The sequence below is a fragment of the Bifidobacterium xylocopae genome (assembly GCF_003315615.1).
GTDB lineage: Bacteria > Actinomycetota > Actinomycetes > Actinomycetales > Bifidobacteriaceae > Bombiscardovia > Bombiscardovia xylocopae.
In genome coordinates, this window is the sequence record NZ_PDCH01000005.1 from 57,672 (window position 1) to 107,064 (window position 49,393).

Sequence of the window (49,393 nt, forward strand, 5' to 3'; positions counted from 1 at the left end):
GCCGATAAGCGACCCATGTCGATGGTTTTCCAATCCTATGCGCTCTTCCCGCATCTCAGCGTACGCGGCAATGTAGAGTTCGGTCTGAAAATAAAGAAGATGAATAAGGAGGAGCGCGCCAAGAAAGTGGATCAGGCGTTGTCGATGATGGGCATCGAACAGTACGCGGACCGCTATCCACACCAGCTCTCGGGTGGACAACAGCAGCGGGTCGCCCTGGCTCGTGCCCTGGTCATGGAGCCTAAAATCATCCTATTCGACGAACCGTTGTCCAACCTCGATGCCCGTCTTAGGGTCAAGATGCGCGGTGAAATTCGTGAGCTCCAACGCAATTTGGGCCTTACGGCTATCTTCGTTACTCACGACCAATCCGAAGCGCTGACCATGTCGGATGTGGTTGTAGTCATGTCTGCAGGGAAGGTTGAGCAGGTTGGAAGCCCGTGGGGCATCTATCATCGTCCAATCAACCGTTTTGTGGCTTCTTTCCTGGGGACGGGCGGCTTCATTGCCGGCAGGGTCGGTAAGGTGCTGGAGGAGGTTTCGGCCGACCCCGATCATATTGAGGATGGTTTGCCGCCTGCATGTCTCTACCGTGTGGAAACTCCCTTGGGAGAGCTTGATGTCCATGGTGTGCCAGGCATTGCTGTTGGCGGCGATGCGGATGTGGTCATTCGGGCGGAGAACCTGATGGTCGGTAATCCGGTACCTGGACATAGCGTGGAAGGCAAGGTCGTTTCCTCGGCTTTCGATGGCGAGGTTGTTCATTATCAGGTAGAGACAGCGGCGGGTATCCTTACCGGTTCGGGGCCGGGGTCCCGGGTCCCCGTTCGGTCTGGGACGACTGTTGCGTGTGCCTTGGAGACACCTGCTCTCTGGGCTGTGCCCGGTAAGAGAAACGGGGTTGCCAGATGAGGCGTTTCTTCGACCGCCCTGACACCCGCTGGCCCCGACGGGAAGGAGCCTTGCATCTATATGCCTTACCCGATTCTGGCGAATCTGTCATCGAAGCGACAGAAAGGGAGGGCAGCGCTTTCGGAAATTGGGAAGGAATCGCCTTGCAGCCACCCCAATATCTGCACGTGACCCTCCAACGCCTGAATCTATACCGGGATCAGTTGAGCGAAGATCAGTGGCTTTCCTTTCTGGGAGCATTGGATGCCGCAGCCCAGTCGGTTTCTGAGTTTAAGCTGGGGTTCTCTCTCCCTCGGGTTCATGGTGAAGCCGTCGAAGCTTTCGGCACCCCAAGAAGGGGATGGGACAATTTGGTTGATGCGATCCGGACGGCTTTAGGACGGGCTGGTTTCCAGACGGCTCTGACTGACCCGCCTTTCGGCCCTCATTATACCTTTGCCTACTGTACGGCGGACACTGGGCAAGAGAATGATACACATATTCAGAAAGTGCTTGACCAGGTGTGCCAACCGCAGTCCATGGTAGTGGATTCCATGCATTTGGTAGCAGTCAACCAGTATCCTGATGAGGGAGTCTTTCGCTTTGACCGCTTGCACAGCTGGCCTCTGAAGCCCAAAGTCTCCTGAGCGTGTGGCGAAGGGGGGCGGGTATTGAGCGAATGCCCCCCCCCCCCTGGAGAGCGATAGGAAAGCGACGTGGAACGCAGGCATCGGGTAAGCATGACCGACATAGCCCGAGAGGCGAAGGTCTCTCCGGCCACCGTTTCGCGTGCCTTGAACGGCCATCCAACTGTGAGCGACAAGGTTCGCCGATCCGTACTGGATGCCGCTGAGCGCTTGGGCTACGTCCGTAACTTGGGTGCGGTTTCCCTGGCCTCGTCCCAGTCGAATACTGTAGGTCTGCTGATTCGAGATGCAGGCAATCAATTCTATGGTGGGTTGGCTTCGCGTATCCAGGCCGAAACCGATCGCTATGGTTTTGATTTGTTGATCACGGCTGGTGGGGACACTCTGGAAAGCCAAGAGCGTGCCGTACGTAATCTTTTGGGGCACGGTGTGGGAGGCATTGTCATCGCCTCGGGCAGGGTGGCTGCCGAAGCCGCCGAATACTCGGCTCGATTTGTGCCCAGCCTGGTCTTGGGTACTGGTTTGGAACTGCCTTCTTTGAGTTCCGTCAGGATTGATCCACACATGGAGGCTGGGCTGGCCCGCCGGGTCGTTGACCATGGGCACAGGAGTATAGCGGTAACCGCTTCGGAAGACCCGCTGGCGTCCACGCTCCACGCCAGGACGGCGAATTTCCTCACTGAATTGGTTGTGGCCAAAACCGATACCTACATCGTATCGTTCTCTGAGCAGGGCGGTGTTGATGAGCTGGGTCGGCAGGTTGATCGAGCGCTTGCTGACGGTGTCACTGCCATCATGGCGGGGAGCGATGAAATGGCTTTGCAGATATTGGAATATCTCAACATTTCCGGCCTGCGCTGTCCACAAGATGTATCGGTTACAGGTTTTGACGGTATAGGAGCCTATCGTTCGTCCCTTCTGGGGTTAACCACCATTGAACAGCCGGTCGATGAGCTAGCCCATGCTGCTATTAAACTAATGAGCCGACATATGAATGAAGAGCATGCACAAACCGCACAAATATTGGTTCCGGGACGGTTCGTCAAAGGCCGGACCTTGGGGATGGCGCAGACCAGCGATTGAAGCACCATCGGATGCACATCTGACGATGTTTTGAATGCAGCTTGGGGGTGCATGGTACTGAAATGCATAATTCTCGCTCAGCTGTGGGGGTCAATCAGCGAAGGGTGGCGTGTGTGAATCAGCCAGTGGGGCAGAACCATGTAATCGGACGCATCGCGCCATCGCCAACGGGGCGGATGCATATCGGCAACGCGTACGCGGCCCTGGCCGCTTGGCTGGGAGCGCGCGCCGCCGGCGGGCTGGTGCGCCTGCGGATCGAGGATATCGATGGGCCACGTGTGGTCCCCGATGCCGACCGGTGGATTCAGGACGATCTGGCTTGGTTGGGGTTGGACTGGGACGGGCCGGTTGTCTACCAATCGCAGAGGGTTGATCTTTACCGGGAGGCGCTTCGACGGCTGGAAGCACAGAGCCTCCGTTTGGAAGAGGCCAGGCCGGTCGTGGGGGTGGATACTGCCCTACGGACCCTGATTTATCCATGCTTCTGCTCTCGGGCCGATATTCGCGCGGCTTCAGCGCCCAACGAGGGTGATGGGTTCATTGTGTATCCCGGAACCTGCCGGAGGCTGCCGCCGTCCGTTGCCCGGGAGCGGGTGGAGGCCGGGCGGCGGCATGCCTTTCGGATCGCGGTGCCGGACGAGGGCCGGTTCGGCTCGATCTGCGAATTCCGGGACAAAGTCTATGGTTTGCAATCCTATGATTTGCCCCGGCAGGTGGGTGACGTGGTGCTCCTGCGCTCGGACGGGCTGGTCTCCTACCAGCTGGCGGTAAGCGTGGATGACCTGGAAATGGGTATAAGTCAGGTGGTGCGTGGGCGGGATCTGTTGCGTTCCACAGCTATACAGCTCTGGGTTCGGCGGCGGCTCCTGTTTCGGCAGAGGGAAGGCGGCCCTGCGAATTCCATGCGAACTGTAAGTATTGAGGACACGAAAGTGCCCCAGGTGGAATGGGCGCACCTGCCGCTGGTGGACGGGGCCGACGGGCGGCGGATGTCCAAGCGTTTTGGCTCCCTCGACCTGGGCTCCCTGCGCGAGGCCGGGGTGGCACCCGAGCAGGTGGTGGGCCTGTGCGCCTGGCTGCTGGGGCTGACCGAACGGCCTGAGCCGGCCAGTCCGAGCTCCCTGCTGCCGCGCTTCTCCTGGGAGCAGGTGCGGGCAAACCTGGAGGACCGCCTGCTGACGCACGAGGCTTTGGCGGCCGCCGGGATTAGAGTGCAATAAGCGATAGGGCGGAAGCGAGGGCGGCGAGTATGGCAGCGTATATGGACCACAAAGACCTGGGCAACCAGGAGATTCCTGGCGAGCGGGCGCGCGAGATCGGCGACGCGGTGCGGCGGGTGCGCGAGCAGGTCGCCCAGGCCGAGGCCACAGCCGGGCGCGAACCGGGCTCCGTGCAGCTGCTGGCCGCCACCAAGACCCGCGATGTGGGTGAAATCATGGCTGCGATTGACGCCGGTGTTCGTCTGATTGGTGAGAATCGGCCCCAGGAGGTCGTGGCCAAGGCCGATGGGTTGGCCCAGCGCTGCGCCCAGGCGGGTCTGGCACTCGGGACTGCTGCCGCAGCTGAGGGCGGCGAGGCCGGCGGGGGCGCGGCGGCTGGTGCTCGTGTGGGCTTTCATCTGATTGGGCAGCTGCAATCCAACAAAATCAACAAGGTCATGCCGGCTGTGGATACCGTGGAATCGGTGGATACGCTGGCCTTGGCCGAGAAGCTTTCGCGTAAGGCCGAGACGCTGGGCCGCACTATGGGCATCCTGCTGGAGGTCAACGAGTCGGGCGAGGAAGCCAAGTCGGGTTGCGCCCCGGAGGAGGCGGCAGATATGGCCTACGCCATCGCCGCCATGCCTGGAGTAAAGCTGACCGGACTCATGACCATCGGCGCCCACGTGGACGACGAGTCCACCATCCGCGCCGGCTTCGCCCACCTGCGCGGTCTGCGCGATCAGATTCGCAACTCCGGCGAGCCCGGCACCGCCTCCTGCACCGACCTCTCCATGGGCATGACGCACGACCTCTCCTACGCCATAGCCGAGGGGTCCACCATCGTGCGGGTGGGGACGGCCATCTTCGGCGAGCGGGCCTTCATTTGACCTCTGTTCGGCCTGCGTCGGCACCGTGGTACCCGTTTGCCGTGCGTTTCGGGGGTCGGAACGGGGCGTGACCCAATTGTCCGGGGGGTTTCCTGGGCCGCGCCGGCCCTGCTTGCCGCTAGACTGGGCCTATGAGAATCGCACGTTTTTCAATCAATGACACACCGCACTATGCCTTCGTTCAGCGCGATGCGAACGATGGCAAGGATTACCTGGTGGAGCTGAGGGGGTATCCGCTGGCGGGGCAGGTGGAACCCACCGGGCAACGCTACCCGCTCGATGCGGATGGTGTGCGTCTGCTGGCGCCGGTCATTCCGTCGAAGATATACGGGCTGGCCTTCAACTACCGGGCCCATGCGGAGGCGATCGCAGCAGGCAATCCGGACATCAAACCGCAGCCGGCCGAGCAGATGACCGTGTTCATGAAGCCGTCCACCTCGGTGATCGGCCCCGACGATCCCATCGTGCTGCCCTCTTACAGTCAGGACATGAACTTCGAGCCCGAGCTGGCCGTGGTGATAGGGCGCATGGCGCGCCGGGTGGCCAAGAACGATGCCATGGATTACGTACTCGGCTATACCTGTGTGAACGACCTGACCCTGCGCGACCTCCAGGGCTCCGATCCCATGTGGACCAGGGCCAAGGGCTTCGACAGCTCCTGCCCGCTCGGCCCCTGGATCGAGACCGAGCTTGACTGGGCGAACGCCGGCATCTCCTTCCAGCGCAATGGCGAGGACGTGCCCGAGGCCACCGGCTCCACGGCAAACCTGATCCACTCCGTCCCCGAGCAGATCGCTTTCATCTCCTCCTTCGCCACCCTCCTGCCCGGCGATGTGATCATGACCGGCACCCCCTCCGCCTCCGGCCAGCTGCACTCGCGCGACGAGGCCACGGTGACGATCGAAGGCATAGGCTCCCTGCGCAATGTGGTCATCGGCGAGCGGGAATAGGGCGGCGACAGGGCCACAGTAGGACTGAAGTAGGGCCGTAGAGCGTTGGAATACCGACGTTCTACGGCCTTTTTAAAAACCTGAGCCAGAATGGCTCAAGTTTGGGAATATGGGTATTCCTCCCGCTGTTGGATATAGCAGATAAGGACAGCGAGCGGCGGCGTGTGTGCGCGGCGCCGCCGGAGTGAGCGGAGGAAACATGGAAGAGAACTTCACAACACTGGCCCAGCAGGCCATTGGCGATGCGATTCAGTCGGCCTCGGCGGCAGGCAACCCGCAGGTGGATACCCTCCACCTGCTGGATTCGCTCCTGCGGCAGCAGTCGGGCGTGGTCCCCGCCCTGGTGCAAGCGGCAGGCGGCGACAGTCAGCGGATCGGTGCAGCGGTACGCAACGCCCTGGTGGCGCTGCCTTCGGCCACAGGGTCCACGTCCGCCCAGCCGCAGGCCAGCCGGCAGCTGACCATGGCCCTGGCCCAGGCATCAAAGGAGATGGGGGCGATGGGGGACGAGTACGTCTCCACCGAGCATCTGCTGATCGCGATTGCGGTGGTCCCCTCCCAGGCCGCCGACATCCTCGGGCAGGCCGGTGTGACCCCCGAGGCCCTGCGCCAGGCCACGCCGAAGGTGCGCGGCGGGGCCAAGGTCACCAGTCCGGACGCGGAAGGCACCTACAAGGCTCTGGAGAAGTACTCGACAGACCTGACCGCCCAGGCCAGGGAAGGCAAACTCGATCCGGTGATAGGGCGTGATCAGGAGATCAGGCGCGTCATCCAGATCCTTTCCCGGCGAACCAAGAACAATCCGGTGCTGATCGGCGAGCCCGGAGTGGGCAAGACCGCCGTGGTCGAGGGGCTGGCCCAGCGGATCGTGGCCGGTGATGTGCCGACCGGATTGGAAGGCAAGAAGCTCATCTCGCTGGACCTCTCCTCCATGGTGGCTGGTTCCAAGTATCGGGGTGAGTTCGAGGAGCGGCTGAAGGCTGTCCTGAATGAGATCAAGTCCGCCAACGGGCAGATAATCACCTTCATCGACGAGATACATACGATCGTGGGCGCTGGGGCCTCCGAGGGCTCCATGGATGCGGGCAACATGCTCAAGCCCATGCTGGCCCGCGGCGAACTCCGCCTGATCGGTGCGACCACCCTGGACGAGTACCGGGAGAACATCGAGAAGGACCCCGCCTTGGAGCGCCGCTTCCAGCAGGTGTTCGTAGGTGAACCTTCGGTGGAGGACACGGTGGCCATCCTGCGCGGGCTCAAGCAGCGTTATGAGGCCCACCACAAGGTGACCATCGGTGATGACGCGCTTGTGGCCGCCGCCACGCTCTCCAACCGATACATCTCCGGCCGTCAGCTCCCGGACAAGGCCATCGACCTGGTCGACGAGGCCGCCGCCCACCTGCGTATGGAACTGGACTCGCAGCCCGAGGAGATCGACGAGCTCCAACGTAAGGTGACCCGTTTGGAAATGGAGGAGATGCAGCTTAAAAAGGCCGACGACCCGGCCTCGAAGGATCGCCTGGCCAAGCTCCAGGCGGAATTGGCCGATACGCGGGAGAGGCTTTCCGGCCTCAAGGCCCGCTGGGAGCAGGAGAAGGCCGGGCACAACAAGGTCGGCGACCTGCGCGCCCAGTTGGATGCCAAGAGGGTCGAAGCCGACAAGGCCACCCGCGAAGGCGACCTGGAAAAGGCTTCACGCATCCTGTACGGCGAGATGCCGACCATCCGCAAGCAGTTGGCGGAAGCCGAGAACGCGGCGGACAAGGCCAAGGAGACGGCGAACGCCGGCGGTGCTGCCGCTGCGGATGCAGCCGATCCGGTTGGTGGGCCCGCGCGGGAGCCCATGGTCCCCGACCATGTGGACGCCGACTCGGTGGCGGAGATTGTGGCCGACTGGACCGGCATACCTGTGGGGCGACTGATGCAGGGCGAGAATGAGAAGCTCCTGCATATGGAGGACCAGCTGGGCAAGCGGGTGATTGGGCAGAAGGAGGCCATCCACGCGGTCTCCGACGCCGTACGGCGCTCGCGGGCCGGCATCTCCGATCCCGATCGGCCGACCGGGTCCTTCATGTTCCTGGGGCCCACCGGCGTTGGCAAGACCGAGCTGGCCAAGGCTTTGGCCGACTTTCTCTTCGACGACGAGAAGGCCATGGTCCGCATCGACATGTCCGAATATATGGAGAAGGCTTCGGTCTCCCGGCTGATTGGCGCGGCCCCTGGATATGTGGGCTACGAGGAAGGCGGGCAGCTTACGGAGGCGGTGCGTCGCCGGCCATACTCCGTGGTGCTCTTCGACGAGGTGGAGAAGGCCAATCCGGAGGTCTTCGACATCCTCCTGCAGGTGCTCGACGATGGGAGGCTGACTGACGGGCAGGGTAGGACCGTGGACTTCAAGAACACGATCCTGATCATGACCTCCAACCTGGGTTCGCAGTTCCTGGTGAATGACGACCTGGATGCGGATGCCAAGCGCAAGGCCGTGATGGACGCGGTGCACGCGGCCTTCAAGCCCGAGTTCATCAACCGTCTGGACGACCTGGTGATCTTCCGGCCGCTCACGCGAGACGAGCTCGGCGGCATCGTCGACATCCAGGTCAAGCAGGTGGCCGCCCGGCTGACCGACCGGCGGATCACGCTTGACGTGACAGACTCGGCCAGGGAGTGGCTCGCCAACATGGGGTATGACCCGGCCTATGGCGCCCGGCCCCTGCGCCGCCTGGTGCAGACCGAGGTGGGTGACCAGCTGGCGCGTATGCTCCTGGCCGGCAAGGTCCACGACGGGGACACGGTGCTGGTTGACCAGACCGGTGGCGAGCATCTTGAACTCACGGCCTGGCCCACCGACACGTTGGTGGATGGTGACGTGAGTGTGGACGATATCGCTACTGACGGGTCCGGTCCGGCTGGTCAGGGTGCGCCAGGTCCGATGAACCCTGCGGACGGTCCGGACTCTCGCTCCTGATCGGGGATTGACGGCCCCCGTCCGCGATCACCTGCGGGCGGTGGGCCGCCAGCGTCGGAAGCTGCTCGGGCTTGGCTTCGGCCAGGGCCTTCCACCGCCTGCCCAGCCTGCTGAGTCGCCCCAGCCGGTGGATGTTCATGATCGGAAGCAGGGCGGCGATCACGGTGGCGATGGGTGCGACCATCGGGTTGAGCATCCAGCCGAAGAGCGGGTATGTCAGGCCGGTGGCCAGTAGGACAGCGACGGTGTTGTATGCGTAGCCCCAGCCCAGATTGCCGTTGATGGTCCGGCGGGTGGCCCGCGCCAGGTCGATGGATCGGGCGATGCCGCCAAGGTCCCCGCTCTCCAATAGCAGGTCGGGGGTTGCCTCTTCCGGCCGATTCGCCGAGTTGACCGCGGTGTTTTCCGGCTCAGGCGGGTTGGGTTCCGAGCCCATGCGGACATGGACCTGAGCGGCGCACTGGGCTTGCGGTTCGGCTTCGCCGGCTGCCGCGAACGCCAGCCGCCCTGGTCTCTTCTGGCCTTTCTTTCGCCGGACATCCTGTGCGGACTGCCGGTTCAGGTCCTGGACGAGCAGGCCGACCCAGCGGGCCTTGCGTCTTGCGTCCACGCCGGTGAACAAGGTGTCCACGCCGGCTTGGCGGGCGGCCCGTTCCACGGGGTCCTGGTTCGGGTCGGAACCGCTGCGGTGGTCCATGACCACACTGCTGACCCCCAGGCTGCGCAGATGGGTGGCGGTCCGGGCCAGCAGGGTAGATGCGGTTCCCCCGGCCGAAAGGTTCTCGCCCGTAGGCAGGGCGGATTCGTCCATGACGACGACCCTGGTGGCGGCCAGCCGTCCCATCGCACCGGGGGAGGTGACCAGTATCCCATGTTCCAGGCCTGCGCCCAAAGCGGCACGGAAGGACAGTGGGATCGCGATCGCCAGGGCGGTGGGGCTGGCGATGACCAGCACGCCGACGGCGTTGGCCACCGCATGTGCCAGGTGTGGCTGAGGGCCTGCCAGGAGCCAGAGCATGAAGGTCCATACGGCCACGATCATGATCATGGGTTCGGCCCGGGCAATGAGCAGGTCGACCTGCTCCTGGGCGGAGGAGCTCGCGTTGATTGCAGCCGAGACCAAGCGGTTGAAGGCGGGCTGTCCGTCCGATTGCCTGTTCCCGTCCAGCCGGCCGCTCATGGCGACCAGCCGCACGCTCAGCTCGGATGCCCTGCCGAACAGGGCCAAGGTCACGACGACACCGACCACATCGAAATAGGGCTGCCGGGAGCCTTCGGGCAGCAGGGCGGGCAATGCGCAGGCGGCCAGGCTGTATGCATAGGCCAGGGTGGTGGCGATGGTCAGCAGGGAGTTGACGTCGGTTCGGCGGTCCTTCATCCGCCCCCAGCCTTCCTGGTAGATGGGTTTGCCGCAGTAAAAGATGACTGGCGTGATCAGGATGGCCTGAATCCAGGGGCTGGTCAGCCAGTCGGGCAGCAAGCCGGGTGCCAGCCTGTCGGCCAGGTCGATGGCCAGGACCGGTGCGGTCAGAACCGCGGCGATCACCGTCAATCGGACCATATGCCGGCGCAAGGTTCCAAGGGAAGCCAGTCGTGCCTCCAGGTCCGCTTTGCCGGCGGTCCCCGAGGAGGATGGGGCTTCGGCGGGGCTCTGCAGGGGTACGGTATGGACGTCGCCGTGGCTGAGCGGGCCCAGGAAATACCAGACTATGAGCCAGGTGAGCGCCGCGGCGACCAGTATGTCGCCCATCGCCAGAAAAATGTCGATTCCCACGGAGCCTCCTCACGGCAGGGAGCGGGCGTTGCTGATCCTGCCAAGCCGGTGCAAAGCGTACTGTCATCTTCGCTGCTCCCATTCTCCCCCAGAACCGGGCCCAAGTGGGCATCCTACGCGGATTCCTTGCGGAACGTACGAATTGTGGAGGCCCGGGTCGGCGGTCCAGCGCTGATGGTTGGCTAGAACATATGTTCGATGCTCTTTCAATGATTGTGCTGATTCTTGCCGTGGCCTGCGCCCTGGCGGTCGGCGGCTACGTGGGTTACGTCGTGGGCAAGTCCCGGGGCCGCGGCGACTGGCGGGTGGCACAGGGCCAGTTAGGGGACCGGTCCGAGGCCGAGCTGGCCGAACTGCGTGGCCAACTGGCTCAGTCCCAGGAGCTGGTGGCCCAGTACCGGGCCCAATACGAAGGGGTCAACGAGCAATTGGCTTTCGCCAAATCACAGCTGGCCCAGGCACAACAGGCCGAGCAGATCCGCCTGGAACATGAGCGTGAGCAGGCTCGGGCGCGTGAGGAGCAAAAGCGGCAGGAGCAGGCCAAGACCCTGCAGGAGCAGAGCAAGGTTCTCTCCGCGCTTGCGCCTGTGCAGAAGAACCTGGACGCCCTGCAGCGCAAGGTGACCCAGATCGAGGAGGGGCGCAAGCAGGAGATGGGCGCCCTGGGGCAGCAGCTAAAATCCCTGGGCGAACAACAGGGGCGGTTGGACAAGGAGACGAGCTCACTGGCATCGGCCTTGCGCAACAACAAGGTGCGCGGTTCATGGGGCGAGGCACAGCTCAAGAACATCGTGGAGTCCGCCGGACTTCTGGAGCATGTTGACTTTGACACCCAGGTGGTCGTCAAGGCCGCCGACGGCAGGACCCTGCGACCCGACATGGTGGTCCACCTGCCTGGCGGCAAGACCATACCGATCGATGCCAAGGCCCCCTTCTCCGATTACCAGCGGGCATGCGGGATTCCCGACACGGCGTCCGATGACGAACTGGCCCGCAAGAAGGAACTGCTGAAGGCGCATGCCAAGGCCCTGCGCGACCACGTCAAGGCTTTGGCGGACAAGGAGTACTGGAATGCCTTCGAGACCGCGCCCGACTTCGTGGTGGCCTTCATCCCCAGCGAGTCCCTGCTGCAGGCGGCGCTCGAGGCTGATCCAACCCTGATGGACGACGCCTTCGCCCAGAAGGTGGCTCTTACCTCGCCGGTCACCCTGTGGGCCGTGCTCAAGTCGGTGGCTTACGCCTGGCAGCAGCAGAACCTGACCGACGACGCCAAGCGCCTCTTCACCCTGACCCGTGAGCTCTACGGCCGCTTCGCCAGGCTGGGGGAGCGGGCCAGCGCCTTGGGCGCATCCATATCCCGCACGGTCAAGGCATACAACCAGTTCGCCGGCACCCTGGAGTCGAGAGTCCTCCCCACCGCTCGTAAGTTGCAAAACGTGGATCCCGCCACGATCATCGCACCCGTGGACATGATTGACCCGGAAAAAGCCGACATCCGAGAACTCACCGCTCCCGAAACCCAGGCCGACTCCGCCGACAACCAGAGCGATGCCCCCTCTGCATTCGTGTGAGGTAAGGGAACGCCGCCAGTCTGGCGGCGGTAGGGAGATTCGGACGCTGCGATAGGGTGACGGTATGGATGCTTTGGATCAGGAGACGGGTCGCGCGCGCGGGGGATTCCGGCTGACCGGGGCCGATGGGCTTCGGGAGGATGCGGTGGATGATGCCCACGGGTTTGCAGACCCCCGCGAGCAATTGGGTGCCATGCTCAGCCACGAGATCGACGGGCGGGCTTTCACCGAGTTGGCAGGCGTGTCCTTTGACCACCAGGGGGCTGAGCTCGCCGGGCATGTGCTGCTGGATACCCTGGAGGACGCCGGGTATTCCACCGACGATTTCGATGCTGTGGGGGCGCTGACCGCAGCCGCCGTGCCGTTTGCGGACGCCATGCTCCACGCCGCCGCATCACGCGGGCAGGATTTGGATGCATTCGTCATGGATTTCGTCTATCCCTCGATCAAAGGGCCCTCGATCAAGGGCAAGCGGGTGGTCTTGCTTGACGCCTGGTTGAGTGAGAAGTCATTTGTGCAGACCTCCTCACTGGTCACCCTCCGCCATGGCAACGAGCTGAGCCTGGATTGCGGGATTGTGAGCCGGGAAGGTGCCGAGCTGGTCGCCGTCGCCTCGCTGGTCGGCGGAGTCGGCGGCGGCATGGATGGCGCCCAGGCCGGTGGAGGTCCGACGGCCCGGGCTTTGCGAACGAAACTCGAACTGATCGACCCTGTGGATGATTCCCGCCGCACCCTGCCTTTCATTTGCGCCTACGACGAGCGTCTCTTCTCCCCGGCCGCCGCTTCGGAGCCGCAACGGTGAGGGAGCCGAACCCAATCACCAAGGCCGCAATGGAATCCGGGGAGCCGGTCTTTCGCCAGGTGGGAGTAGGGCCCTGGGCCGAGGAGCACCCGGGGGAGCCGGAGCCGGCCGACCCCCGCTACGACCCGGAGCTGCTGGACCAGGGCGACCGGCGGAACGTGTTGGACCGCTACCGCTACTGGACGGTGGAGGCCATCCGCGCCGACCTGGACCAGCGGGGCCGCCACGGCTTCGAGCTGGCTGTGGAGAACTGGACCCACGACTTCAACATCGGTTCCATGGTGCGTTCCGCCAACGCTTTCGGCGCCCGCCGCGTCCACATCGTCGGACCCCACAAGTGGAACCGCAAGGGTGCTCTCATGACCGAGCTCTACCAGCATGTTGACCACCATCCCTGTGTCGGCGAGCTGGTCGCCGCCTGGAAGCGGGAACTGGCACAGGAGGCTGAAAGCCTGCAGGCGCAAGCTTTGAACGCGGGTTCGGCCGCCGAACGAGTCCGCCTGGAGTCCGCCGCACAAGCGGCCGCCGCCGCCCGTGTCATCGCCTTGGACATCATCCCCGGCGCTGTCCCGATCGAGACCTACTCCTTTCCCGAGCGCTGCCTCATGCTCTTCGGTGCGGAAGGCCCCGGCCTGACCCGGACCGCCCTTGACCTGGCTGATGACGTCGTCTATATCTCCCAATTCGGCTCGGTCCGTTCCATCAATGCCGGCGCCGCCGCAGCGGTGGCCATGCATGCGTGGGTGGCGCAGCACATGTCCATCCCCGGCAACGGGGACTGATTGGTGGAAGATGGCCCGTTGGCAAGGTGTATTCAGGATTCATGCCAGGAGGGTGCAAGGACGAATCTTCGGGTTCCTTGAAGATGAAATGTGGAGCTGATGGTAATCGAAACCACGACCTCTTCGATGCGAACGAAGCGCTCTACCAACTGAGCTACAGCCCCAAGCATTGCCCGACCGTGGCCGAGCAACTCAGCTACTTTAGCGCGAGGCCCGGCCAAACGCAAAACCCCGGGCCGCGGCGCGCCTGGCCCTCGCGGGGCATGCCAATCGGGTCACTCGCCGGGCTCGGGTGTGGGTTCGGGCGTGGACTTACTTGTCGGATTCGGTCGCGTCCGTGGTGGCTTCCCCGGCTCCCGGCTCGGCTGCGGGCCTCTTCCGGCCGAATCTGGCCTTGAGCAGGCCGATGACCGTCGGCAGGACCGAGATCAGCAGGATCAGGACGATGATCAGCTCGAAGTGCTCCTGGACGGCCGGGATGCCGCCGAAGAAGAAGCCCAGGAGCGTGAAGAGCGAGGACCAGACCAGCCCGCCCAGGACCGAGAAGGGCGTGAAGCGGGACCAACGCATGCCCGACAGTCCCGAGATGAAGGGCATGAAGGTGCGGATGAAGGGGAAGAACCGGCCAAGGAAGACGGCCAGCGGCCCCCACTTGTCGATCATCGACTCGGTTGTGGCGATGCGTTCCGGGGTCATGGCCTTGACCTTGCCTGAGCGCAGGATGGCCTGGCCGAAGAAGTGGCCGATGAAATAGTTGCTTTGGTCGCCCAGGATTGGCGCGGCCCAGACCACCGGCAGCAGGATGTCCAGGCCCATGCCGGACTTGGGGTCGTGCGCGAAGACGCCCGCCGCGAACAGGAGGGAGTCGCCGGGCAGGAAGGGCATGAAGACCACGCCGGTCTCGATGAAGATGATCAGGAAGATGAAGGAATAGGTGGGTACCAGACCCATGGCGATCCAGGAGGCGATCGCGGACCTGGGGTCCTTCAGCAATTCGATGATCCAATTGACAAAGCGCATACGCGGCGAAATCCCATCATCATCGGCCCGTGCGCCGCCATTCATGCGGCGCCGGCCGGCCAACCATTGACAAACCCCACATACTTTAGCAAGAGGTGACGGCCCCGGGAGGCTGCTGCCGCAAGCCTGCGCGAGGGGGTTACAAGCGGGGTCCCGGGAGCGGCTTGATCAGTTCCGTTCGATGTCGCCCGGCACTCCGGTCTCAGACCCAGGAGGGCAGCCACATATGGATGGCCCAGAACCAGTAGGGCACCGGCAGCGCTGTCCAGACCGGATAAAAGAAGAGCGAGACCAGGCCCAGGGTCCACAGGGCGACGGAACAGGTTCGCCGGTATGCATGCGTGGGCAGGTTGAGCCGAAGCCAGTCGGCCAGGTAGCAGACCGCGAGGATCATCCAGGGGAGGATGACGACCGCGTAGAAGGTGAAGGTGGTGCGGTGCAGGTATTGCACCCAGGGCAGCCATCCGGCCAGTGGGCCCGAGATGACCGCCAGGTAGCGCCAGTCCCCCCGGCGGAAGAGGAGGGCGACCAGCAGGCCCAGGAAGCAGCAGACGCAGGCCAGCCACCATAGGATTGGATTGCCCAGGGAAGTGACCGAGGCCACGCAGTCTGTCCCCGGACTCAGGGTGCATAGGCCCGGCCGGTCAGGGAGCTCCTGCCAGTAGAAGGAGGTGGGGCGGATCTGCAGGGGCCACGTGAGCGGATTGGCCATATACGGGTGGGGGGTGTCCAGGCTGGTGTGGAAACGCCACATTTCCTGGTGATACTCCACTAATGAGCGCAGGGCCGGTGGGAGCCAGGTCTGGCCCTGGCCGGGGTGGGTGGCGGCCCAGTCGCGTAGGTAGCCATCCGTATGGGCGAGCCAGCCGGCCCATGAGGCCAGGTAGGTGGCGGCCCAGGCGGGGACCATGTATGCGGCGGCGGGCAGGCCGTCCTTGAAGACACCGGCGGCCAGCCAACCCCGGTAGCCGGCCCGGCGGCGCTCGTAAGCGTCCCAGAGCACCGACAGGATAGCGAAGACCGCGAAGAAGTAGGCGCCTGACCACTTGGTTCCGGTCGCAAGCCCCAGTAGGACCGCTGCACCCAGACGCCACCAGGAACATGCGATGAATGGTCCGGATGAATCCAGTACCAGTGGGGAGCCGGTAGGGACGCGATGCCGCCGGTGGCCGGGCGGATGGCTGAACAGTCTTCCGGGCCGATTGGCTCGCTCAACGAATGGGGCCACGGGGTCGGCGCTGTCGCGTGCGTAGGCCCTGTGCAGGCGATCGCGGGCCCAGTCGCGGTGGGCCAACAGGCAGGCGAAGGCGGACAGGGCGAAGACCATGATGAAATTGTCCAGCAATCCGGTGCGGCTCATGGTCAGGCCCAGGCCGTCGATGGAGAGCAGGAAGCCGGCCATCAGCGCGATCGGCAGGTTGTGGAAGAGCCGCAGCGCCACCCGGCACAGGATCAGCACCGCAATGGTGCCCGCCAGGGCCGTGGCCGCCCGCCAGGCGAAGGGGTTGCCCGCGCCGCCGAACAGTTTCAAGCCCAGGGCTATGCACCACTTCCCGACGGGCGGGTGGACCACGTACTCGGCGGAACCCAGCCAGTGGTCGGTGTCGCCCTGGGCGAAGAGCTGGTCGACCGGCAGCTGTCGGGGGCCCACCTTGTCGGGCCAGTCGCGGGCCTCGCCGGTCATGAGCATGGTCCAGGCATCCTTGACGTAGTAGGTCTCGTCGAACACGACCGCATGCGGCGAACCCAGGCGGACGAAGCGCAGGAGACCGGCGAAGAGGGCCATGCATGCCGGCCCCAGCCAGCCCAGGATGTGCGGGCTGAGCCGGCGCGGATCGGGCAGATGCATGGCTTGGGCCAGGCGTTCGCCTGCGGCTGTGCGCCTCCGAAGGCGCCGACGGGAGCGATGCTGCGAAGAAAGAGGGTCTGAGCTGGTCATCATCTTCAGCCTAGGCGATACTGGGAGCATGAACGAGGAGCAGCGGGAATCGACACAAGACATGTCGCAGGAGCGCCGGATGGTGCTCGCTGGCGGGGACCGGCCGGTTGGAATCATGCCGGCCGGCAATGGGGCGGGCGGGCATATGGGTCCGACAGCTGTTCAGGAGCAGGGCTCGCGTCCGGACCTGCCTGCCGGGACCGTCGTCCTGGCGGCCACCCCGATCGGTAATACCGGTGATGCTTCGCAACGGTTGAAGGATCTGCTGGAGGGCGCGGACCTGGTGGCCGCCGAGGACACCCGCAGGCTGTATGACCTGGCCAACCGCCTGGGTGTGCGCGTCGGCGGTAGGGTGATTGCCTATCACGACCATAATGAGCGCAAGCAGTCCGACCCCATCCTGGATCAGGTTCAGGCCGGCGCCTGCGTGCTGGTGGTATCCGACGCGGGTATGCCCACGATCAACGATCCGGGTCTGGCGATTGTGCGTAGGGCCATCGAGCGTGGGCTGCCGGTCACGTGCGCCCCCGGGCCGTCTGCGGTGCTTGACGCCCTGGCCCTGTCCGGTCTGCCCACTGATCGCTTCTGCTACGAGGGTTTCCTGCCGCGCAAGGAGGGGGAGCGTCGCCAGTACCTGCGTACCTTGCGAGGTGAGCGGCGCACCATGGTCTTCTATGAGTCGCCCCGGCGCCTGCCGGCATCAGTGGAGAGTCTGGTGGAGGCTTTCGGACCTGAGCGGCGGATGGCCTTGTGCCGGGAGCTGACAAAGGTGTACGAGCAGGTGGAGCGTGGGAGCCTGGGGCAAATACGTGACTTTATCCAACAAAATCCTCCTCGGGGGGAGATTGTTCTGGTGTTGGCCGGTGCCTCGCGCGAGGAGGCGGCCGAAGCCGCACCGGAAGCGCTCTCCGAGGAGGCCCTGGCACGGTTGGCCTTGGAGCGTTCGCGACGGGAGGGCGTGCGTGTCAAGGAGGCCATAGCCCAGGTTGTGGCCGAGCATCCACTGCCGGACGGGTCGATCCCCAAGCGCAAGGCCGTGTATTCAGCGGCTCTTGCCCTGCAGGGCAAGACGGAATAAGGCGGGGAAGAGCGGTGGCCGTGTCGGTCGTCGGCTGAGTCGAGCCTAGGGCTGCCTGGCATCCAGGTAGTCCAGCAGCAGCCCCAACGAGTGTGCCACCCCGGGCCCGCCCAGCTGGGAGACGGTCTCCAGGAGTTCCGGTGTGGCCCGGGGGTTGGCCGGCAGCCACCGCCGCAGTTCGGGTACCTCCCTGGCTATATGCCACAGGATGTCCTGATCTGTGTCCGGATCGCAAGCCAGGGCGGGCGTCAGTACCAGCGGGGGCTTGGGGGGATCGGGGGCATCCTCCGCTCTGGTGTGGATCGGGCCGGACCCTCCTGCTTCGACCCTTCCCATGCGCTCCTGTAAAAGCGTGAGTTTGTCCTTCGACTCCCTGCGCTTGCCCCGCCGCCGGAAGGCCGGGCGGAACGGCCTCACAGGATTCTCCTCAACGTCTGGAAGGCCTCGATGCCCAAGGAGTGGCCTGGCCAGCGGGGGTTGTCGGCCAGCAGGTTCAGGCAGGCGCCGCAGGACACCTGGTAACGTTCCATCAGCGTGTGCAGGCCGGCGAGTTTGCCGTCCTCGCCGGTTCGCCCCGGGGGCTCGCAGGCCAGGTCGCAGGCCGTGCGTAATGGGGAGGTGGTCCACAGGTCGCCCAGTTTCATCATGTGCTCGGTGGGCAGGCGGCGGTTATGGACACGAATGATGTGGCCGTGGACCGGGGTTCGGAAGTGGGAGCTGGAGATGATGTCGATGTAGGGAGGGAAAGCGCCGCCGGTCCATACCCAATGCGCCAGTCCATTGCTGGCGGCGGCCCCGTAAGGCAGAAGCGGTGTGACGATCGAAGCGCGGCCGAAGATGCCGCCGGCGCGCTCGTGCAGGTAGGAGCAGGAGGGGTCAAGAGGCTCCAACAGGCCGTGGGCTATCAGGAAACGCATGCTGTTCGGACCCGGCATCCGCTTGAGCTCGATCAGGTCCGGCAGCGGCGGTTCCGGGGCCTGACGGGCCGTCTCGTTGCGTTGCTGTGGGTGTGCTTGTGGAAGCCGGCGCCGGGGGATTGATGCCGGGGCACGTGTTGCTGCAGTCCCGGTTTCATCCCCGGCAAGCAGTTGCTCGAAGGTGCCTTGGGTCCAGGTCCTACGTGGCACCTGCTGGCGGCGGGTTGCGGGCGGCCGGCCTTGCGGTCGGCGTTGGACCGGGGTCCGGGCATGGGTACGTGGGCGTTCTGGTGGCGCGGTGGGTGGCGGCTCTGGTTCATGCCGAACCGTCGGTCTGGCCAAGGTGGCTGTCCTGGTGTCGGGCTTCGCCTGCGTGCTGGTTTCCATGCCCTGACCGTAGATGGGGCATCCCGCCGGCGGCGAGCGGGAGCGGCGTTTGCGTGGGGAAGTGGATGGCCGGGGTCACCGGTCCACCGTCATCCGGTTGCCGTGTGGATGGAGGGGGCCCGCCCGCTGCTGTTTGTTCACAAGTCACTCCGAACATGCTCCGCCGGAGGTGATTGTGGACAAGTGCCGGTGCGGACCTTGCCGGCTGTGTATAAGCTGAGGCAAGGGACGGCCGCCTGATGATTGAACCAGCGCGAGGATGCGATTCCCCCACCCCCTAAGGGCCGCGACATTCCGCCCTTTGTACGCTAGAGCCGATACAGTGAAGGGCATGAGCAGAATTCTTGTTTCCGTCGCCTGGCCCTACGCGAACGGCCCCCGCCATATCGGCCATGTCGCGGGTTTCGGCGTGCCTTCGGACGTGTATGCCCGATACCAGCGCATGAAGGGCAACGACGTGCTCATGGTCTCCGGCACGGACGAGCACGGCACCCCGATTCTGGTGGAGGCCGAGGCCGAGGGCTTGGGCGCCCAGGAGATTGCCGACCGTTACAACAAGGTCATCGTCAAGGACCTGTGCGACCTGGGCCTGTCCTATGACCTGTTCACACGCACCACAACCGGCAACCATGAACGGGTGGTACAGGAGCTCTTCAAACAGTGCCTGGCCAATGGTTACATCTACAAGGGCACGCAGAAGGTGGCCATCTCACCCTCCACGGGCCGCACACTGCCCGACCGCTACATCGAGGGCACGTGCCCCATCTGCGGCTACGAGGGCGCCCGGGGCGACCAGTGCGACAACTGCGGCAACGAGCTGGACCCGGACGAGCTGCTCAACCCCCGCTCCAAGATCAACGGCGAGACCCCGCGCTTCGAGGAGTCCGAGCATTACTTCCTGGACCTGCCCGCGCTGGCGCAGGCGAACGAAGCCTGGCTCAGGACCCGTGAGGGTTGGCGTACCAACGTGCTGAACTTCTCCTTGGGTCTCTTCCGCGAGGTCAAGCCGCGTGCCATCACCCGCGACATCGACTGGGGCATACCGGTGCCCGTGGCCGGCTGGGTCGACAACCCCAACAAGAAGCTTTACGTGTGGTTCGACGCAGTCATCGGCTATCTGTCGGCCTCGATCGAATGGGCCCGCCGGACGGGTGAACCCGAAGCCTGGAAACGGTGGTGGAACGACCCTCAGGCCCTGGGTTACTACTTCATGGGCAAGGACAACATCACCTTCCACTCCCAGATCTGGCCCTCAGAGCTTCTCGCCTACGACGGCAAGGGCTCCAAGGGTGGTGAGCCCGGCCGGTTCGGCGAGCTTAACCTGCCCGAGCAGGTGGTGGCATCCGAGTTCATGACCATGGAGGGCAAGAAGTTCTCCTCCTCGCGCGGCATCGTGATCTATGTCAAGGACATCCTGGAACGCTATCAGGTGGACGCGGTGCGTTACTACATCTCCGTGGCCGGCCCCGAGTCCTCGGACGCGGACTTCACCTGGGCCGAGTTCGTGCGTCACAACAACGAGGAGCTGGCCGCCTCCTGGGGCAACCTGGTCAACCGGGTGGCCAACCTGATCCATAAGAACTTCGGCGCCATCCCCGAAGCCAACGAGGCCAAACTGGACGAGCGTGACCGTGCCCTGCTGGAGGAGGCGAGCGCCGCCTTCGGCACCGTCGGCTCATTGATTGACCGCCAGCGGCAGAAGGCCGCGCTCGGCGAGGCCATGGGCCTGGTCGGCGACATCAATAAGTACATCTCCGCCACCGAGCCTTGGAAGATCAAGGATGATCCGGAGCGTCTTGCCGCCGTCCTGCATACGGCCGCGCAGGCCGTCTCCGACGCCAACCACCTGTTGGCGCCCTTCCTGCCCCACTCGGCGCAGAAGGTCTGGGAGGCCTTGGGTGGCGAGGGTGTGTTCTCCCCGCTGCCGAAGGTGGAACGGGTGGACGACCTCGACAAACCGGGATTCTCCTACCCGATCATCACCGGTGACTACGAGCTGGGCCGTACGGTCCATCCCTGGCAGAGTGAGCCTGTCCGGGTCGGCGCCACGGTGCCCAAGCCAGTGCCCATTTTCGCCAAGATCCCCAAGGAGGCCGTGCAGGAGGAGCTGGAGCGCTTCCAGGCACAGCTGGACGAACGCAAGGCCAAGGCCCGGGCCCGCTACCAGGCTGAACAGGCCAAGCTTCAGGGCGGTCGGGCCTAAGCCTTCCGCCTGCCCCCCGGCCAGCCTTTGCCTTGACGCGTGCCGGGTGGCCGGCTTCTTGGTCGACCGGCTGCGTGGGGGTCTTCACGGATTCGATACGGAATTCATAGGCAATGTTGAGTATTTGCCATCTGGGTACTCAGCATGGGCTGCTTATATATGAGTCACCGGCCGGTAGTACACAGCCGGCGAGGTTCCCCCGAACCCCATAATTGAACCTTCTTCTCTCTCTTCTCAAGGTCCGGCGGGCTCCCCCGCCGGACCTTTTGCATCCGTTGCGGAGTTTATGGATGTTTTCCTGTCCGATTCACAGGTAATCCCAAGGTTATTGCCTGACGAAGTCCAGGATGGCCTGCTTATATAAGAGTCATCGGCAGGTGGTGCACGCCGGTCAGATTCCCTCCAGAATCCGATAATCGAAATTGCTTTTCCCCAACCTTATCTATCTTCTATCCCCGGCCCGGCGGTTCCCCACCGCCGGGCATTTTCATGCGCTTGAACGAATCTGCGGCTGATGGTGGAATTATGCTGGCATAAGGAGTGCGCGCCACCTAGACTCGGTGCTATGGAGATTTCTCAGGCCAAGGCCGTGCTGTTCGATCTGGATGGGGTGTTGGTGCCGACGGTGAGGTTGCACCGAAAAGCGTGGAAGGAACTGTTCGACCAGGTGCTGCCCGAAGGTGTGGCGCCCTACACTGAGCAGGACTATTTCGCATATGTGGACGGCAAGCCGCGCTATGACGGTGTGGCTGGAGTATTGGAAAGCCGTGACATGCATCTGCCCTGGGGCGGTCGGGACGACAATCCGGACAAGCAGACCATCTGCGCGTACGGCAACCGCAAGAACCTGGTTTTCGAGCGTCTGCTGGAGCGGGAGGGCATCGAGCCCTACCCGGATACCGTGGACGTGCTTCAGCACCTGCTGGGCGCTGGCAAGAGCCTGGCGGTCGTCTCCAGCTCACGCAACGCCAACACGGTCCTGCAGGTGGCGGGCATCCGCAATTTCTTCGACCGGATCGTCGACGGCAACGTGCGCGCTGAACAGGGCCTCAAAGGCAAGCCTGCGCCCGATACATATTCCTATGCGGCAGAGCGGCTGGGGGAGCGCCAAGAGGACTGTGCGGTGGTCGAGGACGCCCTGTCGGGCGTGCAGGCCGGACGGGATGGTGGTTTCGGTCTGGTCGTAGGCGTGGACCGGGGTGCCGGCCGCCAGCGTCTCCTGGAGTCCGGGGCGGACGTGGTGGTCTCGGACCTGATCGAGCTGATCGAGCGGGGAGGACGGCGCGCCGATGCCTATGAGCGCTCCTCCCTGGATCCGCGGGACTATCCGGAGGACCCCTGGGCCTTGGAGGAGCGTTGCCCTCCCAGGCCGGAGAGCGCCACGCTGTTCTCCGTCTCGAACGGCACGATCGGTTTGCGCGGCGACGGCGGTTGCCCACGTTCCCTGGGCAATGGCAGTTTTCTGAGCGGATTCCATGACACGTATGCGATCAAGCACCCGGAGAATGCTTACGGTTTCGCCAAGGTGGGGCAGGTGATACAGGGTGTGCCGGATGTATCCGATTTCACGCTGACCGCCGATGGCGCCCCCTTGGGTGAGATGGTCGACTCCAGCCAGCGGGTGGACTTCCGCCAGGGTCTGGCCACGATGACCAGAAGTTACCGGCTGGCGGATGGCGCCCGGCTCCGGATGAGCGTGGACAGGATGGTCTGCCTGTTCGACCCGAATCTTGCGATGGTCCGCCTGCGTGTGGATGCGCCCGACCGTCAGGTGGAGGTGGGTGTGGATGGCCGGATCAACGTGGAAACGCCGGGTCTGGTGGCCAGCGACGACCCACGTAAGTCGGCCCTGGTCGACGGCTGCGGCATCCATGAGGTAGTCGACGCCGCACCGGGCCAGCCGCCGGCGGCCTTTGGCGCAGCCGGCCAGGAGGGACCGCCGTCAGCCGTAGCGGCGGATGCGCTCGGAGACGGTCCGGTCTGGGGGCAGGCGTCGGTTGGGGCCTCTTCGCGGGAGAGCCACGTCTATCGCACGAACAACTCCCGTCTGACCATGGCCATGTCGTTCAGCCAATGGTCCTTGGCCGGTGACGGCCAGCCCATACAGGAACTGCCCGGGCATGAGTGGCGATTGCAGGCGGGGCCGGGTTCGCCGGCCTGCGTGGTGCGCTTCGCCAGTTACCACTCCTACCCCCTGCGTCCGCTTGGGGTGCGCAGCGGCCTGGCGGCCATGGCCGAGAGCGACGATGCCCGCGAGCTCCTGGAACGCTGTTCCGGCACCCTGACCCAGGCGGAGCAGGTGGGCCCCGAGGTCCTTCTGGACCGGCAGCGGGACTGGCTGGATGCCTTCTGGGAACGCGCCGACATAGAGATCGAAGACGGCCGTGGCTCGGACGCTGGCAGAATCCAGCAGGTGACCCGCTGGGAGCTTTTCCAACTGGCGCAGGCCACGGCCCAGATAACCAATGGGGTGGGGGCAAAGGGACTGAGCGGCACCGGCTATGATGGGCACTACTTCTGGGACACGGAGATCTACATCCTGCCCTTCCTGGTCTATACGGACCCGGAGCGTGCCCGCCGCCTTCTCCACTACCGCCACGGTATGCTGCCTTCGGCCCGCCGTCGGGCCGCCACGATGGGTTTGAACGGCGCGCTCTTCCCCTGGCGCACCATCAACGGCGAGGAATCCTCCGCCTACTTCCCTACCGGCACCGCCCAGTACCATATCGACGCGGACATCGCCTACGCGGCCACCCAGTATGCCCTGGTCTGCGGCGACGACGACTACCTGGCCGGCGAAGGAATGGACATCCTGGTGGAGACCGCTCGCATGTGGCTCTCCCTGGGCGGATTCCACAAGGACGGGTGTTTCCACATATACAGCGTCACCGGTCCGGACGAGTACACAGCCATGGTGGATGACAACCTGTACACCAACCAGATGGCCCGTTTCAACCTGCAGGCGGCCTGCATGGCGGCGCAGCATCTGGAAGAGGGGAATCCCCGGTCCCTGAAGGCCGCCATGGAGCGTCTGGGACTGGATCGGAGTGAGCTCGCCCGGTTCAAGGCCGCCGCCGATGCCATGTTCCTGCCCTACGCCCAGGAGGAGGGGGTGCACGCACAGGACGCCCAGTTCATGCGCCGGCCCAAGTGGGATTTCGAGCATTGCCCGGCCCGTCCGCTCCTGCTCTACTATCACCCGCTGGCCATTTACGGCCACAAGGTTCTGAAGCAGACCGACGTGGTTCTGGCCCTCTACCTGCTTTCCTCCTGGTTCTCACCCGAGGCCAAGCGCGCGGATTTCGACTATTATGATCCGCTTACCACCGGAGACTCCACGCTTTCCGCGGCCTCACAGTCCATCATCGCCGCCGAGGTGGGGCACCAAGGCCTGGCCCTGCGCTACTTCCGTGAGAGCCTGTTCGCCGACGTGATGAACCTGCATGCGAATACGATCGACGGCATCCACCTGGCTGCGGCCGGCGGCATCTGGTCCACCCTGGTCTGCGGATTCGGGGGTCTGCGGGACACCGGCGGCACACGCATCGAGATAGACCCCCGTCTGCCCGAGGGATGGAAGTCATTGACCTACCGTCTGAAGATCGGGCCCACCCGTCTTAAGCTCAGACTGACCGCCCGCGGTGTGCAGGCTGAGCGGCTGGAGGGACCGGCGCTGACCGTGCGCATCGGCGGCGAGGACCGACGGGTATGAAGCTCCTTCGCTGTGCGGCGAGGGTCCTACCGTGGGTGTCCCCCGGTCTTAGACTGGCCCCATGAGCAAGCATCATCGCAAGCGGCAATGGGCACCGGCCCCGGAGAGGCTGCCGGATGGGGTGCATGTGGCCGATGACCACACCCACCTGGCATCCGTCGTGCCCTTCGCGGCGGAAATGGATCGGGAGGCGCGCGAGCGGGGTCAGGAACCGGTGCCGGTCTACAGTGTGGACGAGATGATAGGCCAGGCGCAGGCGGTGGGTGTCGAAGCCTTCCTGGATGTGGGCTGCGAGCTGCCCAACCTGGAACGGGCGGTGGAGCTGGCGGAGGGCCATCCCGGGATGGTATACGCAGGATTGGCGATCCATCCCAACGAGGCGGTCCTCCACGGGCACCGTGGTGTGCCCGGTCCCGACGGCCTGCCGGTGCGTTACCGGGCGTGGCATGACACCCCTTATGAGGACGCCTTCGCGCGCGTGGCCGAGCTGGCCCGCTCCCACCCCAAGCAGGTCGTCGCCATAGGGGAGACCGGAATGGACCTGTACCGCACCGGCTCGGGGGCCGAAGATATCCAGCGCCAGGCCTTCCGCGACCATATCGCACTGGCCAAGGAGCTGGACCTGCCCATGCAGATCCACGACCGCAACGCCCACAGTCAGGTGATTGATACGCTCCTGGCCGATGGGGCGCCCGAGCGTACGGTCTTTCACTCCTACTCCGGCGACGCCGCCATGGCCCGGGTGGCCGCCGAGCACGGCTGGTACCTTTCGTTCTCGGGCACCGTATCGTACAAAGGCAACGACGGCATCCGCCAGGCGCTGGCGATCGTGGGGCCGGACCATATCATGGTCGAGACGGACGCTCCCTACCTGTCGCCCATGCCCTACCGGGGGCGCACCAACGCCCCATACATGATTCCATACACCTTGCGCGCGATGGCGGACGCCCTCGATCTTCCCCTGGCACAGGTGGCCCGTGCCACGCGCGAGACCACCCATCAGGTCTATGGATTCTGAGTCCATCGGATGCTGGTCGCGGATTGTGTGTATCCGGTGAAACGGTGCTACGGTAGTCGTCGCGTGTGCGCGAGGCCCTCCCGGTCCCGTGCGCAGACGGCATTTGAGTAAGAATACGAAGCGGGCTTTCGCGCCTGCCGATGGAGGGCCACATGTCCAATGAGCAGCGCCAGGCGCCTCATGAAACAGGCGTCGATGGGACCGATGACGCCCCTCGCTTATCCCGCCGGACCACAGACGACGGTTCAGGCAAAGCCAACAAGGTCGGCAAGGCCGCCCAGGAGCGCCCGGTCCAACAGGAGTCCATACTCCCGACCGAGTCGATCACGAAGGCCCCCAAGCTCTCGAAGAAATCCCGTACCCGGGAGGAGGAGGTCGAGCTCAAGCGGGTCAGGCGCGAAGCACAGCGCCGGGCCAAGCGTAAGCAGCGGCCCGCCCGTGGGCCTGTGGGCCGTTGGTGGCGCAAGGTCCAGGCTTCCCCGGACCGTGTGACCATGGGCATGGCGATCGTGGCCCTAGGCGTGGTCTATGGCGACATAGGCACCTCCCCCCTCTACACCCTCCAGACCTTCGTGGCGGGGCAGGGTGGCATCCAGAACGTGGACCGGCCGGCGGTGCTGGGCATGCTCTCCCTGGTCTTTTGGTCCCTTACCCTGATCACCACGGTCAAATATGTGTTGGTGGCCATGCGCATCGACAACAAGGGGGAGGGCGGCATCTTCGCCCTCTACACCCTGGTGCGCAAGTACGGGCGCTGGCTGGCCATCCCCGCCATGCTGGGCGGCGCGGCCTTCCTGGCCGATTCCGTGCTGACCCCGGCGGTCTCCATCTCGTCCGCCGTCGAAGGGTTGAAGGCGATCCCGGTCCTCACCCCTGTATTCAAGGAGACACCCAACCTGACCATGATGATCACCCTGGTCATCATCCTGGTCCTGTTTGCGGTCCAGTCGCGCGGCACCGAACGTATCGGGCGCGTCTTCGGCAGCGTGGTCATGGTCTGGTTCGCCTTCCTGGCCTTGATCGGGCTGTTCTCCATCCAGGGCGACTGGTCGATTTTCGAGGCCCTCAACCCGGTCTACGGGATCGGGTTCCTCTTCAGCCCCCACAATCCGGTCGGCCTGGCCATCATGGGCACGGTCTTCCTGTCCACCACCGGCGCCGAGGCCCTATACTCCGATATGGGCCATGTGGGCCGTGGCAACATCTACGCCACCTGGCCCTTCATCAACATCGCCCTGGTGTTCAACTACTTCGGACAGGGTGCCTGGATCCTGCGCAACCAGCACAATCCGGACCTGCGCGGAGCCACGGACATGAACCCCTTCTTCCAGATGATGCCCACCACGGTGCGTTACCCGGCGGTGATTCTGTCGGTCACCGCGGGCGTCATCGCCTCCCAGGCCCTGATCACCGGCGCCTTCACCATGGTCTCCGAGGCAACCGGTCTCAACTGGATGCCCCATCTGCAGGTGCGTTACCCTGCCCGTACGCGTGGGCAACTCTACATCCCGACCATCAACTGGGTCCTGTGCGTGGCCACCTGCGCCGTGCTGCTGATCTTCAAGGACTCCGAGCACATCTCCGCCGCTTATGGCCTGGCGCTCACGATCACGATGATCACGACCACGATCCTGCTGATGATGTACATCTGGCACGACCACAAGCGTGTCTCCGCAGTGATCTTCGCAGTGGTCTTCCTGGCCATCCAGACACTCTTCTTCCTGGCGTCCATGGCCAAGTTCATGCACGGCGGCTGGTTCACCATGCTGCTGACGGCGGCCATCCTCTTCATCATGTACACCTGGAAGGAAGGCACTAAGGTCGAACGCTCCCAGCGGCGGCATATGACCCCCAAGGAGTGCCTGCCGGCCTTGGAGATGCTCCACAACGACTTCCGCATCCCCTACTTCGCCGACAACCTGGTCTACCTCACCTCCGACAACGAGATGCGGCGTCTGGACACGGACATCTTCTTCTCTATCTTCGCCGACCACCCCAAGCGTGCCCGCGCCTGGTGGGCGGTCTCCGTGCAGACCACGGACGCCCCCTTCACCCGCGAGTACTCCGTGGAGAACTTCGGCACCAACTACCTCTTCCGGGTGCGCATCCGCCTGGGCTTCAAGGTGGATCAGAACGTGGCCACCTACCTGCACCAGATCATGCACGAGCTCATCGACGGCGGCGAGCTGCCCAAGCAGACCTCCACCTATCCCAAGGTGGACGAGGACCCGCAGATCGGCACGATCACCTACGTGCTTATTCACAAGGCCCTGATGCCCGAGTCCAAGATCACCACCCGCGGGGCTGTTTCGCTTACAGTCAAGTACGCCATCCGTCATATGGCCGGCAACCCGGTCAAATGGTTCGGACTGGCGCCCTATAACCCGCTGGTGGAGGTGCAGCCCCTGTTCGTGACCACGCGCTCTGTCCCGCGTCTGAACCGGGTGGCCCTGCCCAAGCCCCGCAAGGGGAAGAAAGCCAACGGCGGCAAGAAGTCCGTGGCCAGGAAGGTCAAGGATGGGGCCGTGCAGGTAAAGCATGCCGTCGGCCAGGAGGTCGAGCAGACGCGGATCGAAACCGAGCTGGTCGCCGCCAAGGCCGATCTGGCCGCGCATGAGGCCGCCGGCAGAATCGAACGGAAGGCCGAGCGCGCGAGCGTGGTGAAGGGCGCAGCGAAGGCAGGGCCGAAGACTGGGACGAAGGCGAAACCCTCGGCTCGTGCGGCCGGCTCCTCCGCCCGCCCCAAAGACAATGGCGGGAAGGACTGAGTCGGAACAGTCGCGGGGACGGGTCCGGGGCCAGCGCAGAGCCGGCCCCGGACCCGTTCGCGTGGGGTGGGGATAGACTCGGGGTGGATTCGCAAGCGACGCATGGGGTTGGACCATGCAGGTGTCCATCCCCGAGGAAAGGTGTCTGGAATGACAGAAGCACAAGCGAACATCGGCGTGGTTGGGCTGGCGGCCATGGGAGCCAGCCTGTCGAGGAACCTCGCCCGGCATGGCAACACAGTGGCCGTGTTCAACCGCCACTGGTCGCGTACGCAGACATTGGTCTGCGACCACGGCTCGGAAGGCGCCTTCGTGCCGGCCCATACGCTCGAGGAGTTCGTGGGATCCCTGGCCAGGCCCCGTACGGCGATCATTATGGTCAAGGCCGGCGAGCCCACCGATGAGATGATCGACGCCCTGGCCGACCTTATGGAGCCGGGCGACATCATCGTGGACGCCGGCAACGCATACTTCAAGGACACCATCCGGCGTGAAAGGGCCATTCGTGCCCGTGGCCTGCACTTTGTGGGGTGCGGGGTCTCCGGCGGCGAGGAGGGTGCTTTGCTGGGACCTTCGATGATGCCCGGTGGGACCGAGGAATCCTGGCGCACCCTGGGGCCGATCCTGAAGTCCATAGCGGCCGTGGCCGAGGGCGAGCCCTGCGTCACCCACATTGGCACCGATGGGGCCGGACACTTCGTCAAGATGGTCCACAACGGCATCGAGTATGCCGACATGCAGTTAATCGCCGAGTCCTACGATCTGATGCGCAGGGGGCTGGGCATGAGCCCAGAGGAGATCGCACAGGTATTCGAGGAGTGGAACGAGGGCGACCTCAACTCCTACCTGGTGCAGATCACCGCCGAGGTGCTTCATCACATGGATGCGAAGACAGGCAAGCCTTTCATCGACATCGTGACCGACCGGGCCGGTATGAAGGGCACCGGCACCTGGACCGTCCAGACGGCCCTGGAGCTGGGCGTGCCGGTCACCGGAATCGGCGAGGCGGTCTTCGCTCGTGGGCTCTCATCCACGCCGGATCTGCGCAAGGAGGCCCAGGAGCAGCGGCTGGCCGGACCCAAGGCCGAGGGGGCGTTCGCATCCCTGGCCGCCGACCAGGAAGGGCGCAGGGCCTTCATCGAGGACATCCGCCAGGCCCTCTACGCCTCCAAGATCGTGGCCTACGCCCAGGGCTTCAACGAGATGGAGGAGGGGGCCAAGGTCTATGGATGGCAGTTGGACCTGGGTGCCATCGCCCGCATCTGGCGGGGTGGCTGCATCATCCGCGCCAGGTTCCTCAACCGCATCTCCGATGCCTACGGCTCCGGCGAGTCCTTCGGTTCCCTCCTGTTCGACCCCTTCTTCAAGCAGGCCGTGGAGGGCGCCCAGGATTCCTGGCGGCGTGTTGTGGCCCGTGCGGCCCAGGCCGGTCTGCCGGCTCCGGTCTTCGCCTCCTCCCTGTCCTACTACGACGCCCTGCGCTCCAAGCGCCTGCCCGCCGCACTGATCCAGGGGCAGCGCGACCTCTTCGGTGCCCATACTTACGGCCGCGTGGACGAACCTGGCGCCTTCCATACCCTGTGGGCCGGTGACAAATCCGAAATCAAGCAGGACTGACCGCCGGCTGAAGAGGGTCTCATACCGACAGGCCCGCCGGACCAGCGGGGGATTCCGCTGGCCCGGCGGGCCTGTCGGTGTTGTTGCTTGCGGCTTATATACGGCGCGTGTCCTACTCCTTGGCGATCGGATGGCCGCCGAACTCGGCCCGCAGTGCCGAAACCACCTTCATGGTCACCGGATCGTCGATCTGGGAATCCTGGCGGGCGTAGAGGGAGGCGGTGGTGACCGGCACCGGCACGCCCAGTTCGAGGGCATCCTGGACCATCCATTTGGCCTCGCCGGACTCATCCGCCTTGCCGGCGATGTGTTCCAGGCCCGGATCCTCCTGGAGGGCCTTGACCATCAGGTCCAGCAGCCAGGATTTGATGACCGACCCCTCCCGCCAGGATGCCGCAACTGCGTCCGGGTTCTTGACCAGCGGCGAGGCCTGCATGATTGCGTAACCCTCGGCCAGGGCCTGCATCATGCCGTATTCGATGCCATTATGGACCATCTTGACATAATGGCCGGCCCCGATGCCGCCTGCGTGCACCAGGCCGTTCTCCCCCTCGGGCTTGAGCGCCTCCAGGATGGGCAGGATGCGCTGGTAGTCCTCGTCGGAGCCGCCGGCCATGAGCGCATAGCCTTTCTCCTTGCCCCAGATGCCATTGGAAGTGCCCACGTCCACCAGACCGATGCCGCGCTCAGCCAGCCGCTTGGCGTGCTCCTGGTCCTGGGTGAAACGGGTGTTGCCGCCGTCGATCACCAGGTCGCCGGGCTCCAGCAGGTCGTGCAGTCGGTCGATGGTCTCCTCGATGGGCTTGCCGGCGGGGACCATGACCCAGATCGCGCGGGGGGCATCAAGCGCTTTCACCAGCGCTTCAAGCGAATCCACGTCGCGCCCGGATTCGGGGCTCAGATCGTAGCCCACCACCCCGTGGCCGGCTCCCTTGATCCGGTCCGCCATGTTCCGGCCCATCCGGCCCAGTCCAATCATGCCGATCTTCATCGTTCATTTCCTTCCGTCATGTGTGCTGATGATGAATCTGTGTGGGCGGCCTGCCGGGCGCGTTCACGCTCGACCGCCTCGGTGTGCGTCTCCACCGCGCACTCCAGGCCCAAGGTGTCGATGACCTCCTCCGCTTCGGTCTCCGGCGAGGCCTTGAGCGAAACGTCGATGGTCATGTGGATTTCGTCGGGGCCCAGGGGCTCCAGGGTGTCGAACTGCGACTTGAGCATGTCGGGCTTCATGAAGTGCCCCTTGCGCCCGGACAGGCGTTCCATGATGGTGTCATAGTCCCCGTTCAGGTGGATGAAGATCACGCCGGGCATCCGCAGCTTGTCCCGGTATATGCGCTTGAGCGCCGAGCAGGTGACCGTGCCGGGACGGCCCTGCTCGATGTGGTCGGCGATCCAATCATGGATGCGATCCAGCCAGGGCCAGCGATCGTCGTCATCGAGTGGGATGCCGTGGGCCATCTTCTCGATGTTGGCCTTGGGGTGGAAGTCGTCCGCTTCGGCGGTGTCCCAGCCCAGCTTGGCGCTCAGGTGCTCGTTCATCGTGGTCTTGCCGCAGCCGGAGACCCCCATGATGACCAGTACGGGTGTCTTGCCGTGCAGGTAATCGCCGGGCACGGTGTTCTCCGCCGCCTGTGGTATGGACGTGGGCGTGCCGCCGGCTTCGTCCTGTGAGTGTGTGTCTGCCATACAACCAACCTTTCAGTGGGTAGTCTGATTCCTCCGGGTGATGCGCTAGGCGGCGATGGGTACGAACAGGCTGATGATCATGACCAGTATGAGCACGGTCACCGAGAGCAGGCATTCCAGGATGGACCAGGTCTTGAGGGTCTCTCCCACGCTGAGGCCGAAGTACTCCTTGATCAGCCAGAAGCCGGCATCGTTGAGGTGGGACAGGAAGATGGAGCCGGCGCCGATGGCCAGGACCAGCAGGGTCACGGCTGTGGGGCTGGCGTGCATCATGGTCATGGCGTTGCTCAGGATTCCGGCTGTCGTCAGGATGGAGACCGTTGCCGAGCCGGTGGCTATGCGCACGAAGGCGGCAATCAGCCATCCGAGCAGGAAGATCGAGATGTGGGAGGACTCCACGAAGGAACCGATGATCTGGCCGATGCCGGTGGAGACGAGGACACCCTTGAAGCCGCCTCCGCCGCCCACGATGAGCAGGATGCCGGCCACCGCTGGCAGTGCTGCGCCCAGGGAGTCGTTGACCGTCTTCCAGGGGATGTGCGAGGCGGCGCCCAGGGCGATCATGGAGAAGACCAGCGATATGGCCAGGGCCATGATGGGGTTGCCGATGAAGTTGATGGCCTGCGCGAAGCCGCTCTTGGACTTGGTGAAACCGGGTGTGGTGATTTCAAAGATCGAAGTGAGCAGCATGAGTGCCGCTGGCAGGAGGATGCAGCACAGGGACAGTCCGAAGGACGGCAGCCTGGTCTCCTGCTTCCTGACCTCGTCGCTGCGTGTCACGAAGTCGGCCGGGGCTTCCACCGGCACCCACTTGGCGGCGACCTTGGAGAACAGCGGGCCGACGATGAGCAGGGTGACGACGGCGATGGGGATGCCGAACATCATGGTCAGGCCGATGTTCCCGCCCTCCTTGAACTGGCTGATTGCGGCCAAGGGGCCGGGGTGCGGCGGGACGCACGCGTGCATGATGGACAGACCGGCCAGGGTGGGGATGGCCACGCGCATCAGAGGCAGCTTGGTGCGCCGGGCCACGAGGATGATGACGGGCACCAATACGACCAGGCCCACCTCGAAGAACATAGGCAGGCCTATCAGGGCGCCTATCAGTGCCATGATCCAGGGTATGGAGGCTTCCGAGGCCTTGGAGACGAGGGAGTCGACCACCTGTTCGGTAGCCCCGGTGTCCATGAGCACGCGGCCGATCATGGCGCCCAGGCCGATGAGGATGCCCACGCTGCCCATGGTCTTGCCGAATTCGTCGCTGAAACTGGTGATGGTGGCTACCGGGCCGTAGCCGGAGCCGAGGCCGACCACCAGAGCGGCCGCCAGCAGGGACACGAAGGGGTGGAGTTTGGCCACCGTGACCAGCAGTATGAGCACGATCAGACTCAAGACCAGGCTGAAGCCCAGCCTGGTGGTCGAGAGTTGCGGGACGGCAGCGGCCAGGGTCATGGCCTCATCGCCTCCGGCCATCGCTGCGAGATGGTACATGTGCTTCCTCTTCTCTGAGGGTCAGCGGGCGGACAAGCGCCACAGCGGGTTGTCGAACACCCTGCCCGGTGGGGCCTTGGGTGCGGGCCGCCCGACGAACGCTGATGTAATCGGACAACATTTTCAAGCATACGTATTATGTATGCCATATTCGGAGTTTAGCACGGGCATATTCCACAGGCAAACCGCTGTGTGCATGCTTGCCGGGTCCCCCGCAGGTGCTGCCATGGCTCCTCGGCGGCACGGACGGTTTTGCTAGGCTGAACATATGAGCACAGCTGAACGGGTGGGCCGCGGGCCGGGGGAGACGCTCCACGACCGACTCCTGGATGAATGGGGCAAGGCCATAGTGTCCGGTGGGGTGCCGGTCGGCGATCACCTGCCGGCCCCCACCTGTGCTGTCGGGCTACCCTCACGCACCGTGACGAGGGAAGTGGTCCGGGTCCTGGAATCGATGGGTCTGGTGGATGTGCGGCGTAAGGCGGGAGTCCGGGTGCGTCCCCGGGAGCACTGGAACATCTTCGATCCGCAGGTCATCGCCTGGCGGTTGCAGGCTCCGCAGCGGGATCAGGTATTACAGGAACTCTCCCAGCTGCGTGCCGGTGTCGAGCCGTTGGCCGCCAGGCTCGCCGCCCAGTGCGCCGGTCCCGAGGACTGGACGGGACTCACCCAGGCGGCCATTGATATGACCTCCCACAGCCAGCATGCCAGCGGGATGGAGTACCTGGAGGCCGACGAACGCTTCCACAGGGCACTGCTCAAGGCTTCCGGCAACTCCATGTTCGCCGCCCTGGGTGATGTGATCGCAGCTGTCCTGCAGGGCAGGACCAGGCTGTCCCTCATGCCCGAGCATGCCAACGAGGAGGCCCTGCGCCTGCATTCCGACGTGGCCGCCTGCATACGGGCGCACGAGGCAGGGTCGGCGGAAGGGGCCATGCGCCAGATCGTGGATGAGTCTGATCAGGCCATCGCCCAGCTCACCGGCCGGTGGCTTGAAAGGGCCCATGGATAGTGTCCGCTGCCGCGGGACGAACCATATGCACGCCCCGTACCTGTCATGACAGGAGGGCGGCGGCCTGGCGGTCGAGCAGCCACAGGGTCTCCTGACGGCCCTCGCCGTAGGAGGAGGGCACATGGGGGTTGTTGCGGCCCGACAGGGCGTTCCTGACCGCCTGGGCCTTCTGCGGCGTCGAGGCGAGGAACCAGACCTTGCGTGAACGGCGTATGCATGGCACGGTAAGGCTCAGCCGCATGGCAGGCGGCTTGGGGGAGTGGTTCACTCCGACGACATTCAGGTCCTCGTCATCAAGTTCCGCTTCACCATGATCAGGGAACAGCGAGGCGAAGTGACCGTCCGGGCCGACACCGAAGACCGCCAGGTCGAAGGCGGGGCGCTCGCCGAGCTCATGCGCCAGTTCGTGGGCGTATTCGGCTGCCGCCCGGGTCAGTGCGTCCTCATTGGCCCTGTTGTCCGCCCCGGCCACCTGCTCGGGTGTGCGTGGGTCCACCGGCATCTCGTGGATGTTTGATTCGGGCAGGAGTTTCCGCTCGATCAGGTCACCGAACCAGGCTTCGCGCGATTGGCCGGCGTTGCGGTCGGCATCCTCGAAGGAGACGAAGCGTTCGTCGCTCCACCATAGGTGGACCCTTTTCCAGTCAATGCCGCGGGCGAGGTCGCTGGCGGCCATGGCGGCGTAGACCTCATTCGCATCCCGTCCCCCGGTCAACGCCACGTCCACCCGGGGTCCGCCGGCCAGGCGGTCGCCCAGCTCAAGCAGGATCCGTGCCGCAGTGGCCTCGCACAAGGCCTTCTCGTCCGGATAGGTGATGACCTGACGTTCGCTCATAAGGACTCCTCTGTCGTATCCGCGTCGTTTGGACTGACGGGCGCCGCTACCAGATTGCCACCCGGTGCGGTCAGCCCCGGTGGTCCACCAGGTCCCAGCCCCGGGTGATGACCTCCGTGTAGACCTCGTCCGGGTCCAGGCGGCCCAGCTCCTCGCTCAGGCAGTCGACCGGGGTGCGCAGGGGCAGGGAGACGGTCTGGTCGGCCTGGCCGGGCTGGTGGATGACTGCGTGGTCGCCCTCCAGGCGCTCCATGCTCAACTGGCCGTCCTCACGCTCGAAACGGGCGCCGGTGATGGCCTGGGCACCTGGGTCGCGCTCCACGCTGACGGGTGCACCCAGTTTGAGCGCCAGCCAAGAAGCCAGCAATTCCAAGGGCAGATAGCCGGATTGGCCGGAGACCGTGACGGCCGAGACGGCCAGGTGGGGCGGTTGGCCCAGCAGGGATGCGAGCATGGCGCGCCAGGTGGTCACCCGGGTCCAGGACAAGTCGATGTCGGCGTTGCGGACATGCCGGCGCAGGGCTTCGAAGGCGGCTGCCGGGTCGGTCGAACGCTGCACATCGGTGATGCGGCTGGTGGATCTGCTTCCCAGCGGATCGGCTGAAGGATCGCCCGGCGCCTGGCCTGGCCACCAGGTCACGACCGGCGCATCGGGCACCAGCAGGGGGATGACCAGCGAATCCAAGTGGTCCATGAGTCCGTCCACCGGTGCCAGAACGATCACCTCACCGGCGCCGGCATCCGATCCGGAACGGATCTGCGCGTCCAAGGTGCGCTCGCCGGTGTTGCCGGAAGGAATTTCGGTGTTGCACTCATGCTGGGCAGCATGGCCCGTAGTGGTGATTGCACAGCCCGCGCCTTCCAGGCTTGCGTCGGTGACGATGGCGATGACGCGGCATGGGTGCTCCCGGCTGGCCGCGTTCACGGTCCGCAGGGCCTCCTCCAGCTCGGCCTGCCTGCAGGAGATGATCAATGTGAGCACCCGTCCCAGCGCCGCCTCGCCCCGTTCCACATGCATCTCGTCGATCTCGTGGGCGATGGCCGCCGTGGTGGTGTTCTGCATTCCTACGATCATGGCATCCTCCAATGGTGTCCGTCAGCGGCCAGCATGCGGTCGGCCTGGGCAGGCCCCCAGGTGCCCGCCCGGTAGGGTTCGGGCTGTCCCTGCCCGGACCAGTATTCCTCGATCGGGTCCAGGATCTTCCAGGACAGGTCCACCTCCCCGCTGGTGGGGAAGAGCGGCGGGTCTCCCAGCAGCACATCCAGGATCAGACGTTCGTAGGCTTCGGGAGAGGCCTCGGTGAAGGAGCGGCCGTAGGAGAAGTCCATGTTCACATCGCGCACCTCCATGGCCGAGCCCGGCGTCTTGGCCCCGAAGCGCAGGGTCACACCCTCGTCGGGCTGCACCCGGATCACCACCGCGTTGGCGCCCAGCTCGCGGGTGGCGGTGGCGTCGAAGGGCAGGTGGGGGGCGCGCTTGAAGACCACGGCGATTTCGCTGGTGCGTTTGCCCAGGCGCTTGCCGGTGCGCAGGTAGAAGGGCACGCCGGCCCAGCGGCGGGTGTCCACATCCAGGCGGATGGCCGCGTAGGTCTCGGTGGTGGAACTGGGGTCGATGCCATCCTCCTGCAGGTAGCCGATCACGGGCTGCGAGCCCTGCCAGCCGGCCGCGTACTGGCCGCGGGCGGTGTGGGCGCCCAGGTCCTTGGGCAGGCGCACGGCGGAAAGCACCTTGGTCTTCTCGGCGGTCAGGTCGGCCGCGTCGAACGATACGGGCTCCTCCATGGCGGTCAGGGCCATCAGCTGGAGCAGGTGGTTCTGGATCACGTCGCGCGCGGCGCCGATGCCGTCGTAGTAGCCTGCACGGCCGCCGATGCCGATGTCCTCGGCCATGGTGATCTGCACATGCGAAACGTAGTTGGCGTTCCAGACCGGCTCGAACATCGTGTTGGCGAAACGCAGGGCCATGATGTTCTGCACGGTCTCCTTGCCCAGGTAGTGGTCGATGCGGAAGACGGAATCCGGTTCGAACACCTCGCCGACCACCCGGTCCAGCTCCCTGGCGGACTCCAGGTCGTGGCCGAAGGGCTTTTCGATGATCACGCGCTTCCAGGCACCGGGTGCGGATTTGGACAGGCCGGAGGCTGCCAGCTGTTCGGCCACCACCGGGAAAGCCTTGGGCGGAATCGACATGTAGAAGGCGTGGTTGCCACGCGTGCCCCGGTCCCGGTCCAGTTCGGAGACGGTCCGGGAGAGGCGGCGGAAGGCATCGGCATCGTCGAAATCACCTTTGACGAAGCGCATGCCTTCGGCCAGGTGCCTCCAGGTGGCCTCGTTGAAGGGGGTGCGGGAGTGGGCGCGCACGTTCTCCTCGGCGAAGGCCGCGAACTGGTCGGCCGACCAGTCGCGCCGGCCGAATCCGATCAGGCCGAAGGAGGCGGGCAGCAGTCCCCGGTTCGACAGATCGTATACGGCGGGCAGGAGCTTCTTCTTCGCCAGGTCACCGGTCACGCCGAAGATCACCAGCGAACTGGGCCCGGCTATGCGCGGCATGCGCAGGTCCCGCGGATCCAGCAGGGGGTTGGTCCAGCTGCGCTCGCCTGATTGCCCCGAGGCCCCGTCTTCGGTGGTCCGGGATGATGTGTGTTCCATATGCGCTCCAATTGTCTGTACAACTGCACCGATTCTAATCCGCCCGCCCGCCAATGACGCTTCTGGCATACGCCCGCCCGCGCCACAAACCAGGAAGTCCGACAGTCGGCTTCCGTGCATTCCTTGGCATTGTGGTTTCCGGGCTGCCTTATCCATGTGTTTGGGATGGTGCAGAAAAACTTGCAAACAGGGGGTCTTTCCAATTGCCGGACAGGCGGATTGCGGCATCCCGTCGCCAAGGAAGATGGCCTGCCAATCCAGGAGTTGTGCTGCAGGCCCTGGAATTGGCTCCTGAAACTCATGGCGCGGTTCGGGAAGTCGGGCGCTGGCGGCTGGGCCGGTGGGTGCGGTGGCTCCTAGGATGGAGGCATGATTCCTACGGTTGAGCAGGCCCATGAACTGCACAGGCAATATGCGCCTTCGACGGCGGCGTATGAGCTGATCCATACGCACTGCGTGATCATCGCGACGATCGGCAGGGAGCTGGCCCGGCGGGCCAACGCGCGCTACCGGGCGGCTCAGGTGCGGGGCGCGGCCGAACGCGATGGGGCCGACGGCGGACAGGGCAGCGGCGCATCCAGTTGGCAAAGCGGGGATTCGATGGACTCGGCCGTGCCCCAGCGCGAGCTGGACGTGGACCTGGTCTACCTGGGCGGACTCCTGCACGACATCGGTACGTACCGGATCCTGGCCTCCGATGGGGCGGAAGGGCGGCCCCTGGCCTTCGACGACCGATACATCCGTCACGGCATCGCCGGCTACGAGCTGCTCAAGGCCGAGGGTGTGGACGAGCCGATTGCCCAATTCGCCCGCAACCATACGGGAGTAGGGCTCACGCGTCAGCAAGTGGTGGCCGAACATCTGAACCTGCCGGTGGATGACTACGTGCCTCAGAGCCTGGAGCAGGAGCTGGTCATGTATGCGGACAACTACCATTCCAAGCACCAGCCGCCCATCTTCGTCTCCGAGCCCACGGCCGCCAAGCGCACCGCCCGCTTCGGCGAGGAGAACCTGCGCCGCTGGAAGACGCTGACCGCGAAGTACGGAGTGCCCGACCTGGGCCCCCTGGCTCGCCAGTACCACATGGACATCGTCTGATCCTGTGGTCGAGGGGCATTCGCAGCGGTAGCAGCGGAAGTCCCGGCGGCATAGCGCCCCTGGGCAGCGGCAAACGCGGCCGGGTCGCTTGCGTATCGACGCCAGCGCCTGATTGGTTCGGTCTTGGTCCGATCTCAGCTACGCGGCAGGAAAGCGGCATAGCGGCGGGAGAATTCGCGCACCATCCAGGGGTCGGGCGCGTATGGGGGGTCGGTGGCATCGGCGGGGGCGGATTCGCTCTCGGCCAGGGCGTCGAGAAAGGCGGCGGTGCCTGCCGGCCCGTAGTCGTAGGGAGCGGCGCACCAGAGGGGGTCGGCTTCCATGACGACGGGACTCCAAGCCTGGGGGCGCTGGTCAGCCAGAGGCTGAGGGGCCCCGGCCGGCACGAAGGCCAGGTCGATGGTTGCGTAGTGCAGTCCGGTGGCTTGGGCCGCCCGTCGGGCCGCGGCCATGACTGCCGGGCGGTTGGCGGGGTCGAAGCGGGCGCCGTCGAAGACCGACAGGATTCGCTGACTGCCTGCAGGGCTGTGGATGCAGTAGCCGGAGGCGGCAACGGGCTGCCCGTCGCTCAGGACGACCCGCCACTCCTCACCTATACCGTTCACCTGCCCGCTCAATTGGATCAAGGAGTCCGACGGGGCGGAAGCCAGGTCGTTCCGGAGCTGGGTGAGGGTCCTGCGGGCGGCGCGGAAGGCCGTCACCCGGCCCTGGGCAAGCTGTGACCAGGGGCGCTCGCCCAGGGGAGCCGGCCAGGCCGTCCACTCGCGGATCGTCTCGGCTGTGGCTGTGAGCACGGGTCGGCCGGACAGCTCGGGCGCGGACTGCGCCAAGCGCTCAAGCCAGTGGGGCGATGGCGAAGGAGGGGACAGGGTTGGCAGGTCCTGCGCTTTCAGCCAGGTGTTGCTGGCGATGAGCAGGCCCGGGGCGATCCAGAAGGCGTCGCTCCTTTCCAGGTCCTTCACCGGTGAGAGGCCGTCATGCCGGCAGAGGATCCAAGGGACCGGTGCCGCGCCGGCTTCGAGCGCCTGAAAAAGAGTTTCGGAAATCCAGTTTTCATGTGCGACCAGTTGGCAGTGTCGGGGTCGGGTCCGTGTGCGCTGGCCTGGTATATGACGTGACATATTTCACCTTTTCAGGTGCGCTCAGAAGGCTTGGACCCCTTGCGTTTCCAGGGGGCGCTGGCCCGCAGAGGAACACGGCGGCTTTGCCCTGTGGGCGCAACAAGGGACAAGCCGGTGCGGTCAGCCTAAGCTGTGTGCAAGACTTCGCCGAGCCCGCTCCGCCGTCTCACCCAGGTGAGCGCATAAGGCCCAGGGCTGTATCGGCGGTCAACCACCGAAGTGATTATATAAGGAGAACCCCCATGACCACAATCGCCGTTTTCGTCGGATCCCTGCGTAAGGAATCCTTCAACAGGAAGCTTGCCCGGTCCATCGAGAATCTGCTGCCGGCCGGCGTCAACTTCGAGTATGCGGACATGGACCTGCCCCTGTACAACCAGGACCTGGACGGTGATTTCCCCGCCAAGGCAACGGCCCTGAAGGAGCTGGTGGAGCGTGCCGACGGCATCCTGTTCGTGACCCCCGAGTACAACCGCTCCTTCTCCGGCGTGCTCAAGAACGCCATCGACTGGGCCTCCCGCCCCTGGGGCCAGTCCTCTTTCGCAGGCAAGCCGGCCGCGATCGTCGGAGCTTCGATCGGCGCCCTGGGCGCGACCCAGGCCCAGGCGGCCTTGCGCAACGTCCTACTCTTCCTGGACATGAAGGTCATGGGCCAGCCGGAGGTCTACTTCAACGCCGCCACCGGTTTCGACGGGCAGGGGAACCTGGCCGACTCTTCCGTGGACTTCCTCCGCGGTTTCGCCGAAGCGTTCGTCAGGCACGTCCAGGCCAACCGCTGAGCGGACGTGCAGACCGGATCGGTTTGAGGTTTGATGTCAGGCTGATCGGGACGCGAAGCGAGTGCAAAGAGGGCGGGCGCCCGGGTTGAATTCCCGTGGCGCCCGCCCCCTTCACATGGGTAACAGTCGGTTTGCCCGGCTGTTCGCCCTTTCCGTCTACTCCAGCGTGAGCACCTGGTCGTATGCCTCGGGGGCATCGCCGTCGGTGCAGAGCATGACGACGGCGCAGTCGTGCCGTCGCGCGCACTTGCGCAGCAGCCCGCGGATGGTGTCGGCCTCCGTCTGGTCAAGACCGAACATGGGTTCCTGGGCCAGGAGCACATCGGGTTCGCAGGAGACCGCGCGGGCCAGTGCGGCGCGCATGTAGTCCAAACGGCTCAGTTCGCGCACCGGCCGCTGTTCCAGGCGCTCGGGGAAGTTCATCTCCTCCAGGATCTCGCGGGCCAAGGTGTCCTTGGGCTTGAGGAAGGTGCGGCCCGAGGCGTCCATGGTGTAGGCCAGGTTTTCGATTGCGCTCAGGTCGCGGCGGAGGGCATCGTGTGCGAAGATCACGCCCAGCTGGTGTCCCCGGTAGTCCCAGGCCTCGATCTGGCGGAGGTCTGTGCCGCGGAAGAGCACGGTCCCCTCGGTGGGGGCGGCCAGGCCCGAGAGCAGGGCCATCAGGGCCTCGACCCGTTCGGGGGAGCCGGCCCGGACCAGGTGGGTGCGTCGGATTCGGAAAGCCAGGCTGACGTCATCCAGAACCATGGCGATGGAACCCTTCTCACGGCTGCGCAGGCTGACGTGGCGCAGCTCCAGGACCGGGTAGCCCGACGGCACCGGTATCTCGACCTCGTCCGTATCCGTCTCCAGGCCGGCCAGAGGGTCGTCCTCATCGGTTTCCGTATCTGTGACGGCCTCGTCCTCTATGACGACCTTGAACTCGGGACCGCCCTTCTGTTCGGATTCGGACTTGGATGTGGCATTGTTCCCGGACTGTGTTTCGTTTTCCGCTTTGGTTTCGTCCGTGTGGCCGTTTTCGGATGACGTCGCGGACCCGGGCCCGGTCCGCCACTCGTCACCGGCGTGAGGCTTGCGACCCGTGGAGGAGTCGGCGTCGGTCCTCTCCTGCGCGGCCTCAAGCGCCTGGTCCTGTTCGGACTTATCACTGGTGGTCATGCGTTCTCCTTTGCATCGGCGTCGGCGGCGGCAGCGTTCTTGTCGGTGGAGGCCTTGGGCGCTCCGGTCTCGTATAGGCGGGATGTGCGGTACAGGCCGGCGTGGAGCCAGGCAGCGACGGCCAGGGCCAGGCAGACCAGCAGCCCTGTGCCCCCAGCCCGCCATAGGATCGCACCGCCCGCGGTCTGCTGGATGCCGGGCAGGCTGATGAGCGAGCGGATGGCCGGAGGGCACAGGAACCAGCCAGCGACCAGACCCAGAATAAGGCCCGGCAGTGTGATCATCAGGGTCTCCAAGGCCAGCCGCCAGCCTATGCGGGCCTTGGTCACACCGATGGTAATGGCCATGCCCAGCTCGTTGCCCCGGGCCATGAGTGCGAAGGCCAACCAGACCAGGGCCAGGATGGCGCCGAAGACCAGGATCGCAATCAGCAATCCCTTGATCTTGCCGGCCTGGTCGTGCAGGGGCTGGACGCTGCGCTGGTAGGCCTGGAGGCTGGGTGAGGTGACCTTGTACTGCTTCTCCGACAGACCTGCCTTGTGCAGGGCGTCGGTGAATTGCTTGAGGGCCGCGGGGTTCTGCAGTTGGAAGACCACCTTGAGCTCATGACCCTTGTCGCCGGGCTGCGTGGTCCGGTCGAAGCCGTGCTGGGCGAATGTGGTGAAGGAGGTGTAGACCGCATTGGCGGCCACATCCGAGCCTTTGGCCTCGTATACGCCGGACACCTTGACGTCGATGGTCCGGCTTGCATCCTTGGGGTCCACCAGTCTGATCGTGGAGCCGGGCTTGAGCTTGTTGGCCTTGGCCATGCTCTGGGAGATCATGGCCGAGTCACCTGAGGTGCCTGCGTAATCCGGGTCCTTGCCCTGGGTGCGCTTGATTTTGCCATAAGGCCCTTTGGCGGTCACCGAGGCGTCGGACAGGCCCACCAACTGCATGTCCGCCTTGGTGTCAGCGGGCTTCAGATCCAGGAACCTGGCTGGTGCGCTCTCGTAGTAGTAGACGCCGAACTGCAGGCTGTTGGCCTGGAGGAACTGGGCGTATTTGGAGTATTCCTCCCAGCCCAGCGGCTTGGCGGTCTTGCCCTGGCCCTTGCCACCGGTCCTGGGGGAGATGACCGCTTCGGCGCTTTGGCTGTCGTAGATGGTGGTGCGGGTGTCCTCGTCCGCCTGGAGGACGGTCAGGCCCACCACCGTGGATGCGGTCACCGCCATGCAGACGATGAGGAACGTGACGTTGCGCGCCTTGTTCCGCGTGATTGCTCTCCATGCGTTTTTCAGGACGAACATGGCATCCTTTCCCACTGGTCTTCCGCCCGCTCTCCGGGCCTTGTCCGGCTCGGCCGGGGCTGTGACGGGCGGTCGAAGGCCCCGGCGATTCGGATTTCAGTCTATCCGTCCGGCCTCCCAAGCCCGACCGACAGCATAGGGCGCCTGCCTGGGTCTTTGCTGGGAGACTGCTGGATGGGGGTGCGCCTCTACGGGTGCTCACGTTCTGGAGCGGATGCGCGCTGGCGAATCCCGGCCGCAGCCCGCGAGGCAGAGGAGGAGGGGCATGGAAAAGGCCCGGAGTCGTCGCCCCGGGCCCTGTCGTGCCTACATTTCCGGTGGTCAGGCGGACTTCGCCTCCTTCGCCGGTTCCGTGCCGGTGCCCGACGGAGCTTCGGCGTGGGAGAAGCGCTTGACCCGGAGTGAGATGAGCAGGGCTGCTACGGCAAGGATCAGTGCGAACCACAGACCCAGATGCATGCCGTTGGTGAAGGCCTGCGCAGGTTCGGCATCCCCCGAGCGGCCCTCGCCGATGGCCAGGAGGCTGGTGGTGACCGCGGTGGCCACTGCGCCGATGATCTGCTGCATGGTGTTGATGATTGTGGAACCATCACCGGACTGCATGGGGTTCAGGGAATTGAGCGCATAGGTCTGGGCGGGCGACATGGCCAGCGGGCATCCGATCATCAGCACGACGTGGGCGGCCACCACGTAGACCAGGGGACTGTGGGGGCTCGTGGCCAGAAGCATGATGGAACCCACGGCAGCGATGATGAATCCGGCCCGGACCGGGAGCTTGGCGCCGAACCCGTCGTAAAGACGTCCGGCCAGTGCCGAGACCAGTGCGTTGATGGCGCCGCCCGGCAGCATCAGGACACCGGTCATGGCCACCGGGACCAGGAGACCGCGCTGGAAGTACTGGGGCAGCAGGTACATGGAGGCCAGAATGATGGCGAAGTCCAGCATGACCAAGCTGGCACCTGCACGGAAGGCGGGGATGGCGAAGATGCGCAGGTTCAGCACCGGCTGCTCCAGCTTGAGCTGGCGGCGGACGTAGAGGGCCAAGGCCACTATCGCTAGCAGGAGGATGGCCAGGGTGACCGGGGAGGCCCAGCCGTACTTGGAGGCCAGGCTGACACCGGCTACCAGTCCTCCGAAGCCGATGACCGAGCCCAGGATGGATGGCAGGTCGATGTGGGGTCGGGTGATCTGGCCGACGTTCTTAAGGAAGCAGACCGCGCAGACCAGGGCGATCAGCAGGAAGGGGATGAAGAGCCAGAAGACCCAGTGCCAGGTGAGTCTGCCCAGGATCAGGCCGGTCAGGGTCGGGCCGATGGCCGGGGCGAACATGATGACCAGGGCGCACATGCCCATCACGGTGCCCAGCTTGGCGGGCGGGAAGATCAACATCGCCACCGTGAACATGAGCGGCAGGATCAGGCCGGTTCCAATCCCCTGAATCAGGCGTCCGGCCAGCAGGATCGGGAATGAGGGCGCCAGGGCGGAGATGGCCGAGCCCACGATGAAGGCGATCAGGCCGAAGATCACTGTCTGGCGGGTGGTGAACCACTTGCCGATCAGACTGGAGAATGGCAGTACGATGCCGATGACGAGCATGTAGCCGGTGACCAGCCACTGTGCGGTAGCGTTCGGGATCGCGAAGGCTTCCATCAGATTGGGCAGGGCGATGTTGAGCGAGGTTTCGCTGAGCATACCCACGAAAGCACCGATCATCAGGGCGGCGATGGCCGGCCAGGGATGGGCCACGGGCACCGGGGGTGCCGCCGGCCTGGAGGGGGACTGGCCGGATGGTGCGGGCGTGTCGATCCCCCCGGTGGGGACTTTGGGTTTGGTGGAGGCAGGCATGGCTGTCCGTTCGTTCACAATGATTCTCCTCTTGCTCTTTCGAGACAAGTTGCCATGCTAGGGAGATTTTTTCGTTTTCGTAAGTTGGCATGTCCTTGTGAATTGCGTCACATGGAGTTGTCGGGCTGGGGGGGGGGGCGTCCGGCCGCTTCGGCCTACGCTCAGAGCCCTACCACATGCGTGGCGAGGCAAAGAGCGGTAGACTTAAAGTTTGCGGACAAATGGAAGGCGGAGCGTTTGGATTGGCATGCGTCGGTATACGGTGCAAGGGCGGGACGAGAGAGCAGGTATGGGTTCGACCTTGAGGACGAGGGCCTTGGCTACGGGAATGACGACGCTGACGGCAAGGCTTTCGGCCGGCTGGAGGTTGTGCCGGAGAGCGAGCTCAAGCGGCTGGGTCGCGGCGCTTTCTTCCGGGCCTATGAGGTGGTCCAGTCCAAGAGGCTGACCGGTTTGTCCTGCCGGGCTTCCGGCAGGACCCTGGACCTGTCCGCCTCCGTCGAAAACTCCTATGAATACGCTGATGATTACCTGGTGAGCGCGCAGGTGGACCTGGATGCCGCGAGCGTGGTCGCTTCATCCTGCACCTGTCCCGCGTTCGGGCGTCTGGGTGCGGTCTGCAAGCATGTGATTGCCTTGGTCATGCTCTATAACGAATCGCCCGAACTGTTCGAGCAGAGCGGCGAGACGATGCGCCCCGCCCGCCGGGAGACCTCCCATCGCCTGCGCGAGTTCATGGCCCAGGCCGACGATGAACGTCGCAAGCGGCAGCGGCAGCGCCAGCTGGAGCTGCTCAAAGTGGTGGGTTCCCAGGGAGAGGATGGCGGCGCACCCGTTGCGTCCGGCGCCGTCCACCTGCCGATCGGCAGCGTGAGTCTGCGCCCCTCCCTTTCCTGCCAGGGCAAGGACTGGGGCCTGCGCTTGCGGGTCACTGTTCCTTCCCGCGGCATCTCATATCTGGCCAAGGACGTGGATGGTCTCCTGCAGGCAGTGGACCACGCACTCTATTATTCATACGGCCGCAAGTTGGCTTTCGTGCACTCCCGTGACACTTTCGACGAGCCTTCGCGCGGACTGCTGGATATCCTCCAGCGGGGGGTGCGGATCCGCTCCAGCGGCCAGGAGGGGTTGATCGGGTACTACCGGCAGCACAGGGGGTCCTTGACGGAGATGACCCTCTCCGCCGAAGAGGTCGGGGACATCCTGGACCTGTATGTGGGTACGGGTTTGAGCGTGGACTATGCGCCGGGCGGCAGCGGGAACGCCCAGGCACGGCCGGCGCTGGTCGTGGACGGCGACCCGGATCTGGGCCTGAGCGTCGAGCATGCGCCCGACGGCGACGGCCGGGGTGAAGGCTACCTGATTCGCCACAAGCTCACTGTGGACCGCTTCATAGGCAGTCATGCCAGTTCGTTCGTGGTCGTCTGGCCGACCCCGGCTGACGGTGGGTATGAGGTCGCGCCCACCATCCATCGCTGTTCACGGTCCTTCCGGGAGAACAGCGGGTTGATCGGCGCCTTGTGCGGGAACGAACCCTCCGCTGACGACGGTGAGGAACAGGGTTTGTTCCTTGATAAGGCTGATTTGGAAGCCTTCTCCCGGACGGTTCTGCCGGCCTTGAGCCCGGTCATGGAGGGTGACGGCGCAGAAAGTGGCGACGGGGCGGGGAACGAGGGAGACGCACGTGCCCGAGACGTGGGTCCGGCCGGTCCGGGGAAGGCAAGCGTCGGCCCGGCCGCTGCAAGGGGGTCCGGGTCTGGTCCCATCCATGCACTCCTGCCTCCCGAACTCCTGGGGATGCGCCGTCTGCCCTGCGTCATCGAGGTCTACCTGGACAGGGACGCTGACGGCGTCACATGCGACATCCAGGCCCGATACGGGGACCGGCGGTTCCATGTGTTCTCCGGGATCGGCGCTCATGAGCCCGTCGTGCGTGACAAATCCGCCGAACGCCTGGCCGTGGATGCGGCCCGCCATTACTTCCCCGAGCCGGAAGGGGTCTTCGCCCGCATTCCGGAAGCCGATGACAAAGCCATTTACAAGCTGTTGACCGAGGGACTGCCGGTCCTGCGCAGCCTGGGTGAGGTCTATTCGACCCCGGCCTTCGATGGACTGAGCCTGAACACCCATCCGGTCGTGCGGCTGGGGTTGTCGATCAAGTCGGGGCTGGTTGAGATATCGCCGATCGCCGATGAGATCGACCCCGAGGAAGTGCCTGCCCTGCTGGAAAGCTACCGCCGCAAGCGGCGCTACCATAGGCTGCGCTCGGGCGCATTCGTGGACTTGGCCGATACCGACATGTCGCGGTTGGACGATGCCGAGGCTGATATGGGGCTCAAGCCTGGTGCCTTGGAGGATGGGCCGATCACCGTGCCGGCCTATGAAGCATACTACTGGGACGCACAGGTGGAGGAGGACCACAAGGACGAGGAGTTCAAGCGCTATGTGCGCGACCTCAAGGATGTGGACCCCTCCCGCTACCGGCTGCCTGCCGGCCTGAACGGGGTGCTTCGCCCCTATCAGGAGGAGGGCTTCCGCTGGCTGAACGCGGCTTGCGACAAGGGTTTTGGCGGCATCCTGGCCGATGAGATGGGCCTGGGCAAGACCGTGCAGCTGCTGGCCTTCCTGGCTTCGCGGCAGGAGGAAGCCCGCCGGAGCGGCCCCTCCCTGATAGTCTGCCCGGCCTCCCTGGTCTACAACTGGGTGGCCGAGTGCGCCAAGTTCACGCCGGATCTGAAGGTCGCGGCGGTCGCCGGCGGCAAGGGTGAACGGCGGCGGGTCCTGGACCGGGCGGGGGAGTGCGACCTGCTGGTCACCTCCTACGACCTGCTGCGCCGGGACATCGAGGACTACAAGGGCATCAAGCTCTACTGCGTGACCCTGGACGAGGCCCAGTACATCAAGAACCATGCCACCAAGGCCGCCCAGGCTGTGCGCAGGCTGGAGGCCCGGCAGCGCTTCGCCCTGACCGGCACCCCGATCGAGAACCGTCTGGCCGAGCTTTGGTCCATCTTCGACTTCCTGATGCCCGGCATCCTCGGGTCCTACCGGCATTTCCGGGAGCGCTTCGAGCTGCCCATCCTGAGCGGGGACGACAGGGCGCAGGACAAGCTCCAGGCCTTCGTGGGGCCCTTCATCCTGCGCCGGCGCAAGGCCGATGTCCTGAAGGACCTGCCGGAGAAAATCGAGAATGTGATCACCGTGCAGCTGGAGGGCGAGCAGCGGCGGATATACGCGGCCTTGGAGCAGAGGCTGCGGATGACCCTGAACAAGCAGAAGGATGTGGAGTTCAAGAACGGCAAGCTCCAGGTGCTGGCACAGCTCACACGCATGCGTCAGGCCTGCTGCGACCCCCGGCTCCTGTACTCCAATGTGGGCGAGGGTGTGCCTGCCGCCGCCGAAGCCATCGCCAGGACCGCGAACGGTCCGCAGGCCTTCGGCAAGCCCGCCGAAGTGGAGCGGGTGGCCGCCGAGGAGCTGGACAAGGCCGCTGAACTGGCACGTCGGTCCCCGGCCAAGGTGCCCTCGGCCAAGCTGGATGCGATTGAGGAACTCGTGGAATCCTGCCGGGACGCCGGCCGTAAGATGCTGATCTTCTCCCAGTTCACCTCCTACCTGGATCTGATCGCCGAGCGTCTGCGCGCCGACGGTGTGGACTATAAGGTCATCACCGGTTCCACGCCCAAGCGCAAACGGCTCGAACTGGTCGATTCCTTCAACGCGGACGACACTCCGGTCTTCCTGATCTCCCTCAAGGCCGGCAATACCGGGCTCAACCTGACTGGCGCCTGCGTGGTGGTGCATGCCGACCCATGGTGGAATGCCGCCGCTCAGGAACAGGCCAACGACCGCGCCCACCGCATCGGCCAGACCCAGGACGTCAACGTCTACCAGATCGTGGCCAAGGACACGATCGAGGAGCGGATCCTGGACCTGCAGCGCACCAAGTCGGATCTGGCCGCCCGTTTCGTGGACGCGGCTTCGGCCTCCGGTCCCTCGATCTCGTCGTTGACCAGGGATGATCTGCTCTCCCTGCTCGGATGAACCCCCCCCTCTCCCCGTGCCTGCCGGAATGGGGGGCTGAACCTCGCTAAACCCGGAGGATGTCTCTTAGAGACATCTGAGGCGGCGGGCGAAGGGAGAGGGGGGGGGCGTGTGGGTAGACGCGACGCAGAGGGCACGCCACAAGGTGAGAGCGACGGTGACAGGTG

Annotated in this window: 35 protein-coding genes and 1 tRNA gene (1 of these 36 running past the window's edge); 20 read left to right on the forward strand and 16 right to left on the reverse strand. The window is 64.9% G+C overall.

Annotation, left to right across the window (positions count from 1 at the left end):
* From CRD59_RS03635 to clpB, 7 genes are all read left to right on the forward strand, one after another.
* Positions 1 to 912 carry the 3' portion of an ABC transporter ATP-binding protein gene (locus CRD59_RS03635; protein ID WP_201736544.1) on the forward strand. It extends 294 nt beyond the left edge of the window, so the window shows 912 of its 1,206 coding nt (coding positions 295-1,206); the start codon falls outside the window, past its left edge; it ends in the stop codon at positions 910 to 912.
* Positions 909 to 1,538 carry a 2'-5' RNA ligase family protein gene (locus CRD59_RS03640; protein WP_330849131.1) on the forward strand — a complete coding sequence of 210 codons (630 nt, stop codon included), beginning with the start codon at positions 909 to 911 and terminating at the stop codon, positions 1,536 to 1,538. The genes CRD59_RS03635 and CRD59_RS03640 overlap by 4 nt, the downstream gene beginning before the upstream one ends.
* Before the next feature lie 93 nt (positions 1,539 to 1,631).
* The gene (locus CRD59_RS03645; protein ID WP_201736545.1) at positions 1,632 to 2,621 is read left to right on the forward strand and encodes a LacI family DNA-binding transcriptional regulator; all 990 of its coding nucleotides are present in this window, start codon (positions 1,632 to 1,634) and stop codon (positions 2,619 to 2,621) included.
* A gap of 176 nt (positions 2,622 to 2,797) precedes the next feature.
* The gene (locus CRD59_RS03650; protein WP_236632707.1) at positions 2,798 to 3,841 is read left to right on the forward strand and encodes a glutamate--tRNA ligase family protein; all 1,044 of its coding nucleotides are present in this window, start codon (positions 2,798 to 2,800) and stop codon (positions 3,839 to 3,841) included.
* Between the two features lie 29 nt (positions 3,842 to 3,870).
* Positions 3,871 to 4,710, forward strand: a complete 840-nt coding sequence (locus tag CRD59_RS03655; protein WP_113853244.1) for a YggS family pyridoxal phosphate-dependent enzyme — start codon at positions 3,871 to 3,873, stop codon at positions 4,708 to 4,710.
* Positions 4,711 to 4,841: 131 nt separating this feature from the next.
* The gene (locus CRD59_RS03660) at positions 4,842 to 5,660 is read left to right on the forward strand and encodes a fumarylacetoacetate hydrolase family protein (RefSeq protein WP_113853245.1); all 819 of its coding nucleotides are present in this window, start codon (positions 4,842 to 4,844) and stop codon (positions 5,658 to 5,660) included.
* A 199-nt stretch (positions 5,661 to 5,859) separates the two neighbouring features.
* The gene (gene clpB / locus CRD59_RS03665) at positions 5,860 to 8,625 is read left to right on the forward strand and encodes an ATP-dependent chaperone ClpB (RefSeq protein WP_113853246.1); all 2,766 of its coding nucleotides are present in this window, start codon (positions 5,860 to 5,862) and stop codon (positions 8,623 to 8,625) included.
* Here clpB and CRD59_RS03670 read toward each other — a convergent pair.
* Positions 8,546 to 10,399: a P-type ATPase gene (locus CRD59_RS03670; RefSeq protein WP_113853247.1), complete on the reverse strand. Its 1,854-nt coding sequence runs from the start codon at positions 10,397 to 10,399 to the stop codon at positions 8,546 to 8,548. The genes clpB and CRD59_RS03670 overlap by 80 nt on opposite strands.
* Positions 10,400 to 10,590: 191 nt before the next feature.
* Here CRD59_RS03670 and CRD59_RS03675 point away from each other — a divergent pair, with 191 nt between their 5' ends.
* The 3 genes from CRD59_RS03675 to CRD59_RS03685 all read left to right on the forward strand — a co-directional run bounded on the left by CRD59_RS03675 (position 10,591) and on the right by CRD59_RS03685 (position 13,554).
* Positions 10,591 to 11,970 (forward strand): DNA recombination protein RmuC, encoded by a 1,380-nt coding sequence (locus tag CRD59_RS03675; protein ID WP_113853248.1) that lies wholly within the window; start codon positions 10,591 to 10,593, stop codon positions 11,968 to 11,970.
* 64 nt (positions 11,971 to 12,034) lie between these two features.
* On the forward strand, positions 12,035 to 12,772 hold the full coding sequence (locus CRD59_RS03680) for a type I phosphoribosyltransferase (RefSeq protein WP_407923105.1): 738 nt from the start codon (positions 12,035 to 12,037) through the stop codon (positions 12,770 to 12,772).
* Complete coding sequence (locus tag CRD59_RS03685; protein WP_113853249.1) at positions 12,769 to 13,554, forward strand: TrmH family RNA methyltransferase; 786 nt, start codon at positions 12,769 to 12,771, stop codon at positions 13,552 to 13,554. Before CRD59_RS03680 ends, CRD59_RS03685 begins: the two co-directional genes overlap by 4 nt.
* 91 nt (positions 13,555 to 13,645) lie before the next feature.
* On the opposite strand, the gene CRD59_RS03690 is transcribed toward CRD59_RS03685, so the two are convergent.
* From CRD59_RS03690 to CRD59_RS03700, 3 genes are all read right to left on the reverse strand, one after another.
* Positions 13,646 to 13,718, reverse strand: a tRNA-Ala gene (locus CRD59_RS03690).
* 148 nt (positions 13,719 to 13,866) lie between these two features.
* Entirely contained in the window at positions 13,867 to 14,574 is a 708-nt protein-coding gene (locus tag CRD59_RS03695) for a DedA family protein (RefSeq protein WP_113853278.1), read from the reverse strand.
* A 202-nt stretch (positions 14,575 to 14,776) separates the two neighbouring features.
* Positions 14,777 to 16,423 carry a dolichyl-phosphate-mannose--protein mannosyltransferase gene (locus CRD59_RS03700; protein ID WP_407923106.1) on the reverse strand — a complete coding sequence of 549 codons (1,647 nt, stop codon included), beginning with the start codon at positions 16,421 to 16,423 and terminating at the stop codon, positions 14,777 to 14,779.
* Positions 16,424 to 16,658: 235 nt separating this feature from the next.
* On the opposite strand from CRD59_RS03700, the gene rsmI reads away from it, so the two are divergent.
* The gene (gene rsmI, locus CRD59_RS03705; protein ID WP_236632708.1) at positions 16,659 to 17,591 is read left to right on the forward strand and encodes a 16S rRNA (cytidine(1402)-2'-O)-methyltransferase; all 933 of its coding nucleotides are present in this window, start codon (positions 16,659 to 16,661) and stop codon (positions 17,589 to 17,591) included.
* A 45-nt stretch (positions 17,592 to 17,636) separates the two neighbouring features.
* On the opposite strand, the gene CRD59_RS03710 is transcribed toward rsmI, so the two are convergent.
* Both CRD59_RS03710 and CRD59_RS03715 read right to left on the reverse strand, forming a co-directional pair.
* Complete coding sequence (locus tag CRD59_RS03710) at positions 17,637 to 18,008, reverse strand: variant leucine-rich repeat-containing protein (RefSeq protein ID WP_236632704.1); 372 nt, start codon at positions 18,006 to 18,008, stop codon at positions 17,637 to 17,639.
* Positions 18,005 to 18,526: a hypothetical protein gene (locus tag CRD59_RS03715; protein WP_127920935.1), complete on the reverse strand. Its 522-nt coding sequence runs from the start codon at positions 18,524 to 18,526 to the stop codon at positions 18,005 to 18,007. The genes CRD59_RS03710 and CRD59_RS03715 overlap by 4 nt, the downstream gene beginning before the upstream one ends.
* A 700-nt stretch (positions 18,527 to 19,226) precedes the next feature.
* Here CRD59_RS03715 and metG point away from each other — a divergent pair.
* The 5 genes from metG (at position 19,227) to gndA (ending at position 30,213) form a co-directional block, all read left to right on the forward strand.
* Positions 19,227 to 21,098 carry a methionine--tRNA ligase gene (gene metG, locus CRD59_RS03720; protein ID WP_113853252.1) on the forward strand — a complete coding sequence of 624 codons (1,872 nt, stop codon included), beginning with the start codon at positions 19,227 to 19,229 and terminating at the stop codon, positions 21,096 to 21,098.
* A 565-nt stretch (positions 21,099 to 21,663) separates the two neighbouring features.
* The gene (locus CRD59_RS03725; RefSeq protein WP_161522274.1) at positions 21,664 to 24,810 is read left to right on the forward strand and encodes an HAD-IA family hydrolase; all 3,147 of its coding nucleotides are present in this window, start codon (positions 21,664 to 21,666) and stop codon (positions 24,808 to 24,810) included.
* 61 nt (positions 24,811 to 24,871) lie between these two features.
* Positions 24,872 to 25,828: a TatD family hydrolase gene (locus CRD59_RS03730; RefSeq protein WP_113853254.1), complete on the forward strand. Its 957-nt coding sequence runs from the start codon at positions 24,872 to 24,874 to the stop codon at positions 25,826 to 25,828.
* A 152-nt stretch (positions 25,829 to 25,980) separates the two neighbouring features.
* Positions 25,981 to 28,596, forward strand: a complete 2,616-nt coding sequence (locus tag CRD59_RS03735; protein ID WP_113853255.1) for a KUP/HAK/KT family potassium transporter — start codon at positions 25,981 to 25,983, stop codon at positions 28,594 to 28,596.
* A 150-nt stretch (positions 28,597 to 28,746) separates the two neighbouring features.
* Positions 28,747 to 30,213, forward strand: coding sequence for an NADP-dependent phosphogluconate dehydrogenase (gndA, locus tag CRD59_RS03740; RefSeq protein ID WP_113853256.1), 1,467 nt, complete (start codon positions 28,747 to 28,749; stop codon positions 30,211 to 30,213).
* Positions 30,214 to 30,325: 112 nt separating this feature from the next.
* Here gndA and gnd read toward each other — a convergent pair whose 3' ends face one another.
* Genes gnd through CRD59_RS03755 form a run of 3 tightly spaced genes read right to left on the reverse strand, consistent with a single transcriptional unit; the run spans position 30,326 to position 33,393 of the window.
* Complete coding sequence (gnd, locus tag CRD59_RS03745) at positions 30,326 to 31,204, reverse strand: phosphogluconate dehydrogenase (NAD(+)-dependent, decarboxylating) (protein ID WP_113853257.1); 879 nt, start codon at positions 31,202 to 31,204, stop codon at positions 30,326 to 30,328.
* A complete protein-coding gene (locus CRD59_RS03750) occupies positions 31,201 to 31,902 on the reverse strand; it encodes a gluconokinase (RefSeq protein ID WP_113853258.1) in 702 nt (233 codons plus the stop codon). Before CRD59_RS03750 ends, gnd begins: the two co-directional genes overlap by 4 nt.
* A gap of 45 nt (positions 31,903 to 31,947) precedes the next feature.
* Positions 31,948 to 33,393, reverse strand: a complete 1,446-nt coding sequence (locus tag CRD59_RS03755) for a GntP family permease (protein ID WP_236632705.1) — start codon at positions 33,391 to 33,393, stop codon at positions 31,948 to 31,950.
* A 268-nt stretch (positions 33,394 to 33,661) separates the two neighbouring features.
* Here CRD59_RS03755 and CRD59_RS03760 point away from each other — a divergent pair, with 268 nt between their 5' ends.
* Entirely contained in the window at positions 33,662 to 34,405 is a 744-nt protein-coding gene (locus CRD59_RS03760; protein WP_113853259.1) for a FadR/GntR family transcriptional regulator, read from the forward strand.
* Between the two features lie 43 nt (positions 34,406 to 34,448).
* Here the strand turns inward: CRD59_RS03760 and pgl are convergent, their stop codons facing one another.
* The 3 genes from pgl to zwf form a co-directional block, all read right to left on the reverse strand.
* Positions 34,449 to 35,240, reverse strand: a complete 792-nt coding sequence (gene pgl, locus CRD59_RS03765) for a 6-phosphogluconolactonase (protein WP_113853260.1) — start codon at positions 35,238 to 35,240, stop codon at positions 34,449 to 34,451.
* A 70-nt stretch (positions 35,241 to 35,310) separates the two neighbouring features.
* Entirely contained in the window at positions 35,311 to 36,315 is a 1,005-nt protein-coding gene (locus CRD59_RS03770; protein ID WP_113853261.1) for a glucose-6-phosphate dehydrogenase assembly protein OpcA, read from the reverse strand.
* On the reverse strand, positions 36,312 to 37,892 hold the full coding sequence (gene zwf / locus CRD59_RS03775; protein WP_113853262.1) for a glucose-6-phosphate dehydrogenase: 1,581 nt from the start codon (positions 37,890 to 37,892) through the stop codon (positions 36,312 to 36,314). Before zwf ends, CRD59_RS03770 begins: the two co-directional genes overlap by 4 nt.
* A gap of 369 nt (positions 37,893 to 38,261) precedes the next feature.
* Here zwf and CRD59_RS03780 point away from each other — a divergent pair, with 369 nt between their 5' ends.
* The gene (locus tag CRD59_RS03780; protein ID WP_113853264.1) at positions 38,262 to 38,990 is read left to right on the forward strand and encodes an HD domain-containing protein; all 729 of its coding nucleotides are present in this window, start codon (positions 38,262 to 38,264) and stop codon (positions 38,988 to 38,990) included.
* A gap of 134 nt (positions 38,991 to 39,124) precedes the next feature.
* Here CRD59_RS03780 and CRD59_RS03785 read toward each other — a convergent pair whose 3' ends face one another.
* Complete coding sequence (locus tag CRD59_RS03785) at positions 39,125 to 39,952, reverse strand: ATP-grasp domain-containing protein (protein WP_113853265.1); 828 nt, start codon at positions 39,950 to 39,952, stop codon at positions 39,125 to 39,127.
* A gap of 401 nt (positions 39,953 to 40,353) precedes the next feature.
* On the opposite strand from CRD59_RS03785, the gene CRD59_RS03790 reads away from it, so the two are divergent.
* A complete protein-coding gene (locus CRD59_RS03790) occupies positions 40,354 to 40,890 on the forward strand; it encodes an NADPH-dependent FMN reductase (protein WP_113853266.1) in 537 nt (178 codons plus the stop codon).
* Between the two features lie 156 nt (positions 40,891 to 41,046).
* Here CRD59_RS03790 and CRD59_RS03795 read toward each other — a convergent pair whose 3' ends face one another.
* The 3 genes from CRD59_RS03795 to CRD59_RS03805 form a co-directional block, all read right to left on the reverse strand.
* Positions 41,047 to 42,048 carry an ATP-binding cassette domain-containing protein gene (locus CRD59_RS03795; RefSeq protein WP_161522275.1) on the reverse strand — a complete coding sequence of 334 codons (1,002 nt, stop codon included), beginning with the start codon at positions 42,046 to 42,048 and terminating at the stop codon, positions 41,047 to 41,049.
* Entirely contained in the window at positions 42,045 to 43,337 is a 1,293-nt protein-coding gene (locus CRD59_RS03800; protein WP_113853268.1) for an ABC transporter permease, read from the reverse strand. Before CRD59_RS03800 ends, CRD59_RS03795 begins: the two co-directional genes overlap by 4 nt.
* A 321-nt stretch (positions 43,338 to 43,658) precedes the next feature.
* On the reverse strand, positions 43,659 to 45,200 hold the full coding sequence (locus CRD59_RS03805; RefSeq protein ID WP_236632706.1) for a DHA2 family efflux MFS transporter permease subunit: 1,542 nt from the start codon (positions 45,198 to 45,200) through the stop codon (positions 43,659 to 43,661).
* A 219-nt stretch (positions 45,201 to 45,419) separates the two neighbouring features.
* Here CRD59_RS03805 and CRD59_RS03810 point away from each other — a divergent pair, with 219 nt between their 5' ends.
* Positions 45,420 to 49,226 (forward strand): DEAD/DEAH box helicase, encoded by a 3,807-nt coding sequence (locus tag CRD59_RS03810; protein WP_113853270.1) that lies wholly within the window; start codon positions 45,420 to 45,422, stop codon positions 49,224 to 49,226.
* Positions 49,227 to 49,393: the final 167 nt, after the last annotated feature.

Bases quoted from the DNA above. Each gene is read 5' to 3' on its own strand.
- pgl (WP_113853260.1), bottom strand. From the start codon at position 35,240: ATGAGCGAACGTCAGGTCATCACCTATCCGGACGAGAAGGCCTTGTGC.
- gndA (WP_113853256.1), top strand. From the start codon at position 28,747: ATGACAGAAGCACAAGCGAACATCGGCGTGGTTGGGCTGGCGGCCATG.
- CRD59_RS03695 (WP_113853278.1), bottom strand. From the start codon at position 14,574: ATGCGCTTTGTCAATTGGATCATCGAATTGCTGAAGGACCCCAGGTCC.
- CRD59_RS03640 (WP_330849131.1), top strand. From the start codon at position 909: ATGAGGCGTTTCTTCGACCGCCCTGACACCCGCTGGCCCCGACGGGAA.
- CRD59_RS03645 (WP_201736545.1), top strand. From the start codon at position 1,632: ATGACCGACATAGCCCGAGAGGCGAAGGTCTCTCCGGCCACCGTTTCG.
- CRD59_RS03790 (WP_113853266.1), top strand. From the start codon at position 40,354: ATGACCACAATCGCCGTTTTCGTCGGATCCCTGCGTAAGGAATCCTTC.
- CRD59_RS03770 (WP_113853261.1), bottom strand. From the start codon at position 36,315: ATGATCGTAGGAATGCAGAACACCACCACGGCGGCCATCGCCCACGAG.
- CRD59_RS03795 (WP_161522275.1), bottom strand. From the start codon at position 42,048: ATGACCACCAGTGATAAGTCCGAACAGGACCAGGCGCTTGAGGCCGCG.
- CRD59_RS03730 (WP_113853254.1), top strand. From the start codon at position 24,872: ATGAGCAAGCATCATCGCAAGCGGCAATGGGCACCGGCCCCGGAGAGG.
- CRD59_RS03760 (WP_113853259.1), top strand. From the start codon at position 33,662: ATGAGCACAGCTGAACGGGTGGGCCGCGGGCCGGGGGAGACGCTCCAC.
- CRD59_RS03660 (WP_113853245.1), top strand. From the start codon at position 4,842: ATGAGAATCGCACGTTTTTCAATCAATGACACACCGCACTATGCCTTC.
- CRD59_RS03715 (WP_127920935.1), bottom strand. From the start codon at position 18,526: ATGCCGGGTCCGAACAGCATGCGTTTCCTGATAGCCCACGGCCTGTTG.
- CRD59_RS03735 (WP_113853255.1), top strand. From the start codon at position 25,981: ATGTCCAATGAGCAGCGCCAGGCGCCTCATGAAACAGGCGTCGATGGG.
- zwf (WP_113853262.1), bottom strand. From the start codon at position 37,892: ATGGAACACACATCATCCCGGACCACCGAAGACGGGGCCTCGGGGCAA.
- CRD59_RS03680 (WP_407923105.1), top strand. From the start codon at position 12,035: ATGGATGCTTTGGATCAGGAGACGGGTCGCGCGCGCGGGGGATTCCGG.
- metG (WP_113853252.1), top strand. From the start codon at position 19,227: ATGAGCAGAATTCTTGTTTCCGTCGCCTGGCCCTACGCGAACGGCCCC.
- CRD59_RS03650 (WP_236632707.1), top strand. From the start codon at position 2,798: ATGCATATCGGCAACGCGTACGCGGCCCTGGCCGCTTGGCTGGGAGCG.
- CRD59_RS03655 (WP_113853244.1), top strand. From the start codon at position 3,871: ATGGCAGCGTATATGGACCACAAAGACCTGGGCAACCAGGAGATTCCT.
- CRD59_RS03755 (WP_236632705.1), bottom strand. From the start codon at position 33,393: ATGTACCATCTCGCAGCGATGGCCGGAGGCGATGAGGCCATGACCCTG.
- CRD59_RS03675 (WP_113853248.1), top strand. From the start codon at position 10,591: ATGTTCGATGCTCTTTCAATGATTGTGCTGATTCTTGCCGTGGCCTGC.
- CRD59_RS03800 (WP_113853268.1), bottom strand. From the start codon at position 43,337: ATGTTCGTCCTGAAAAACGCATGGAGAGCAATCACGCGGAACAAGGCG.
- CRD59_RS03780 (WP_113853264.1), top strand. From the start codon at position 38,262: ATGATTCCTACGGTTGAGCAGGCCCATGAACTGCACAGGCAATATGCG.
- clpB (WP_113853246.1), top strand. From the start codon at position 5,860: ATGGAAGAGAACTTCACAACACTGGCCCAGCAGGCCATTGGCGATGCG.
- CRD59_RS03750 (WP_113853258.1), bottom strand. From the start codon at position 31,902: ATGGCAGACACACACTCACAGGACGAAGCCGGCGGCACGCCCACGTCC.
- CRD59_RS03725 (WP_161522274.1), top strand. From the start codon at position 21,664: ATGGAGATTTCTCAGGCCAAGGCCGTGCTGTTCGATCTGGATGGGGTG.
- rsmI (WP_236632708.1), top strand. From the start codon at position 16,659: ATGGGTCCGACAGCTGTTCAGGAGCAGGGCTCGCGTCCGGACCTGCCT.
- gnd (WP_113853257.1), bottom strand. From the start codon at position 31,204: ATGAAGATCGGCATGATTGGACTGGGCCGGATGGGCCGGAACATGGCG.
- CRD59_RS03700 (WP_407923106.1), bottom strand. From the start codon at position 16,423: ATGCATCTGCCCGATCCGCGCCGGCTCAGCCCGCACATCCTGGGCTGG.